This is a genomic window from Mycolicibacterium iranicum, from assembly GCF_014190915.1.
GTDB classification, from domain to species: Bacteria; Actinomycetota; Actinomycetes; order Mycobacteriales; family Mycobacteriaceae; genus Mycobacterium; species Mycobacterium iranicum_B.
On the sequence record NZ_JACHVU010000003.1, the window covers coordinates 506,592 to 564,262 of the forward strand.

Here is a 57,671-nt window from a genome sequence, read left to right on the forward strand (position 1 = left end):
CCGGATGGGTGCGCAGGACACCCGGCTCACGTGGGAGGAACGGCGGATGCGCCGCGAGGTGCGCGCCACGGCGAACCGCCTCGCGAACTTCGACGACGCGAACCTGCGACGGTCGGCCCGCGCCGCGGTCGCCGCGGCCGCCCGGGTGGAACGCGCCCTGGAGATCCTGGGCGACACGGTGCCCGACCACCTCGCCGCCGCGGGCAGTCTGCGCGTGGCCCACCGCCAGGCCTCGCTGGAAGAACTGGGTCGTCTCGCCGACCCTCCGATGACCAAAGATGCTGTCGCAGGACGTATTCGGCGTCTGTTGTCCATGGCCGACCGGAAGGCCAAACAGGACGGCATCCCCGACACCGAGTCGGCGGTCACGCCCGACCTGCTCGAGGACGCGTAGCGAGCAGCGTGTCGAGCGCTGTGCGGTCGAGCACGCGAAACGTGGTCTTCGACGTGCCTGATCACCTGGGCGGACGCGGCCTAGATGACGCGCTGGGCGCTGTCGGCGATCTCGCTGGGCGCGACCAGCCGCAACTCGGTGAGCAACGTGATGGCCCGCGTGATGTCGTCTTCGAGAACGCCGGTGATCCGCACGACCCTGAACATGACCGCCAGCCGGGTCAGCTTGTCGGGGAGGGCGGGGTGCAGGGCTGGTGACCGGGGCGGATTGCCGTCACCGCGCGAACCTGGTCTGCAGATGGCGGTACATGTCCCACAGCAGCAGGCCGGCCTGGATGCCGAGCGCGATGGAGATCATCGAGATCAACGTCACGGCGACCGCCCCCGAACTGTCGTCGCCGATCAGCTCCGTGACCCCGATGAAGCCCAGCGACCCCGGCACCAGCAGCCAGAAGCCCGGGAGCAGCAGCGTCGCCGCCGACGGCGTGCCGGGCCGCCGCGCGACGAACAGTGCACACAGGGTCAGCGCCAGGCCGCCGCCGAAGCCACTCGCATAACTGCCCAACGTCCCGTTCGCCACCACCTGGCCGGTGTAGGAGACGAACAGGATCAGCAGCATCCACCCCATGAACCGGGTCGGCGGGCCGTGGTACAGGAACAGGCCCACCGCGTACACCGCGCACCCGAGCCACGGCGCCCACGGACCGAACCGGTCCACCGCTGCGACACTGAGTTCGTCGGTGGAGAGCCCGACCACCTGGGCGGCGATGAGGATGCCGAATGCCAACTGCGCCAAGCGGATCGCGCCGGCGATCAAACGCGCCGACCCCGCGATCACATCCCTGGTGCTGAGCTCGATGACCGCGAGGGTGATCGCCGTTCCCGGCAGGAACATCACCAGGGCCGGCGCGAGGGCCCGCAGGCTGCCTTCACCGAGATGCAGCCACCGTCCCAGGAGGAACGCGCTCAGGGCCACCAGGAACGCTGCGACCACGGGCAGCAGCTGCATCAGCGGGTCGCTGCGCCGGGCGAACACACCGAGCACGCCGACCCCGAATCCGAACAGGGTGGCCGCCATCAGCGCGACCGGGTTCGGCTGCAGGATCAGGGCGAAGGCCGCGCTCTGCAGCGTGTAACCCAGGACGAACGCCCACGCCGCGAAACGCGGCCGCTGCGCATCGATGCGGTCGAGCTCGGCGAGGCCGTCCTCCGCGGTGACGCGTCCCTGCTCGGCCAGTTCCACCAGGGTGGCGAGCGGGAAGGTCTGGTCGAAGCGCAGGTCGCGCTCGGTGCTCTCGACCCGGATCGTGGTGCCCTCGACGTGGTCGCCGCCTCCGAGCTGAATGTAGTTCGGCAGCACCAGCATCTCGCGGGAGACGCCGTAGCGCCCGGCCGCCGCTGCCAGCGTCCGCCGGACCATGCCGATCGGATAGCCCGCGGCGATCATGGCCGCCCCGAGCCTTGCCAGGAACGCCATCGGTGCGGCGTGAGCCGGCGATGGAGGCGGCGCGGCGTTCGGTACGTCTTCCACGGGCGGCACAGTAAACCTTTACCGTGGCCCCATGAGTGTTTTGCGGATCGGCGTCGCCTACCCGGATCCGCCGTTCAACGCGATGCCGGGTCAGAGTGGGCTCGACATCGAGGTGATGACCGCGCTCGCCGGTGCGGTCGCCGAGAACGTCGACTTCGTGCCCTACGACGGCGCCGACTTCGACGGCATCTTCGACCGCCTCGCCGCCGGCGACTACGACTGCGTGATCGCCGGCATCACCGTCACCCCGGAACGCCGGCACCGCGCGGCGTTCCTTCCGCCGTACGTGATCACCGGGCAGGGCCTCGCCGTCGACACCTCACGGCTGCCGCACGTGCGGTCCGTCGACGATCTCGCCGGTCTGACCATCGGCGTCCAGCGGGGCAACTCCAGCGAACCCGTCGCCGCGCGGCTGGTCGCCGAGGGCAAAGCCGAGCGTGTCCGCGTCTACGACCACGGCGCGATCAGCACCGCGATCGCCGACCTGGTGACCGGCGGCTGCGACGCGGTGATGAAGCTTGCGCCCGCCCTCGCCGAGCTCGTCAAGGCCGTCCCCGGTGTCGAGGTGGTGCAGCGCGCCCTGTCGGTGGAGGACATCGCGATCGCGGTGAACCCGTCCGATCAGCAACTTCTCGCGCGGTTGCAGGTCGCGCAGGCCGAACTCGAACAGGACGGCACGCTGCAGCAGATCCGCCGCCGATGGCTCGGCAACCCGTACGTCGACCAGAGCTCGGGGATGCTCTGACCTCGGTGGGGGCGACCGCACGCTGCTCCTGGCGCTACCACTAGGCTGGTTGCCGAGCATTGCCGACGATTCATGATCGAGCCAGAGGAGACACACGTGACGATCCGGGTAGGCGTGAACGGCTTCGGCCGTATCGGGCGCAACTTCTTCCGCGCACTGGACGCGCAGAAGGCAGAGGGCAAGAACACCGACATCGAGATCATCGCGGTCAACGACCTCACCGACAACGCCACCCTCGCCCACCTGCTGAAGTTCGACTCGATCCTGGGCCGCCTGCCCTACGACGTCAGCCTCGAAGGTGAGGACACCATCGTCGTCGGCGACACCAAGATCAAGGCCCTCGAGGTCAAGGAAGGCCCGTCGGCGCTGCCGTGGGGCGATCTGGGCGTCGACGTCGTCGTCGAGTCGACCGGCATCTTCACCAAGCGTGACAAGGCCCAGGGTCACCTCGACGCCGGCGCCAAGAAGGTCATCATCTCCGCGCCGGCCAGCGACGAGGACATCACCATCGTGCTGGGCGTCAACGACGACAAGTACGACGGCAGCCAGAACATCATCTCCAACGCGTCGTGCACCACGAACTGCCTCGGGCCGCTGGCCAAGGTCCTCAACGACGAGTTCGGCATCGTCAAGGGCCTCATGACGACGATCCACGCCTACACCCAGGACCAGAACCTGCAGGACGGGCCGCACAAGGATCTGCGTCGTGCCCGCGCCGCCGCGATCAACATCGTGCCGACCTCCACGGGCGCGGCCAAGGCCATCGGCCTCGTGCTCCCGGAGCTCAAGGGCAAGCTCGACGGCTATGCGCTGCGGGTGCCGATCCCCACGGGCTCGGTCACCGACCTCACCGCCGAACTGAGCAAGTCCGCGACCGTCGACGAGATCAACGCCGCGATGAAGGCCGCCGCCGACGGTCCGCTGAAGGGCATCCTGAAGTACTACGACGCCCCGATCGTCTCCAGCGACATCGTCACCGATCCGCACAGCTCGCTGTACGACTCGGGCCTGACCAAGGTCATCGACAACCAGGCCAAGGTCGTCTCCTGGTACGACAACGAATGGGGCTACTCGAACCGCCTCGTCGACCTGGTCGGCCTCGTCGGCAAGTCGCTCTAACCGGCGATGGGCATCAAGTCGCTCGACGATCTTCTCGCAGAGGGGGTTTCAGGGCGGGGCGTCCTCGTGCGCTCCGACCTGAACGTCCCCCTCGACGGCGAGAACATCTCGGATCCCGGCCGCATCATCGCGTCGGTGCCGACGCTGAAGGCGTTGAGTGACGCCGGTGCCAAGGTCGTCGTCACCGCGCACCTCGGCAGGCCCAAAGGCGAACCCGACCCGAAGTTCTCGCTCGCCCCCGTCGCCAAGGCGCTGGGGGAGAAGCTCGACCGGCACGTCCAGCTGGCCGGGGACGTGGTGGGCACCGATGCGCTCGCGCGCGCCGAGGGACTCACCGACGGTGACGTGCTGCTGCTGGAGAACATCCGCTTCGATCCCCGCGAGACCAGCAAGGACGGCGCCGAGCGGCTGAAGCTGGCCAAGGCGCTCGTCGAGCTGGTGGGAGAGGACGGCGCGTTCGTCTCCGACGGTTTCGGCGTCGTGCACCGTGAGCAGGCGTCGGTGTACGACGTGGCGACGCTGCTGCCGCACTACGCGGGCGCGCTGGTCGACACCGAGGTCAAGGTGCTCGCGCAGCTGACCGAATCCACCGAGCGTCCGTACGCTGTGGTGCTCGGTGGCTCGAAGGTCTCGGACAAGCTGGCGGTCATCGAGAACCTCGCGACGAAGGCCGACAGCCTGATCATCGGCGGCGGCATGTGCTTCACGTTCCTTGCCGCGCAGGGTCTTTCGGTGGGCAGCTCGCTGCTCGAAGAAAGCATGATCGACACCTGCCGCAAACTCCTGGACGATTACGGTGACGTGCTGCACCTGCCCGTCGACATCGTCGTGACCGAGAAGTTCGCCGCCGATTCCCCGGCCGACACGGTGGCCGCCGACAAGATCCCCGACGACAAGATGGGCCTCGACATCGGCCCGGAGTCGGTGAGGCGCTTCACCGCCCTGCTGTCGAATGCCAAGACCATCTTCTGGAACGGCCCGATGGGCGTGTTCGAGTTCCCGGCGTTCGCCGCGGGCACCAAGGGCGTCGCGGAGGCCATCATCGGTGCCACCGGCCGGGGCGCGTTCAGCGTGGTCGGCGGTGGCGACTCTGCGGCCGCGGTGCGCCAGCTGGGTCTGCCCGAGGACGGTTTCTCGCACATTTCCACCGGTGGCGGCGCCTCGCTGGAATACCTTGAGGGCAAGACGCTGCCCGGCATCGACGTTCTCGGCCGTCCCTGACCTGAGGAGATCCCCGTGTCCCGCAAGCCGCTGATCGCCGGCAACTGGAAGATGAACCTGAACCACTTCGAGGCGATCGCGCTGGTTCAGAAGATCGCATTCTCGTTGCCCGACAAGTACTTCGACAAAGTCGACGTCACGGTGATCCCGCCGTTCACCGACCTGCGCAGTGTGCAGACCCTCGTCGACGGCGACAAGCTCCGGCTCACCTACGGCGCGCAGGACGTGTCCCAGCACGATTCCGGCGCCTACACCGGCGAGGTCAGCGGTGCGTTCCTGGCCAAGCTGGGATGCACGTTCGCGGTCGTCGGCCACTCGGAGCGTCGGACCTACCACGGCGAGACCGACGAACTGGTGGCCGCCAAGGCCGCGGCAGCGCTCAAGCACGGGCTGTCGCCGATCATCTGCATCGGCGAACAGCTCGAGGTGCGCGAGGCCGGCAACCATGTCGAGTTCAACGTGACCTCGCTGCGCGGGTCTCTTGCCGGACTGTCGGCCGAGCAGATCGCCCAATCGGTGATCGCCTACGAGCCGGTGTGGGCGATCGGCACCGGCAGAGTGGCGAGCGCTGCGGACGCGCAGGAAGTCTGCAAGGCGATCCGCGACGAACTGGGCAACCTGGCCTCGCCCGAGGTCGCCGCCGGTGTCCGGGTGCTCTACGGCGGGTCGGTCAACGCCAAGAACGTCGGCGAGATCGTCGGCCAGGGTGACGTCGACGGCGCGCTGGTCGGCGGGGCGTCGCTGGACGCAGAGCAGTTCGCGACGCTGTCGGCGATCGCTGCGGGCGGTCCTCTGCCCTGAGCGCCCTGATAAGGTGGCGCCATGCAATTGGCTCTGCAGATCACCCTGGTCGTGACCAGCGTGCTGGTCGTGCTCCTGGTCCTGCTGCATCGCGCCAAGGGCGGCGGCCTGTCCAGCCTGTTCGGTGGCGGTGTGCAGTCCAGCCTGTCGGGCTCGACGGTCGTGGAGAAGAACCTCGACCGGGTGACGCTGTTCATCACCGGTATCTGGGTCGTCGCCATCATCGGTATGGCGCTGTCCATCAAGTACGGCGTCTGACCCCTCGTCGCGGCCTGACGGCCTCGCTCTGCGGCAGCGTCGGGCAACCCGGATAATCGATCGATGCCTTCCATATCGGACGCACTCGACGCCGCCCTCGAACCGATCGGGGCGGTCCAGCGCACCCAGGTGGGCCGCGAAGCGACCGAGCCGATGCGGGAGGACATCCGGCTGCTCGGTGCGATCCTCGGGGACACCGTCCGCGAACAGAACGGCGACGAGGTGTTCGACCTCGTCGAGCGTGCCCGCGTGGAGGCCTTCCGGGTGCGTCGCTCGGAGATCGACCGCGCCGACATCGCCGAGCTGTTCGACGGCGTCGACGTGCATCTCGCAATCCCCGTCATCCGGGCGTTCACCCACTTCGCGCTGCTGGCCAACGTCGCCGAGGACATCCACCGTGAACGGCGTCGCCGGATCCACGAGGCCGCGGGGGAGCCGCCGCAGGACAGCAGGCTGGCCGCCAGCTATCTGAAGTTCGACGCCGCCGACCTCGACGCGGACACCGTCGCCGATGCGCTCGCCGGGGCGCTCGTCTCACCGGTGATCACGGCGCACCCCACCGAGACGCGCCGGCGTACCGTGTTCGACACCCAGCACCGCATCACCGAGCTGATGCGGCTGCGCCTTCGCGGGCACGACACGACCACCGACGGGCGCGATGTCGAATCCGAGCTTCGCCGCAACATCCTGACCCTGTGGCAGACCGCGCTGATCAGGTTGTCGCGCTTGAAGATCCAGGACGAGATCGAGACCGGGTTGCGGTACTACCGGGCGGCGTTCTTCGAGGTGATCCCGCAGGTGAACGCCGAGGTGCGGGCCGCCCTGCAGCAGCGGTGGCCGGACGCCGGACTTCTGGACGAGCCGATCGTGCGGCCCGGATCGTGGATCGGCGGTGACCGCGACGGCAACCCGAACGTCACCGCCGAAGTGGTCCGGCTGGCCACGGGAAGCGCCTCCTTCACCGCACTGGGCCACTACTTCACCGAGTTGACCGCCTTGGAGCAGGAGCTGTCGATGACGGCGCGGCTGGTGCGCATCACCGACGAGCTGTCCGCCCTCGCCGACGCCTGCCACGAACCGGCGCGCGCCGACGAGCCCTACCGCCGTGCGCTGCGCGTCGCGCACGCCCGGCTGACCGCGACGGCGCAGCAGATCCTGGACCGGCAGCCCGAGCACGAACTCGACCTCGGGATGGAGCCCTACCGCACGCCCGGTGAGCTGCTCGCCGACCTCGACACCATCGACGGGTCGCTGCGGGGCCACGGCAGCGCGGCGCTCGCCGACGACCGGTTGGCGCGCCTCCGAGAAGCTGTGCGCGTCTTCGGTTTTCACCTGTCCGGCCTGGACATGCGGCAGAACTCCGATGTGCACGAGGACGTGGTCGCCGAACTTCTCGCGTGGGCGGGGGTGCACGCCGACTACGCGTCGCTGTCCGAGGACGAACGGGTCGAGATCCTGGCGGCCGAGCTGGGCACCCGCCGGCCGCTGATCGGGGCCGGCGCCGACCTGTCGGAGCTCGCGCGCAAGGAACTCGACATCGTCAAGGCCGCCGCACGGGCGGTGGACGTGTTCGGCCCGCAGGCGGTCCCGAACTACATCATCTCGATGTGCCAGTCCGTCTCGGACATGCTGGAGGCGGCCCTCCTGTTGAAGGAGGCCGGGCTGCTGGACGCCTCGGGAGAGCATGCGTACGCACCTGTCGGGATCGTGCCGCTGTTCGAGACGATCGACGACCTTCAGCACGGCGCGTCGATTCTGGAAGCGGCACTGCAGCTTCCGCTGTACCGGGCGGTCGTCGCCGCACGCGGGGACAGCCAGGAGGTCATGCTCGGCTACTCGGACTCGAACAAGGACGGCGGTTACCTCGCCGCGAACTGGGCGCTGTACCGGGCCGAACTCGACCTCGTCGAATCGGCCCGCAAGACCGGGATCCGGCTGCGGCTGTTCCACGGCCGCGGCGGCACCGTCGGCCGTGGCGGCGGGCCGAGCTACGACGCCATCCTCGCGCAGCCACCCGGAGCGGTGCAGGGGTCGCTGCGCATCACCGAGCAGGGCGAGGTCATCGCCGCGAAGTACGCAGAACCCCGGATCGCGCACCGCAACCTGGAGACATTGGTGGCCGCCACGCTGGAGGCGACGCTGCTCGACGTCGAGGGGCTCGGCGACGACGCGGACTCGGCGTACGAGGTACTCGACGACCTGGCCGCGCGGGCACAGCGCGCCTACGCCGAACTGGTCCACGAGACACCGGGTTTCGTGGACTACTTCAAGGCGTCGACGCCGGTCAGCGAGATCGGGGCGCTCAACATCGGCAGCCGGCCCACCTCGCGCAAGCCGACGACGTCGATCTCGGACCTCCGCGCGATCCCGTGGGTGCTGGCCTGGAGCCAGTCCCGTGTCATGCTGCCCGGCTGGTACGGCACCGGCACGGCGTTCGAAGAGTGGATCGGCGAGCAGGACGGCAGGCTGGAGATCCTGCAGGACCTCTACCGGCGGTGGCCGTTCTTCGCCACCGTGTTGTCCAACATGGCCCAGGTGCTGGCCAAGTCGGATCTTGGCCTGGCGGCCCGCTATTCGGAGCTGGTCGAGGACGAGGACCTGCGACGGAGGGTGTTCGACAAGATCGTCGACGAGCATGCGCGCACGATCCGGATGCACGAGCTCATCACCGGCCAGGACGACCTTCTCGCCGACAACCCGTCGCTGGCCCGGTCGGTGTTCAACCGCTTCCCGTACCTGGAGCCGCTGAACCACCTGCAGGTGGAGCTGTTGCGCCGGTACCGGTCCGGGGACGAGGACGAGCTCGTGCAGCGCGGCATCCTGCTCACGATGAGTGGCCTGGCCACCGCGCTGCGCAACAGCGGCTGATCAGATCCCGGTCGAGCGACGCACCCTGTCCAGGACGCCGCGGATCGCGTGCTCGGTGGCGGCCAGCGGAACGATCACCGACTCACCGAGACCCACGATGCGCTCGACACGCGCCACGATGCCCTCCATCCGATCCACGACGGCGATCAGGCGGGGAGCGAGCTCGTTGATCTGATTGATGGTCCCGTTGAAGCGTTCCAGCGTCGCGTCGAGGTTCTCGGTCGATTTGTTGAGGTCCTCCAGGGTCTCGCTGAGGCCCTCCAGAATGGTGTCGACCTGCTCGACGGTGACATCGGCGTTGAGCGCGGCCTGAGCCAGTTTTCTGATGCGCTCGGGGCCGGTCCGGACAGGCCTGCCACTCTTGTCTGCCATCGGCTCAGTATGACCGAACCGCCGGCGGCGGTGGCCGGGATACGCCACTCGCCGTTGCGGTCGGAACTCAGAGCTTGGACGCAGCGGCTTCGTCGAGGAGCCACACCGTGGCCTCGGTGCCCACGGCGCCGGCCGCCGGGATGTCGATCGGTGCCGCGCCGCCGATCGCGGCGGCCACCGCATCGGCCTTGCCTTCGCCGGAGACCACCAGCCACACTTCGCGCGAACGCTGAATGGCGGGCAGGGTCAGCGTGATTCGGACCGGCGGCGGTTTCGGTGAGTCGGTGACCCCGACGACGTAGCGCAGCGACTCCCGCACGGCGGCCGTGTCGGGGAACAGCGAGTTCACATGCCCCTCAGGACCCATGCCCAACAGGTGCACGTCGAAGCTCGGGGTCGGGTCCGGACCGGCTTCGGCGAGAACCTGCGAGTAGGCCTCCGCCGCGGCGTCGAGCGCATCGCCGAACTCGCCGTCGCTCGGTGCCATCGGGTGCACGTTGGCGTCCGGGATGCCGACGTGGTCGAGCAGCGCCTCCCGGGCCTGCTTCTCGTTGCGCTCGTCGTCGTCGGCGGCGACGAACCGCTCGTCCCCCCAGTAAATGTGCACCTTCGACCAGTCGATCTCGGCACTGCGCTCACCCACGCGCTTGAGCAGCCCGATCCCGGTACCGCCGCCGGTGAGCACGATCGTCGCCTGATCGCGCGCCGAGATGGCGGCGTTGATGGCCTCCACCAGCCGGTCGCCCGTGGCCGCGACCAGGGCTGCTGTATCCGGATAGGTCTGGATCGTCGGCGTCATGTGTACTGCACTTTCTCGATACCTTGAAGCGCCTCGTGGTAGATCTCGTCGGCATCGAGGCGGCGCATGTCCTCGGCCAGGCACTCACGGGTTTCCCTGCGCGCCAACGGGACCAGGGCCTCCGGCCGCGCGGTGCGGGTGATCTTCGCGGTGATCCCCTCCTGGGGCCGGCTCAGCGTGATGGTCTCACTGTCACGCACGAGCTCCACCTTGAGTTCACCGACGGCGCGCCGCACGGGCCCGTCGATCCGGCCGGCCAGCCAGCCCGCCAGCACGTCGAGCGCGGGTTCGGTCTCCAGGCCGGACACCAGTGCCGAGTTGATCGGCTCGTGCGGAGCCTGGTCCACCGCCGCGGCCAGAAGCGCCCGCCAGTAGGTGATCCGGCTCCAGGCCAGATCGGTGTCGCCGGGGGTGTACCCCTCCAGACGGCCCTTGATCGCCCCCAGCGGGTCCGCGGCGTTGGTGGCGTCGGTGATGCGCCGCAGCGCCAGTCGGCCGAGCGGGTCCTCGGCGGGAACGGGCGGCGCGACGTCCGGCCACCACGTCACCACGGGCGTGTCCGGTAGCAGGAACGGCATCACCACGCTGCTGGCGTGATTGGCCAGTGGGCCCGAAAGCCGCAGCACCACAACCTCGTTGGCGCCGGCGTCGCTGCCGACCCGAAGCTGGGCGTCCAGCCTGGCCTTGTCGGCGCGCCGGTCGCCGGGCGCGACGACGATGACACGACACGGATGTTCGCGACTGGCCGCATTGGCCGCGTCGATCGACTCCTCGAGGACGCTCTCGGTGTCCGGCGCGATGACGAGGGTCAGCACGCGCCCGAGCGTGATGGCGCCGCCCTCTTCGCGCAGCGCGACGATCTTCTTGTTGATGGCGCCGGTATCGGTGTCGGGGAGGTCGATGATCATCGGGTTCCTCGGTTCTTCGCGCAAGCGCCGCTCACGGCCGCCTCCATTCGCGGCCGGTCCGCTTCAGCATCTCGAACGCCGAATCGGGCCCCCAGCCGCCGGATTCGTACGGATCGGGGCCGCCCAGACCTTCGGCATCCAGGTGCGCCCAGTGGTCGAGCGCGGGATCCAGTATCTTCCACGCCAATTCGACTTCCTCGTTCACCGGGAACAGTGACGGCACGCCCAGCAGGACGTCGAGGATCAGTCGTTCGTAGGCCTCCGGCGATTCCTCGGCGAACGCCGACCCGTAGGAGAAGTCCATGCTGACGTCGCGGACCTCCATCAGGTTCCCGGGCACCTTCGACCCGAACCGCAGCGTGATCCCTTCGTCGGGCTGAACGCGGATGACTAGTGCGTTCTGGCCCAGCTCCTCGGTCATCGTGGCGTCGAACGGCAGGTGCGGAGCGCGCTTGAAGATCAGCGCGATCTCGGTCACCCTGCGGCCCAGCCGTTTTCCGGTGCGCAGGTAGAACGGGACACCGGCCCAGCGGCGGGTGTCGACGTCGACGGTGATGGCGGCGAACGTCTCGGTGGTCGAGGTCTTCGAGAAGCCCTCCTCCTCGAGCAGTCCGACGACCCGTTCACCGCCCTGCCATCCGGCGGTGTACTGGCCACGCGAGGTGGTCTCGTCGAGCGGCTCGGCGAGCCTGCTGGCTGAGAGCACCTTGATCTTCTCGGCCTGCAGCTCGTCGGGGGAGAAGCTGACGGGCTCCTCCATGGCGGTCAGCGCCAGCAACTGCAGCAGATGGTTCTGGATGACGTCGCGGGCGGCGCCCACCCCGTCGTAGTAGCCGCCGCGGCCGCCGAGCCCGATGTCCTCGGCCATGGTGATCTGCACGCTGTCGACATAGTGCGAGTTCCACACGGGTTCGAACAGCTCGTTGGCGAACCGCAGCGCCAGGATGTTCTGAACGGTCTCCTTGCCCAGGTAGTGGTCGATCCGGAAGACCGACGACTCCGGGAACACGTTGTTGACGATCGCATTGAGATCTTCGGCGCTCTTGAGGTCGTGACCGAACGGTTTCTCGATCACGACCCGGCTCCAGTGGCCGTCGGCCTTCTTGGCCAGCCCCGTCTTCGAGAGCTGTTCGAGCACCTGCGGGAACGCCTTCGGCGGGATCGACAAGTAGAACGCGTGATTGCCGCCGGTGCCGCGTTCGGCATCGAGCTTGTCCAGCGTCTCGGCGAGGCGGGCGAAGCCGTCCTCGTCGTCGAACGTGCCCTGCACGAACCGGAACCCCTCGGCGAGGCGGTCCCACACCTCCTGACGGAACGGGGTGCGGGCGTGCTGTTTGACCGCCTCGTACACCACCTGGCCGAAGTCCTCGTCGGCCCAGTCCCGCCGGGCGAAACCGACCAGTGCGAACGTGGGCGGCAGCAGGCCACGGTTGGCCAGGTCGTAGATGGCCGGCATCAACTTCTTGCGGGCCAGGTCCCCGGTCACCCCGAAGATGACCACACTGCAGGGCCCTGCAATCCGGGGCATGCGCTTGTCACGCTTGTCCCGCAACGGGTTACGCCACGGTTCGGTCATCTCTCTCTTCTGTTCTTCGCGCACGCGCTCATCGCCGCGGGGTCACTTCTTTTCGTCGAGCTGACCCTGGGTGGCTTCGAGAAGCTCATGCCAGGACTTCTCGAACTTCTCGACGCCTTCGTTCTCCAGAACCAGGAAGACGTCGGTGAGGTCGATGCCGATCTCGGAGAGCTTGTCGAAGACCTCCTGGGATTCGGCGGCCCGGCCCGTGACGGTGTCACCGGTGACGACTCCGTGGTCGGCGACCGCGTCCAGGGTCTTCTCCGGCATGGTGTTCACCGTGTTCGGCGCCACGAGCTCGGTCACGTACAGGGTGTCGGAGTAGTCCGGATTCTTCACACCGGTCGACGCCCACAACGGGCGCTGCACCCGGGCCCCGGCCGAACCGAGTGCCGAGAAGCGGTCACCGCCGAGGAAGACCTCCTCGTACGCCGCGTAGGCCAGCCGGGCGTTGGCGACACCGGCCTTGCCGCGCAGCGCGAGCGCGTCGTCACCGCCGATGTCTTCGAGCCGCTTATCGATCTCGGTGTCCACGCGGGAGACGAAGAACGACGCCACCGAGTGGATGCGGGAGATGTCGTGACCGGCTTCCATGGCCTTTTCCAGACCCTGCAGGTAGGCATCCATCACGAGGCGGTAGCGCTCCACCGAGAAGATCAGCGTCACGTTGACAGAGATGCCCTCGGCGAGCACGGAGGCGATGGCGGGCACGCCGGCCTCGGTCGCGGGGATCTTGATCAGCAGGTTGGGTCGGTCGACGATCTTCCAGAGCTCGATCGCCTGCAGGATCGTCTTGTCGGTGTCGTGGGCGAGGCGGGGGTCCACCTCGATGGAGACCCGGCCGTCGACGCCGCCGGACTGCTCGTAGATCTTGGCGAACACGTCGCACGCGTTGCGCACGTCGTCGGTGGTCACTGTGCGGATTGTCGCGTCGACATCAGCACCACGCTCGGCGAGTTCACGGATCTGGTCGTCGTAGGCGTCGCCCTTGGACAGGGCGGCCTGGAAGATGGACGGATTGGTCGTCACGCCGACCACCGACTTGGTGTCGATCAGTTCCTGCAGGTTGCCGGTCTGGAGCCGCTCCCGGGACAGGTCGTCGAGCCAGACCGAGACGCCGGCCTCGGACAGCGCTGCCAGATTCGAGTTCTGGGTCATGTCATTTCCTCAATCTGTCGATAGATCAGTACGCGACGGCCGCGGCGCGGTCAGTTCGCGATGGTTCGCTCAGCGGCGGCCACCACTGCCTCAGGGGTGAAACCGAATTCGCGGAACAACGTCTTGTCGTCGGCGGACTCGCCGTAGTGCTCGATCGAGATGATCTCGCCGGTGTCTCCGACGAGCTTGTACCAGCTCTGCGCCACCGCGGCTTCGACAGCCACCCGCGCCGAGACGTTCGGCGGCAGTACGCGGTCGCGGTACTCCTTCGGCTGGGATTCGAACCACTCGACGCACGGCATCGAGACGACCGCCGCGGTGATGCCCTTGTCCGCGAGTTGCTTCTTGGCCTCGACGGCCAGTTGCAGTTCCGAACCCGTTCCGATCAGGATCACGTCCGCCCCGGTGGCATCTCCGCCGCCGAGCACGTAACCGCCCTTGCTGACACCCTCGGCGTCGGTGCCCTCGAGTACCGGGATGCCCTGGCGGGTCAGGATGAAACCGACCGGCCCGCTTCCGTTGCCCCGCGCGACGATGCTCTTCCACGCGTATGCCGTCTCGTTGGGATCTCCCGGCCGGACGACCGACAGGTTCGGGATCGCCCGCAGCGCCGCGAGGTGTTCGATCGGCTGGTGGGTGGGGCCGTCCTCGCCCAGGCCCACCGAATCATGGGTCCAGATGTAGATGGTGTCGATGTCCATCAGCGAGGCCAGCCGCACCGCGGGCCGCATGTAGTCCGAGAACTGGAGGAAGGTGCCGCCGAACGCGCGGGTCGGACCGTGCAGCACGATGCCCGACAGGATCGACCCCATCGCGTGTTCACGGATGCCGAAATGCAGCACCCGCCCGTACCAGTCGGCCTGGAAGTCGTCGGTGGAGATCGACGGTGGGCCGAACGACTTCACGCCCTTGATGGTCGTGTTGTTGGAGCCTGCGAGATCCGCCGAGCCGCCCCACAGCTCCGGCAGCTTGGGTGCGACGTCGTTGAGCACCTGGCCGAACGCGGCGCGGGTGGCCACGGCCTTGGAACCGGGCTCCCAGTAGGTGATGTCGGAGTCCCAGCCCTCCGGGAGTTCCTGGGCGGTGAGCCGGTCGAGCAGCTTCTTGCGTTCGGGCTCACGCTCGGCCCACGCGTCGAAGTGCTGCTGCCACGCGTCGTGGGCTTCTTTCCCGCGGCCGGTCAGACCGCGGGTGTGGGTGATCACGTCCTCGCTGACCTCGAACGTCTTGTCCGGATCGAACCCGAGGATCTTCTTGGTCGCCGCGACCTCGTCGTCGCCCAGCGCCGAGCCGTGCACGCCACCGGTGTTCATCTTGTTCGGCGCGGGATAGCCGATGATGGTGCGCACGGCGATGAACGACGGTTTGTCGGTCACCTTCTTCGCCTCGGCGATCGCCTGCTCGATGCCGACGACGTTCTCGCCGCCCTCGACCTCCTGAACGTGCCAGCCGTAGGCCCGGTAGCGCGCGGCGACGTCCTCGGACAGTGCGATGTCGGTGTCGTGCTCGATGGAGATGTGGTTCTTGTCGTAGAAGACGATCAGGTTGCCCAGCTGCTGCGTGCCCGCCAGGGACGACGCCTCGCTGGTCACGCCCTCTTCGATGTCTCCGTCGGAGGCGATCACATAGATGAAGTGGTCGAACGGGCTCTCGCCCGGCGCGGCGTCGGGGTCGAACAGGCCGCGCTCGTAGCGTGCGGCCATCGCCATGCCGACCGCCGAGGCCAGGCCCTGGCCCAGGGGCCCCGTGGTGATCTCGACACCCGGGGTGTGGCGGAACTCGGGGTGACCGGGCGTCTTGGACTTGAACGTGCGCAGCGCCTCGATGTCGGAGAGCTCGAGGCCGAACCCGCCGAGGTAGAGCTGGATGTAGAGCGTCAGGCTGGAATGCCCGCACGACAGCACGAACCGGTCGCGACCGAGCCAGTGCACGTCGTTGGGGTCGTGGCGCATCTGTCGCTGGAACAGGGTGTACGCCAGCGGCGCGAGGCTCATCGCGGTGCCGGGGTGGCCGTTGCCGACCTTCTGCACCGCGTCGGCGGCCAGCACCCGAACGGTGTCCACCGCCCGCGAATCCAGCTCCGTCCAGTCGTCCGGATGATTGGGCCGGGTGAGGGAATTGATCTCTTCGATCGTGGTCACGAGGCGCACTCCTTGAATCGGCGGGCGGTATCGATCCGCATTAACCACCCTAGTGTGGAACGTGCCGTCGACGCAGAGGTCATCCCCCCGGTACCTGTGAATCGACCCTGCAATTTCAGGGACCGGACGCGGCGGTCTACCATCCTCTGTAGTAGACGTCCCTCCGGGGCTGGCCGCGCTGTTTTTCGAGGAGTTGGTTGCGTGAGGATTCGCGAAGGCCATCTCGTCGGCGATGTCGCCGAGGGGCCGATCCGATTCCGCGACCGTGTACTCGGCTACATCGGGCTGACCAAGCCGCGGGTGATCGAGCTGCTCCTGGTCACCACCATCCCGGCGATGCTCCTGGCCGACCGCGGCACCGTGGACCCGCTGCTGATCCTGAACACCCTTGTCGGTGGACTGCTGGCCGCAGCGGGCGCGAACACCCTGAACTGCGTCGCCGACGCCGACATCGACAAGAAGATGAAGCGCACCGAGCGCCGCGCACTGGCGCGCGCCACGGTGCCGCGCAGCCACGCGCTGGTCTTCGGGCTGGCGCTGTCGGTCGCCTCGTTCTTCTGGCTCTGGTGGACCACCAACATGCTGTCGGCGCACTTGGCCGGCGCGACGATCGCCTTCTACGTCCTGGTGTACACGTTGCTGCTCAAGCGTCGGACGTCGCAGAACGTGGTGTGGGGCGGGGCTGCCGGCTGTATGCCGGTGATGATCGGCTGGTCGGCGGTGACCGGCACCATCCAGTGGCCGGCCCTGGTGATGTTCCTGATCATCTTCTTCTGGACGCCGCCGCACACCTGGGCGCTGGCCATGCGTTACAAGGAGGACTACGAGGCGGCCGGTGTGCCGATGCTGCCCGTGGTCGCCACCGAGCAGCAGGTCACCAAGCAGATCCTGGCGTACACGTGGCTCACCGTGATCGCGACGCTGGCGCTCGCGCTGGCGACGGGCTGGCTCTATGCAGCCGTCGCGATCGTCGCCGGAACCTGGTTCCTGGCCATGGCCCACCAGCTCTACGCGGGGGTCCGCCGGGGCGAGCCGGTGAAACCGCTGCGCCTGTTCCTGCAGTCGAACAACTACCTGGCCGTCGTTTTCTGCGCGCTGGCCGTGGACTCCGCGCTGTCGCTGCCGACGCTGTTCAGTCTCTGACGACGGTCCGTCCGGCCTAGGGGACCAGCACCACCGATCCGACGGTCTTGCGGCCCTGCAGATCCCGGTGCGCCTGCTCGGCGTCCCGCAGCGAATACCGCTGACTCACCGTGATGGACAGAGTTCCGTCGGCGATCGCGGTGAGCAGTTCGCCCGCGCGCCAAGAGAACTCGTCGGGTGTGCGGGTGTGGTGGGCGAGGTTGGGGCGGGTCAGGAACACCGAACCCGCGGTGTTGAGCCGCTGCGGGTCGACCGGAGGTACGGGACCGCTCGCGGCGCCGAACAGCGCCAGCGTGCCGCGCACCGCGAGGCTGGCGAGGCTGGCCTCGAACGTGGAGGCGCCCACCCCGTCGAACACCGCGGCCACGCCGTCGCCGTCGGTGAGTTCGCGGATCCGCGCGCCGAACGCCTGTGCGTCCTCGGGGTAGTCGAGGACCTCCACGGCGCCGGCCTGCCGCGACAACTCCGCCTTGTCGGGGGTGGACACCGTCGTGATCACCGACGCGGCGAGGCTGGTGGCCCACTGCGTCAGGATCAGCCCGACGCCGCCCGCTCCGGCGTGCACCAGCAGCGCATCGCCCTGCTGCACCGGATAGGTCGATTTGATCAGGTAGTGCGCCGTCATCCCCTTCAGCAGTGATGACGCGGCGACGTCCGGTGCGACGCCGTCGGGGACATAGGCGACGAAATCGGCTGGCGCGACGGTGTATTCGGCGTAGGCGCCGAGGGCCTTGTCGGTGACCACGCGGTCGCCGACGTTGAGGGCCACCACGTCGGCGCCGACGGCCTCGATGATCCCGCACACCTCGGAGCCCGAGATGAACGGTGTCTCGCGCGGATAGAGGCCCGACCGGAAGTACGTGTCGATGAAGTTCACGCCGATCGCCTCGGCCCTGATCAGCACCTGCCCCGGGCCCGGGGTGGGCTGGGGCTTCTCGACGAAGGTCAGGACTTCCGGTCCGCCGGTCTCGGCGACTTCGATCGCGTGCATACGACCATCATGCCCGTCGGTAGTGTTGCCCTGTCATGAAGCTGGCCCGACCTGACGTCTTCCATCCGCGCATCGTGCTCGCCGGATGTCGTGCGCTGCCCGCCGGCGACGGTGACGATGCGGAACTGGTCGACGCGTTGCGCACCCGCGGCCTGCACGCCCGCTGGCTGGCGTGGGACGACCCCGGCACGCTCGAGGCGGATCTGGTGATCCTGCGGGCGGCATGGGATTACACCGACCGTCTCGACGAGTTCCTGGACTGGACCGGGCGGGTGCGGCACCTCGTGAACGTCGCCGAGGTCGTCGCGTGGAACTCCGACAAGCGCTACCTGGCCGATCTGGCCTCCGCCGGGGTGCCGACGGTGCCGAGCGCGTTCTTCGGCCCCGGGGAACAGGTGCGCATTCCCGACGGCGAGGTCGTCGTCAAGCCGTCGGTCGGAGCCGGTTCGGTGGGGGCGAGGCGCTTCTCCGACGCCGGGCCGGCACGCCACCACGCCGAGGCGCTGCAGGCCGCGGGCCGCACCGTGTTGGTGCAGCCCTACGACCGGCGTGTGGGTGCGGGGGAGACGGCCCTGGTGTTCCTCGGAGGTGAGCAATCCCATGCGTTCCGCAAGGGCCCGATGCTGCCCTCGCCGGGGACGGAGCCGGTCTTCGACGCGTCGGGAACCTATGCCGAGGAACACTTGTCGCCTGCCGATCCGGACACCGAACTCTGGGACGTCGGGCACGCGGCGCTCGACGCGGCGGCCCGACGGGTCGGGGTGGCGACAACCGACCTGCTCTACGCCCGCGTCGACCTGATCGGTGGCCGCGACGATCCTCGCCTGCTCGAACTGGAGCTCATCGAGCCCTCATTGGGTTGGCGTCAACTCACCCCCGCTGAGCGCGCCCGCGCGCAGCGCACTCTTGCGCTAGGCGTCGAGGCGGCTCTGGAGCGCTCCGGTCTGGGTCCGTTCGCGCAGCGACGCCCATAGCGCCGCCGTCGCCGCCGTACAGGCCGCGGCGCCGGCCACGTGCAGTGCGACCAACGCCTCCGGCACCCCGAGGAAGAACTGCGTCGCGCCGAGCGCGCCCTGGGCGGCGACCAGCACCACCACGACGACGAGTCGCTGCATCACCTCTTTCGGGGCACGCACCGACAGCAGACCGAAGCCCAAGCCCACTACCAACGCCAGGTAGGCGACCAGCAGCGAGGAGTGCATGTGCACGAGCGTGGTGATCTCGACCTCGAGTCGGGGCACAGGCCGCTCGAGACTCTTGTCGCCGGCGTGCGGGCCGGCGCCGGTGACCATCGTTCCGGTCACCAGAACCGCCGACAGCGCGATGGCCGACAGAACGGTCAACTGGCGCAATGCCTTCGGCGCGCGATTCACCGGCACGCCGCCGTCGGGTTCGCCGATCTTGACGTACAGCAGCACCGCGAGCCACACCATCGCCATCGACACCAGCAGGTGGATCGCGACGGTCCACCACAGCAGCCCCGTGAGCACGGTAATGCCGCCGATCACCGCCTGAGCCACGGTCGATGCGGGCATGAGCCACGCGTAGAGCAGGACTTCGCGGCGGCGGCGCGCGCGGGTGACGGCGAGCACGGCGGCCGCGGCGGTCAGCACCACGAGGAAGGTGAGCAGCCGGTTGCCGAATTCGACGGCCTGATGGATGCCGGGCACCTCGGCGTGCGGGACCGGCGTGAAACTGCCGGGGAAGCACTGCGGCCAGGTCGGACACCCCAGCCCGGACGCGGTGACGCGCACGATCGCTCCGGTGACGGCGATCCCGCCCTGGGTCAGGATCACGGCCGCGGCGACGAGACGCTGCACACGGAGGCTCGGCTCGGGGAGCAGGTCGACGAGCCGCAGGAAGAGTCGTCCGACGGGCACGCTCCGATGGTAGAGGCTCGTTAACTACCGGCCGTAGTAGGGGCGTGTTGCCGGGATCACGATCCCGTCGACGATCTGGGTGACCACCGCGTCGTCGATCGGGTCTCCGCTGATCAACAGCCGGTGCCAGAGCACACTCTGACCGAGCTCGCGGAGAATCTCGACCGGCACATCGTCTCGGACCTCGCCGCGGGTGATCGCGCGCGTGATGATCGCGGTCATCTCGTCCTTGCGCATGCCGAGGACGTCGGTGCGGAAGGTCGCTGCGAGCTCGGGGTCCGTCGCCACCGCCATGACGAGCGACGTCATCAGCGCCGCGGCGTCTCCGGTGAACAGGGCGGCCCAGTCACGCAGCACGGCCAGCATGTCGCCGCGGAACGTCCCCGTGTCCCGGCTCGGGATGGACGCGCTCGCGATGCCCAGCAGGGTGTCGCGCAGCAGGGCGCGCCGGTCCGGCCAGCGGCGGTACAGCACGGGCTTGCTGGTGCCCGCAGCCGCGGCCACGGACTCCATGGTCACCCCTTCCGGCCCGCGCTCGGCCAGCAGTGTCAGCACGGTCGTGCGGATCGCGTCGTCCAGTTCTGCGCCACGTCGTCTGGCCACATCAACCTCCCTCGGCAGGCCACGGAATGCAAGAAACCGGAATGCAAGAAACTCTTGCGTATCTTATACCGCAGGCGTAACGTCAGACCTAAGAAACGCACACGTATCTTAGGAGACTGTCATGGCAACGTATCCGCCATTCCGCACCGTCGACACCGCCAAGGTCCAGCACCTGAGCTGCGGCCGGGGTCGCCGTCGGATCACCATCGACCACCGACCGCTTGCCGGGGTGACGCCGGCGATGCTGCTCGACTGGTTCACGCATCTGGGCGCCACCATGCACTACGGCGGCAAGGTGGTCGATCGCTACCACGCCTGGCATCCCGTCGATCACATCCTGTGGGAGCTGGCGCGCCCCGCGCCCGGCGGCGGCGCCGCCGAAGGTGCTCGCTTCCACATGGTCGAGGCGTTCGGGGCGCGCCCGGAGTTCACGGTCGACGAGGTGGCCCGCGTGGAGAAGCTCGACGAGACCGGCATCCGCCTCGTGCTGCGCGTCGCAGGCATCCCGGTGTTCCAGCTGGAGCACACCTGGTCGGCCGGTGCCGACGGCGCGCATTACGTGACGGTGATGGACCTCGGCGTGCGTTCGCGTCTGCTGTCGCCGATCAACGGGCTGCTGCACCGGCGCTTTCCGGACGCGAAAGCCCACGCCTGGGTCAGGCACAACATCGAGGAGGTCGGGCAGCTGGAGCACCTGCTGCCGGCGCTCGCGGCGTCAGGTGAAGCGGAACCAGCGCAGTGCGCAGAGCGCCGCGACGGCGCCCCAGGCCGCCAGCACCGCGAGGCCGAACCAGTCCACCGATAGCGTCATCGCCTGCGTCAGTGCCTCGGTCAGCGCGCCGGACGGCGTCAGGCGGGCCACCCACTGCACGGCCGTCGGCACCATCCCGCCTTCGAGGGTCAGTGCGCCTAGGCCGGCGAAGACGAACCACAGCAGGTTCGCGACGGCCAGCACGATCTCGGCCCTCAGCGTGCCGCCCAGCAACAGGCCCAAGGCGGCGAACACGGCGGTGCCCAGCGCGATGATCAGCGCGCCGAGGGCCAGGCCCGCGAGGGGCGGGCGCCACCCGAGCGCGAACCCGATCGCGCCGAACAGGATCGACTGCAGGAACACGACCGCGACGACCGCCAGCGATTTGCCGGCGATGATTCCCCACACCGGCAGCGCGGTCGCGCCGAGCCGCTTGAGTGCGCCGTAGCGACGGTCGAACGCGACGGCGATCGCCTGGCCCGTGAAGGCGGTCGAGATGACGGCCAGCGCCATGATCGCGGGGACGAACGTCGCCGCGCGGTTGGGCCCGAACGATCCGAGGGGCAGCAGGGTCAGCCCCACCAGAAGCGTGATCGGGATGAACATGGTCAGCAGCAGCTGCTCGCCATTGCGCAGCAGCAGACGCAACTCCAGCCCGAACTGCGCCTTGAGCATCTTCGACACCGCGGCCGGGCGCGGGTCGGGGGTGAATGTTCCGGGGGCGAACCGGTTGGCCACCGCTCGTGGATCCTGTGCGGTCATCGGCGTAGGTCCCGTCCCGTCAGGTCGAGGAAGACGTCCTCGAGGCTGCGTTGCTCGACGCGCATGTCGGTGGCCAGCACGTCGAGGCGCGCACACCATGCGGTGACGGTGGCCAGCACCTGTGGATCTATGTGCCCCTCGACCAGGTATTCGCCCGGGGCGGTCTCGACCGCGCTGTAGGCCTCGGGCAGAGCGGAAATCAGCAGCGACAGATCCAGCATGCGCGGTGCGCGGAAGCGCAGCTGGTTCTCCGCGCCGCTGCGCATCAATTCGGCGGGGGAGCCGGTGGCGACCGCGGCGCCGTTGTCGATGATCAGGATGCGGTCGGCGAGTTCCTCGGCCTCGGTGAGCTGATGGGTCGTCAGAACCACCGTCACACCGTCGCGGCGCAGCGCGTCGATCAGTTCCCACACCACGATCCGCGCGTGGGCGTCCATGCCGGCGGTGGGTTCGTCGAGGAACACCAGCTCGGGCCGCCCGACGACCGCACAGGCCAGCGCCAGACGCTGCTGCTGGCCGCCCGAGAGCCGCCGGTAGGTCGTGCGCGCCGAATCGGTCAACCCCAGGGTGTCCAGCAGCCACTGCGGGTCCAGCGGGTCGGCCGCGTAGGAGGCCACCAGGTCGAGCATCTCGCCCGCGCGGGCGGCCGGATACGCGCCGCCGCCCTGCAGCATGACGCCGGTGCGGGCGCGGACCTCGGCGTTGTCAGCAACGGGGTCGATGCCGAGGATGCGGATCGAGCCGGCGTCGGGCCTGGTGAAGCCCTCGCACATCTCGACGGTCGTCGTCTTGCCGGCCCCGTTGGGGCCCAGCAGTGCGAACACCTCGGCAGCCTGCACGTCGAGGTCGAGATCGTTCACCGCCGTCGTCGACCCGAACCGCTTGCTCACACCACGCAGCTGGACGGGGACGGAACCGGCGCTCACGGAGACTCAGCGTAGGCGTCGGGCTTGGCGCCCGATGGTGCCGGTGGTGTCGCGGCATCGGTCGGTGGGTCTGTCGACGTGTCCTGCGGCGGGCGTGCGGCGCTGTCTCCGGGCTGTTCCTCGGCAGCGTCACCGGCGGTGTCCTCGGGCAGTGGGCGCCAGGGCAGCCAGCGATAGGTCAGGCCGGCGAGCATCAGCAGGATGAGGAAACTCGCGACGGTGGCCATGGCGATCTGGAACAGCGCGAACCGGTCGCCGTTGGCGGTCGGGCCGAAGATGCCGACCACGAGCGTGACGACGATCGCGGCCGCCCGGAATCGTGGTCTGGTGGCCCACGCCGCGAGCGGGATGATCGCCCACAGCACGTACCACGGCTGGACGACCGGGAACAGGAGCAGGGTGACGCCGAGTGCCACGCCGAGGCCACCCACCGGGTGCAGCCGGCCTCGGAACACGGCCAGCAGCAGCCACAGCACGATCACCGCGATCGCCGTGACGCCGATGGCGCGGGTCAGCGCCAGAACCGCGGTCGTGTGGTCGCCGAGGCCGAGCAGGATGCCGACCTGACCGGTGCCCAGAGCCAGCAGGGTCGGCGGCGACATCCAGCTGCGGACGACGTTCGCGGTGCCGAGCGTGAACAGCCAGCCGAAACCCAGTCCGCTCGCCCAGCCGATCAGGGCCATCACCACCAGGGCCACGGCCCCGAGGGAGGTGCTGGCGAGAAGGAACGCCTTGATGGTGCCGCCCAGCCGGTACGCCAACGCCATCGCGACGAAGCCCAGCGCCAGCAGGGACGGCAACTTCACCTGGGAGGACAGGGTGATCAGGACCGTGCCCGCCAGCAGCATCGCCATCGGGTACCAGCCCAGCCACTGCTGTCGTCCCCGCGGCCACGTCAGCGGCCGGGGTACCAGCGGCGCGACGGCGTCGATCCCGCGCAGCGCGAACTCGGTGCCGGCGAGCATCATGCCCAGCATCAGCGCCTCGTTGTGGATCCCCGCCACCAGGTGCATGAACAGCAGCGGGTTGGCCGCGCCCAGCCACAGCGCGCTGACTTCGGCCACCCCGCACCGCCGGGCCAGCCGCGGCGTCGCCCACACGATCATCCCGACGCCGAGCAGCACCACCAGGCGGTGGAACAGCACTGCTTCGACGATGTTCTCACCGGTCAGCTGCGAGATGCCGCGGCCGATCCACAGGAACAGCGGGCCGTAGGGCGCCGGCGTCTCGCGCCACATGCTCGGTACCGACAGCGTGAAGACGTGGTCCAGCCCGAGCCCGGGTGCGGGGCCGACCTTGTACGGGTCGTTGCCCTGCAGCGAGATCTCACTCTGCGCCAGGTAGGAGTAGACGTCCTTGCTGTACATCGGCGGCGCGATCAGCAGCGGCACCACCCACAGCATCAGGGTGCGGTCGAGCTGGCTGCGGGTCATCTTCCGCTTGCCCAGCGTCAGCCGGCCCAGCATCAGCCAGGCCAGGGCCATCATCACCGCGCCGGTCGTGGTCATCGTCAGCGACACGGTCTGGATACGCGACGGCAGGTTGAGCAGCCGCACGCCGAACGTCGGGTCCTGCACCACGGGCCGCGCGCCGGCGCCCAGGGCGCCGATGGCCATGAGCACCGTGCCGGTGGCCCCGAAGAGGCGGGTCCGGCGCATCGCGACCAGTTCGGCGTCGTTCAGCGGGCTGCCCACGGTGCGCTCGTCGCCGTGCCAGCCGGCGATCGAACGGCTGAGGGAGAGCTGCCGGGCGGCCACGAAGGCAGCGTAGCGTTCGGTTATTCCTGGAATCCGGCGACGATCGGTGTGACTATTCCGACGTCACGCTAAGGGTCCCCTTGCTAGACCCGGTTGTGGAATTGCGTCACACTGGTGTTGTGAAAATCCGTTCACAGGCTTCCGACGCGTCGCTACCGGCGCCGACGCCTGCTGTCGACGGTGACACCCAGGGCCACACCCGTCGCGCCATCGTCCGGTTGCTCCTGGAATCCGGCCCCACCACTGCCAGTCACATCGGCGAGCGCCTCGGGCTGTCCGCCGCCGGTGTCCGCAGGCACCTCGATGCGCTCATCGAGACCGGCGAGGCGCAGGCGAACGCGGCCGCGGCGTGGCAGCAGGAAGGCCGCGGCAGGCCGGCCAAGCGTTATCAGCTCACCGCCGCGGGCCGGGCCAAGCTGGAACACTCCTATGACGACCTGGCCTCGGCGGCGATGCGCCACCTGCGCGAGATCGGCGGCGACGAGGCCATCCGCACCTTCGCGCGTAAGCGCATCGACGCGATCCTCGCCGGTGTCGAACCCGTCGACGGGGACCCGTCGGGTGAGGACGTCGAGGCCGCCGCAGACCGGATCGCCGACGCATTGAGCGGCGCCGGTTATGCGACCACCACGACCCGCGTGGGAGGGCCGCTTCGCGGCGTACAGATCTGTCAGCATCACTGCCCGGTGTCGCACGTCGCCGAGCAGTTCCCCGAACTCTGCGAGGCCGAACAGCAGGCGATGTCGGAAGTGCTGGGTACCCACGTGCAACGGCTGGCCACGATCGTCAACGGGGACTGTGCCTGCACCACGCACGTCCCCCTCGTGCCGGTTGAACGATAGCGACGGATAGCGCGAACACTTCGGCTCACAGCCCGCGCCGAAGCCACCACAAGAGCAAAAGGAGTGTGTCGCAATGACACTCACACCGGAGGTCAAGCCGGAGGCACTGACCCAGGAAGAGACCATCGCGTCCCTGGGCAAGTACGGCTATGGCTGGGCCGACTCCGACGTCGCCGGGGCCAGCGCACAGCGCGGGTTGTCCGAAGCTGTGGTCCGCGACATCTCCGCGAAGAAGAGCGAGCCGGAGTGGATGCTCGACATCCGCCTCAAGGCGCTGCGCACCTTCGACAAGAAGCCGATGCCGAACTGGGGTTCCGACCTCGACGGTATCGATTTCGACAACATCAAGTACTTCGTGCGCTCCAGCGAGAAGCAGGCTGCCACCTGGGATGACCTGCCCGCCGACATCAAGAACACCTACGACAAGCTCGGCATCCCCGAGGCCGAGAAGCAGCGTCTGGTCTCCGGTGTCGCCGCGCAGTACGAGTCCGAGGTCGTCTACCACTCGATCCGCGAGGACCTGGAGGCCCAGGGCGTCGTCTTCCTCGACACCGACACCGCCCTCAAGGAGCACCCGGAGCTGTTCAAGCAGTACTTCGGCACCGTGATCCCGGCCGGTGACAACAAGTTCTCGGCGCTGAACACCGCGGTGTGGTCGGGCGGATCGTTCATCTACGTCCCCAAGGGTGTGCACGTCGACATCCCGCTGCAGGCGTACTTCCGGATCAACACCGAGAACATGGGCCAGTTCGAGCGGACGCTGATCATCGTCGACGAGGACGCCTATGTGCACTACGTCGAGGGCTGCACGGCCCCGATCTACAAGAGCGACTCGCTGCACAGCGCGGTCGTGGAGATCATCGTCAAGCCGGGCGGGCGCTGCCGCTACACGACCATCCAGAACTGGTCGAACAACGTCTTCAACCTGGTCACCAAGCGTGCCCGCGCCGAGGCCGGCGCCACGATGGAATGGGTTGACGGCAACATCGGCTCCAAGGTGACCATGAAATACCCGGCCGTGTGGATGACCGGTGAGCACGCCAAGGGCGAGGTGCTCTCGGTGGCGTTCGCCGGTGAGGGCCAGCACCAGGACACCGGCGCCAAGATGCTGCACCTGGCACCGAACACGTCGAGCAACATCGTCTCGAAGTCCGTCGCCCGCGGCGGTGGGCGTGCGTCCTACCGCGGTCTGGTGCAGGTCAACAAGGGCGCGCACGGGTCGAAGTCGAGCGTGAAATGCGATGCGCTGCTGGTGGACACGATCAGCCGGTCCGACACCTATCCCTACGTCGACATCCGTGAGGACGACGTGACGATGGGCCACGAGGCCACGGTGTCGAAGGTCAGCGAGGATCAGATGTTCTATCTGATGAGCCGCGGCCTGACCGAGGACGAGGCGATGGCCATGGTCGTGCGCGGCTTCGTGGAGCCGATCGCCAAAGAACTCCCGATGGAGTACGCGCTGGAGCTCAACCGGCTGATCGAGCTGCAGATGGAAGGGGCCGTGGGTTAGTGGATCTCACTTCTGCGGTCGAAGGCACTGCGAAGTCCGGCTCGATCCTCAACGCCACCAAGGGCGAACTGTTCTCGTCGTTCGACGTGAACGCGTTCGAGGTGCCGGGCGGACGTGACGAGATCTGGCGCTTCACCCCGCTCAAGCGGCTGCGCGGCCTGCACGACGGATCGGCACCGGCGACGGGCACCGCGACGATCGACGTCTCGACGCCCGACGACGTCTGGGTCGACCGGACCGGCCGCGACGACTCCCGTCTCGGGCAGGCCGGCGTCCCGACGGACCGTGTTGCGGCCCAGGCGTTCTCGTCGTTCGAGACCGCGACGCTGATCGAGGTGCCGAAAGACACCGTGATCCGCGAGCCGATCGAGGTCACCGTCACCGGTCCCGGTGAGGGTCAGACCGCCTACGGCCACCTGCAGATCCGCATCGGGGAGCTGTCACGCGCGATCGTCGTGGTCGACCTTCGCGGCAGCGGAACCTACGCCGACAACGTCGAGATCATCGTCGGCGACTCCGCCGGTGTCGGCGTCATCTGGATCGCCGACTGGGCCGACGACGCCGTGCACGTGAGTTCGCACCACGTGCGGCTGGGCAAGGACGCGGTGGTCGGGCATGTCAACGTCACCCTCGGCGGCGACGTGGTCCGGACGACGGCCACCGTGCGTTACGACGCCCCGGGCGGCGAGGCGCAGATGCTCGGCACCTACTTCGCCGACGACGGACAGCATTTCGAGTCGCGTCTGCTCGTCGACCACTCACAGCCCAACTGCAAGTCCGACGTCCTGTACAAGGGCGCCCTGCAGGGGGATCCCGAGTCCAGGAAGCCAGACGCGCACACCGTCTGGGTGGGCGACGTGCTCATCCGGGCGGAGGCCACCGGGACCGACACCTTCGAGGTGAACCGGAACCTGGTGCTCACCGACGGCGCGCGCGCCGATTCGGTGCCCAACCTGGAGATCGAGACGGGCGAGATCGTCGGCGCCGGGCATGCCAGTGCGACCGGACGTTTCGACGACGAGCAACTGTTCTACCTGCGGGCACGCGGCATTCCAGAGGCCCAGGCCCGCCGCCTGGTGGTGCGCGGCTTCTTCAACGAGATCATCGCGAAGATCGCCGTCCCCGCCGTGCGCGAGCGCCTGACCGAAGCCATCGAACGAGAACTAGCGATCACCGAAGCGAGAAGTGACTGACATGACCAATCTGGAGATCAAGGACCTGCACGCATCGGTCTTCACCCCCGAAGGGGACGAAGTACCGATCTTGAAGGGCGTGAACCTGACCGTGAGGTCGGGGGAGACCCATGCGGTGATGGGCCCCAACGGTTCCGGCAAGTCGACGCTGTCCTACGCCATCGCCGGGCATCCCAAGTACACCGTGACGTCAGGGTCGATCACCCTTGACGGCGAGGACGTCCTGGAGATGAGCATCGACGAACGTGCGCGTGCCGGCCTGTTCCTGGCGATGCAGTACCCCGTCGAGGTGCCCGGCGTCTCGATGTCGAACTTCCTGCGGACGGCGGCCACCGCGGTCCGCGGCGAGGCACCGAAGCTGCGCCACTGGGTCAAAGAGGTCAAGGGCGCGATGAGCGACCTCGACATCGACCCGTCGTTCGGCGAACGCAGTGTCAACGAAGGTTTCTCCGGTGGCGAGAAGAAGCGTCACGAGATTCTGCAGCTCGGCCTGCTCAAGCCCAAGATCGCCATCCTCGACGAGACCGACTCCGGCCTCGACGTCGACGCCCTGCGCGTCGTCAGCGAGGGCGTGAACCGCTACAAGGACGCAGTGGACGGCGGTGTTCTGCTCATCACGCACTACACCCGGATCCTGCGCTACATCCAGCCGCAGTTCGTGCACGTCTTCGTCGGCGGCCGGATCATCGAGTCCGGCGGGCCCGAGCTGGCCGACGAGCTCGAAGAGAACGGCTACGAGCGCTTCACCCAGGCTGCAGCCGCAGGAGCCTGACATGACGGCCGCGCGGGTGCTGGATCCGGCCGAGCTGGCGCGGGTCAGGGCGGATTTCCCGATCCTGAGCCGGGTCATGCGCGGCGGTAACCGACTGGCGTATCTGGATTCCGGAGCGACATCGCAGAAGCCGCTCGCGGTGCTCGATGCCGAGCGTGAGTTCCTGATGACCTCCAACGGTGCCGTCCACCGCGGCGCGCACCAGCTGATGGAGGAATCGACCGATGCCTACGAGCAGGGTCGGGAGGACATCGCGGCCTTCGTCGGCGCGGAGACCGACGAGCTCGTCTTCACCAAGAACGCCACCGAAGCGCTGAATCTGGTCGCCTATGCCTTGGGGGACAAGCGGTTCGAGAACGCAGTCGGTCCGGGTGACGTCATCGTCACCACCGAACTGGAACACCACGCCAACCTCGTTCCGTGGCAGGAGTTGGCGTTGCGGACCGGCGCGACCCTGAAGTGGTACGGAATCTCCACCGAGGGGGATCAAGCGGGGCGAATCGATCTCGATTCGCTCGAGCTCGACGAGCGCGTCAAAGTTGTTGCCTTCAGCCATCACTCGAACGTCACCGGGGCCGTGGCGCCGGTGGCCGAACTGGTGGCACGCGCCAAGGCGGTCGGTGCGCTCGTGGTTCTCGACGCATGCCAGTCGGTACCGCATCAACCCGTGGACTTCCACGCGCTCGACGTCGACTTCGCGGCGTTCTCCGGACACAAGATGCTCGGCCCGACGGGTATCGGCGTGCTCTACGGCCGGCGCGATCTGCTCAACGCCCTGCCGCCGTTCCTGACCGGCGGTTCGATGATCGAGACCGTCACGATGGAGGCCACCACCTTCGCGCCCGCCCCGCAACGATTCGAGGCGGGCACCCCGATGACGTCGCAGGTGGTCGGATTGGGTGCGGCGGCGCGGTACCTGGATGCGCTCGGGATGCCTGCGGTGGCGCAGCACGAGCGGGACCTGGTGGCTGCCGCGCTGGCCGGCCTCTCGGAGATTCCCGAGGTGCGGATCATCGGGCCGATGTCGATGGAAGACCGTGGCTCGCCGGTGTCCTTCGTGGTCGACGGTGTGCACGCCCACGACGTCGGGCAGGTGCTCGACGACGACGGCGTGGCCGTTCGGGTGGGTCACCACTGCGCATGGCCGTTACATCGGCGGTTCGGCATCGCCGCGACCGCGAGGGCGTCGTTCGCGGTGTACAACACCGCCGAGGAAGTCGACCGCCTGGTGGCCGGGGTGCGGCGCGCCGTCGAGTTCTTCGGCAGGGCGTGAGCGATGCGGCTCGAGCAGATCTACCAGGAAGTGATCCTGGACCACTACAAGCACCCGCACCACCGCGGCCTGCGCGAACCCTTCGCCGCCGAGGTGCATCACGTCAATCCGACCTGCGGCGACGAGGTGACGCTGCGGGTGGCGCTGTCCCCGGACGGTGAGACGGTCACGGACATCTCCTACGACGGGCAGGGTTGTTCGATTAGCCAGGCGTCGACGTCGGTGCTGACCGATCAGGTGATCGGCCGGACAGTCGGGGACGCGCTCAAGACGGTGGCGGCGTTCTCGGAGATGGTGTCCTCACGCGGCAAGATCGACGGTGACGAGGACGTGCTCGGCGACGGGACCGCCTTCGCCGGGGTGTCGAAATATCCCGCGCGGGTGAAGTGCGCGTTGTTGGGATGGACGGCTTTCAAGGCCGCGCTGGCGGAGGCCCACGGGCCCGAGAATTCGGAGGAGAACCGATGAGTGACACTGCAACCGAACCCAACGACGAACTGCTCGCCGACGTCGAAGAGGCCATGCGCGACGTCGTCGACCCTGAGCTGGGGATCAACGTCGTCGACCTGGGGCTTGTCTACGGGATCAACCTGGAGAAGAGCGACGCGGGCCCCGTCGCATTGATCGACATGACGCTGACGTCTGCGGCATGTCCCCTGACCGACGTCATCGAGGACCAGTCGCGGACGGCCCTGGTGGGCGCCGGGCTGGTGAACGAGATCAAAATCAACTGGGTCTGGAATCCGCCGTGGGGCCCCGACAAGATCACCGACGACGGGCGCGAACAGCTGAGGGCACTCGGCTTCACCGTCTAGCCTCCTCCGGCGGCTCTGCTGGCCACAATCGTGAGGTGGTCACGCTTCCAGCCCCTGCCTGGCGCGGCGGTGGCGCGCGCCGCGCGTTGACCGTCGGCGTACCGGTCGGGTTGTCCCTCGGGCTGCTTGCCGCGCTGGATTCCGGGGCCCCCCTCGTCGGCGTCGTCGTCGCCGTGGTGACCGGCGGTTCGTACGGGGTCTGGATGTCCCGCCGGATGGTGGCGTACTGGCCGGACGCGCTGTCTCTGCCCGATGGCACGCGGGTGTCCGTCGTGTCGGCGGCGCGGCGAGGCATGCCCCCGGACGACGCCTCGCTGGGCCCGTACGTCGCCTCGTACGCTGACGGACTGCGCGCCGCGGCGGCCGACGCCCGCATGCTGCGGTGGGTGATCGTCGTCGTCCTCATCGTCGCCGTCGGGGCCGCGGTGTGGGATGCGATCCACGGGACGTGGGGTAACGCGGTGGTGTCCGCCGTCTACCTCGCCGCGCTTCTCGTCGAGATCCTCTGGTGGCCGAAGCGCCGTCGCCGGCTTCTCGCGAATGCCGATTTCGCTGCTGGAATTGCCGGGTGACGAGTCGGGCGAGCGTGCTGCGGTACCGCCGCAGCTTTTGCTCTGACGTGTCCGGCAATTTTCTGCCCCGCGATCCGGACGGGCGATTACCGTCGAGAATGGCTGTGCGGCAAGGGGTCCGCGATCCGCAACCGCCGCGACGATGACGCATGGCAAAGTCAACAGCCTGCGCTGTACACGCATTATTGCGTAATTCCTATTCATCAGTTAACGCCATTCTGGAATGGCAACAAATTCGCTGTAAGGCTGTTTATGAGAAATCCTGCGCGCCCGTTACGGCTTCGCTAACGTTTGCTGCGCACACCGGGTTGGCCGAGAGGGGAGTCGGTAGAGGACGTGTCTTACTAGCTTTTCGCTGCTGAAGTGGCGGTGCTCAGCCGTACGCCGCTAACTGATTGCATTCGCTCGTCGGTGAGCGATCGATCGGTGGCACTTTCTGTTTGATTTCTTTCTCGACCCTTGTAAAAGAAATGGATCCCGCTATGCAGAACGGTCGGCGCACAAGAAAGCACAGGCGAAGCGGCAAACACTGGTTGGCCGGAGGGGTGATGGCGGCAGGGCTCGGCGCCGCGGTGATGACCGGGGCGGCGACAGCGTCGGCGAGTACCGACGATGCCGGGGGGAGCTCGACATCGGCCAGTAGCGACAGTGCGGCATCGGAGTCGACGTCGCCCCGCGACGAGACCGCGTCACCGACGGGCGGTGCCGAAGTCGGCGGCGAGGACGCGACCGACGAGGACACGACCGGCGAGGGCACGGACGAGGAGGACACCGGCGACCCGGCCGATGAGAACTCCACCGGCGAGGACACCGCCGACGACGAGACGGAGGTCGTTGATGTCGGGGGCTCGACTGACGACGCCACCGACGACTCCTCCGATGACGCCACTGGCGACGCCACCGACGAGGACGCCGGCGGCGAGGATCCGGTCGACGAAGGGACCGACGACGAGGGTGTCGCCACACCTGCGCCCGTGGCTGCGGTCAAGGATCCTGACGACGACACGTCGACGAAGGTGGACCGGCGGTCGAACGCCACCCGGTCGGCCTCGCTGAGTACCGACCAGGAGCCGGTCGACAAGACCACCACCGTCACGACGGCTCTCCAGACGACAGCGGCCACCGTGCCGACCGACCCTGTGCTGATCGCGGCGGCGACCAGCACGAAGGTGACGGTCGGCTCGATGATCGTCGACATGCTGTATTCGTGGGGTATCCGGAGCAGCAAGATGGGCACCGACTGGCTCAACATCGCCGTCTCGCAGCGCACTGCGACCCGCTGGCTGGCGCGGCGTGCCCAGATCTACCGTGGCGTGGTGATCCCACAGCCTGGGAATCCCACCGATCCGGGCACCCCAACCACTCCGAAGTTGTTGTGGGAGACCAACTTCAGCAGCATCGACGAGGCGATGAAGTACTGGGGATTCCAGACCGGGCGATGGGGACAATCCGCCGGCGAGAACCAGTACTACACCGACGGGGACAACGTCTACATCGACGCCGCGGGCAATCTCGTCATCGACGCTCGTCGCGAAGCTGCACCCGACGGCATGGGCGCCCCGTACAACTACACCTCGGCGCGGGTGGTGACCATGGGCAAGCAGTCCTTCGGCGTCGGGCAGCGGGTCGTGGCGCGCATCCAGATGCCCGTGACCAAGGGGGTGCTGCCGGCGTTCTGGTCGGTGGGACTGGAACCGGGTCACGAATACGACTGGCCTCGTCAGGGTGAGATCGACATCGTCGAGATTCCGACGCTGGGAACCCCGACGTCGGCGAGCACGTGGACCGGGAACATCCACGGCCCGGCGGCGGCCAACAACACCGTCGACGTGAAGCTGCACAACATCAACGCCGATCTCGGCGTGGACTTGTCGCAGGGTTTCCACGACTACGGCATCGACTGGCACGCCGACCGCATCGTCTGGCACGTCGACGGCGTCGCGGTCGGGCAGATCACCAAGGCGCAGTACGAAGCGCTCGGGGGCAACTGGACCCCGTTCTCCGGCGCGTGGGAGCACTACCTGATCCTCAACGTGGCCGTCGGCAACCCGTGGAACGGCGACCCCGATCCGACCAAGCCGTTCCACGCGCAGATGAAGGTGGACTGGGTAAAGGCCTACGCTCTGTAGGGGACAGGAACAGACCGGCCTGAAGAAACGTTGAGGATCACGTGGCTACCCGAGACATCACCGCACAAGAGTTCAACGACACCATCAACGACAACGACATCGTCCTGGTGGATTTCTGGGCGTCGTGGTGCGGGCCGTGTCGGGCGTTCGCGCCGACGTTCGCCGCGTCGTCGGAGAAGCATCCCGACGTGGTCTACGCGAAGGTCGACACGGAGGCCGAGCAGCAGCTCGCCGCAGCCGCCGACATCCGGTCGATCCCGACGCTGATGGCGTTCAAGAAGGGCAAGCTGGTGTTCAATCAGGCGGGCGCCCTGCCGGCACCCGCGCTGGAGGACCTCATCCAGCAGGTCAAGGACTTCGACGTCGACGCCGCAATCGCTGCGCAGGAGGACCCCCAGAGCTGATCGGCCCTGGGCGCGACGCGCTAACGTGCAACGCGTGACCGACGCCAACGGCTTCGTCCTCGTCGACCGACCCCGGCCTCACGTCGCGCTGGTGACGCTGAACAGGCCCGAGCGGATGAACTCGATGGCCTTCGACGTCATGGTGCCCTTGAAGGCAGCCCTGGACGAGCTGACCTACGACAATGACGTCCGCGCCGTGGTTCTCACCGGCGCGGGCGCCGGCTTCTCCTCGGGCGCCGACCACAAGTCGGCGGGTTCGGTCCCGCACGTCGCAGGTCTGACCCGACCCGGTTTCGGCCTGCGGTCGATGGAGGTCCTGGACGACGTCATCCTCGCGCTGCGCAAACTGCACCAGCCCGTCATCGCCGCAGTGAACGGGGCCGCGATCGGCGGTGGACTGTGCTTGGCGCTGGCCGCCGACATCCGGGTCGCCTCGACGCAGGCGTACTTCCGCGCGGCGGGGATCAACAACGGGCTGACAGCCAGCGAACTCGGTCTGAGCTATCTGTTGCCGCGCGCCATCGGTTCGTCGCGGGCGTTCGAGATCATGCTCACCGGCCGTGACGTCGACGCCGAGGAAGCCGAACGCATCGGTCTGGTGTCACGCTGCGTACCGGGCGACGCGCTGCTGGACACCTGCTACGACATCGCCGAACGCATCGCCGCGTTCTCGCGGCCCGGCACGGAGTTGACGAAACGGACCCTCTGGAGCGGGCTGGACGCCGGGTCGCTGGAGGCGCACATGCAGGCCGAAGGTCTCGGTCAGCTCTACATCCGGCTGCTCACACACAATTTCGAAGAGGCCGTGGCCGCACGGAAGGAGCGGCGCGCCCCCGTCTTCACCGACGACAAACGCGACACTCCATGATGTGGTCCACCACCGTTCGGACGTCGAACAGAAGCTGAGGACCTCGCTGAGACCGTGCAGCCGGGTAATCGGTTGGCGTCGGGTGGGGGAGTCCAACTAGCCTTGTAGGCCGACACGGGCCACAATGGGCCCCACCACCGGCATGGACAGCGACTCAGGTCTGCCATGCCTCGTTTTCCAGGAGCGTCAGCGTGATCACCGCAACGGACCTCGAGGTCCGCGCTGGAGCACGCACGCTGCTCTCCATCGAAGGCTCGGCCCTGCGCGTGCAACCCGGCGACCGCATCGGTCTGGTCGGACGCAACGGCGCGGGTAAGACGACCACCATGCGCATCCTGGCCGGCGAAGGCGAGCCCTACGCCGGAACCGTCACCCGCACCGGCGAGATCGGTTACCTGCCACAGGATCCCAAAGAGGGCGATCTCGACATGCTCGCCCGCGACCGCGTGCTGTCGGCGCGCGGACTCGACACCTTGCTCTCCGATCTGGAGAAGCAGCAGGTCCTGATGGCCGAGGTCGCCGACGACGCGGCCCGGGACAAGGCTGTGCGCCGCTACGGTCAGTTGGAGGAGCGGTTCGCGGCCCTGGGCGGCTACGCCGCCGAGAGCGACGCCGGGCGCATCTGTGCCAGCCTGGGCCTGCCCGACCGCGTCCTGACCCAACCGCTGCGCACCCTCTCGGGCGGTCAGCGCCGCCGGGTGGAGCTCGCGCGCATCCTGTTCGCGGCCAGCGAAGGTGGGTCCGGGGCCTCCAGTTCGGGGACGACACTGCTGCTCGACGAGCCCACCAACCACCTCGACGCCGACTCGATCGGCTGGCTGCGCACGTTCCTGCAGAATCACAGCGGCGGGCTGGTGGTCATCAGCCACGACGTCGATCTGCTCTCCGACGTCGTCAACCGGGTCTGGTTCCTCGACGCGGTCCGCGGAGAGGCCGACGTCTACAACATGGGCTGGCAGAAGTATCTCGACGCCCGGGCGACCGACGAGCAGCGGCGGCGCCGTGAGCGTGCGAACGCCGAGAAGAAGGCGAGTGCGTTGCGTGCACAGGCCGCCAAGATGGGGGCCAAGGCCACCAAAGCCGTTGCCGCACAGAACATGCTGAAGCGGGCCGACCGGATGATGGCGGCCCTGGACGACGAGCGGGTGGCCGACAAGGTCGCCAGGATCAAGTTCCCGACGCCGGCGCCCTGCGGCAAGACCCCGTTGATCGCCAAGGGGCTGACCAAGACCTACGGCTCCCTGGAGATCTTCACCGGGCTGGACCTGGCCATCGACCGCGGTTCGCGTGTGGTCGTCCTGGGCCTCAACGGCGCGGGCAAGACGACGCTGCTGCGTCTGCTGGCCGGCGTGGAGAAAGCCGACGCCGGTGGGCTCGAGCCGGGCTACGGGCTCAAGATCGGCTACTTCGCGCAGGAGCACGACACCCTCGACAACCTGTCGTCGGTGTGGGAGAACATCCGCCACGCCGCCCCCGACACGGGGGAGCAGGACCTGCGCGGGCTCCTCGGTGCGTTCATGTTCACCGGCCCGCAGCTCGAGCAGCCCGCAGGGACCCTGTCCGGCGGCGAGAAGACCCGGCTGGCACTCGCCGGGCTCGTCGCGTCGACGGCCAATGTGCTGCTGCTCGACGAGCCGACGAACAACCTCGACCCCGCCTCGCGGGAGCAGGTGCTCGATGCACTGCGCAGCTACGAGGGATCGGTGGTACTGGTGACCCACGACCCCGGTGCCGCCGAGGCACTCGACCCGCAGCGGGTCCTGCTGCTGCCCGACGGCACCGAGGACTTCTGGTCAGACGAGTACCGGGACCTGATCGAACTGGCTTAGGAATTCACATCTCCACTGTGTTAACGGCTGAGCACCGGGGTATGCGGACGAAACATCCGAGCCCAGTAGCGGAGGCGCCGACACATGAAGAACGATACGAAGTCCCGAGACCAGTTGATGACCGAACTGCGTAGCGCCTACGAGCGTGGCGCCAGCATCCGGTCGCTGGTGGCCACGACCGGGCACTCCTACGGCTCGATTCACACCATGCTGCGTGAATCGGGAGCCACGATGCGCAGCCGCGGTGGGCCGAACCACCGCGGCCGCAAAGCCAGCTGACCTACTGCTGGCGTACCGAGGCCTCGACGAGATCCAGCACCGCGCCCAGTCTTTCGGGGTCGTCGCCGGACGCCAGCCGCGCCACCAGACCGTCGAGCACCAGCTCCAGATACGTCCGCAGCACGTCGCCGTCGACGTCGTCACGCAGCCGCCCCGCCTGCTTCTGGCGACGTAACCGTTCCCGGGTGGCCGTCGACAACTCCGCCGACCGCTCCGCCCAGCCCCGGCTGAACGCCGGGTCGTTGCGCAACTTCCTGGCGATCTCCAAACGCGTGGCGAGCCAGTCGAATTGCTCCGGCGCAGCCAACATGTCCCGCATCACCTGGATGAGGCCCTCGCGGGCCGCGACATCGGCCATCCGTTCGGCGTCCTCGCGCGCGAGTTCGAAGAACAGGGTGTCCTTGTCGCGGAAATGATGGAAGATCGCGCCGCGCGACAGCCCGATGGTCTGTTCGAGCCGTCGCACGGTCGCGCTCTCATACCCGTACTGAGCGAAACACCGACGTGCGCCGTCGAGGATCTGGCGACGGCGCGCCGCGAGATGATCGTCGGTCACCCGGGGCATATGCCGAGTCCTGTGCCGATCATCAGGACTTCAGCATGTTCCGCAGCACGTACTGCAGGATGCCTCCGTTGCGGTAGTAGTCCGCCTCACCGGGGGTGTCGATGCGGACGACCGCGTCGAACTCGACCTTCGAGCCGTCCTCCTTGGTGGCCGTCACGTGGACGGTCTTCGGAGTCTTGCCGTTGTTCAGTTCCTCGATGCCGGTGATGTCGTAGGTCTCGGTGCCGTCGAGTTTGAGCGACGCCGCGGACTCACCCTGGGGGAACTGCAGCGGGATGACCCCCATGCCGATCAGGTTGGACCGGTGGATGCGCTCGAAGGACTCGGTGATCACCGCACGCACCCCCAGCAGCGTGGTGCCCTTGGCAGCCCAGTCGCGGGAGGACCCGGAGCCGTACTCCTTGCCGCCCAGCACGACGAGCGGGATGCCTTCCTTCTGATAATTCTGCGAGGCGTCGTAGATGAAGGCCTGCGGGCCACCATCCTGGGTGAAATCGCGGGTGTAACCGCCCGACACGTCGTCGAGGAGTTGGTTCTTCAGCCGGATGTTGGCGAAGGTGCCGCGGATCATCACCTCGTGGTTGCCACGCCGCGACCCCAGCGAGTTGAAGTCCTTGGGCTCCACCCCGTGCTCTTCGAGGTACTGCGCCGCCGGCGTGCCCTTCTTGATGCTGCCGGCTGGCGAGATGTGGTCGGTGGTCACCGAATCGCCGAGCAGCGCAAGAACTCTCGCACCCTTGATGTCGCTGACGGGCTCCGGCTCGGCGGGCATGCCGTCGAAGTACGGCGCCTTGCGCACGTAGGTGGAGTCCTCGGCCCACTCGAAGGTGTTGCCCTCGGGCGTGGGCAGCGAGCGCCAGCGGTCATCACCCTTGAACACGTCGGCGTAGGAGTCCGTGAACATCTCACGGTTGATCGACGACGCGATCGTCTCCTGGATCTCCTGGGCCGTCGGCCAGATGTCTTTCAGGAACACGTCGTTGCCGTCGGTGTCCTGACCCAGCGGATCGGACTCGAAGTCGAAGTCCATCGTGCCGGCCAGCCCGTAGGCGATCACCAGCGGCGGGGACGCGAGGTAGTTCATCTTCACGTCGGGGGAGATACGGCCCTCGAAGTTGCGGTTCCCCGACAGCACGGCCGTCACCGACAGATCGTTGTCGTTGATCGCCGCCGAGATCTCCTCGGGCAGCGGACCGGTGTTGCCGATACAGGTGGTGCACCCGTAGCCGCCCAGGTAGTACCCGAGCTTCTCCAGGTACGGCCACAGGCCGGCCTTGTTGTAGTAGTCGGTGACGACCTGGCTGCCCGGGGCCATGTTGGTCTTGACCCACGGCTTGGTGGTCAGCCCCTTCTCGACGGCCTTCTTGGCGAGCAGTGCCGCGCCGAGCATCACCGACGGGTTGGACGTGTTGGTGCACGAGGTGATGCCCGCGACGACCACCGCGCCGTGGTCGAGGACGAACTCACCGCGTTCCTCGGAGCGCACCGTGACCGGGTTGGTGGGCCGGCCCTCGGCGCCGTTGGCCGCCGACGGGCGGGCATCGGTGGCGCCGTCGTCGGCGAAGGACAGCGACACCGAGTCGCTGGCGGGGAAGGACTCGTCGACGGCCTCGTCGAGCTTGGTCTCCGGGGCCGGGTGGTTGTTCTCGACGTAGTTGTGGATGTCCTTGCGGAACGCGTTCTTGGCGTCCGACAGCTCGATGCGGTCCTGCGGCCGCTTCGGACCCGAGATCGACGGGACGACCGTCGACAGGTCCAATTCGAGGTATTCGGAGAACACCGGCTCTTTCTCGGGGTCGTGCCACATGCCCTGTTCCTTGGCATACGCCTCGACCAGAGCCAGCTGCTCGTCCGTGCGACCGGTCAGACGCAGGTAGTTGACGGTCTCTTCGTCGATCGGGAACATCGCGGCGGTGGAACCGAATTCGGGGCTCATGTTGCCCAGCGTCGCGCGGTTGGCCAGCGGCACCTCGGCCACACCGTTGCCGTAGAACTCGACGAACTTCCCGACCACACCGTGCTTGCGCAGCATGTCGGTGACGGTGAGCACGACATCGGTGGCCGTCACGCCGGGCTTGATCTCGCCGGTGAGCTTGAAGCCGACGACACGGGGGATGAGCATCGAGACGGGCTGGCCGAGCATGGCGGCCTCGGCCTCGATACCGCCGACGCCCCAGCCCAGCACGCCCAGGCCGTTCTCCATCGTGGTGTGCGAGTCGGTGCCCACGCAGGTGTCCGGGTAGGCGACCCCATCGCGGGTCATCACGACGCGTGCGAGGTATTCGATGTTCACCTGGTGCACGATGCCGGTGCCCGGCGGGACGACCTTGAAGTCGTCGAAGGCGCCCTGGCCCCAGCGCAGGAACTGGTACCGCTCGCCGTTGCGCTCGTACTCGAGCTCGACGTTGCGCTCGAAGGCGTCGGCCCGGCCGAACACGTCCAGGATCACCGAGTGGTCGATGACCATCTCGGCGGGCGAGAGTGGGTTGACTTTGTCCGGGTCGCCGCCCAGAGAGGCGACAGCCTCGCGCATGGTGGCCAGGTCGACGATGCATGGCACGCCGGTGAAGTCCTGCATCAGCACGCGGGCGGGGGTGAACTGAATCTCGATGCTCGGCTCGGCCTCGGGATCCCAGTTCGCGATCGCCTCGATGTGCTCCTTGGTGATGTTCGCGCCGTCCTCGGTGCGCAGCAGATTCTCGGCGAGCACCTTGAGGCTGTAGGGAAGCTTCTCCATACCGGGGACCGCATCGAGGCGGTAGATCTCGTAGCTGTTGTCCCCGACCTTGAGCGTGTCGTGCGCTCCAAACGAATTCTTGCTGCTCACATCAACTCCCGGCTTCAGATCATCGCCGCGACGGGCTGTGTCGGCGGCGTTCCTCACTTTAACAGTACGCTTGTCCTGTAAGAAAACCCAGGGTGGTTTTCAGTCTTGTCTCGAGGTGGGCGTGCTGCCACCGCAGACGGATACCCGTCCGATACGGTGCTGATGTGTCTGGACTGCAGTTCGTCCCGTTCGTGCCCACCTACATCCCGCCGGAGCTGTGCCAGTCCGTCGGTGTCGCCGTCGAACCGGGGCGGCCGACCCCTGATGCCTGCATGGAGATCGTCAACCGCAATGTGGGCCAGGACGGTGTCAGCGTGCCCGAGGGCACCAACCCAAAGGTCGAGGAGCAGCTCGTCGACGTGGTCAAGGATGCCGAGAGCCGGGGCATCGATCTCAAGATCGTGGTCATCGGCGCCAACCCGCCGATCGACACGCCGCTGCGCGACATCGCCACCGAGGTCGGCGAGGCGCACCCGGGCGCGACGGTGCTGGCGCTGAGTCCGTCGTTCGCCGGCACGTACAGCGCGGACTACGACAGGTCCACCCTCGAGGCCGGCGAGGACCTGGCGCGAACGGCCGATCCGGTGCAGTCCTCGAAGAATTTCGTGTCCGAGTTGACGACCTCACACTTTCCCTGGACGCCATTCACGATTGTGCTGGTTTTAATGGTCGCTCTGGCCGTGGTCGCCACCCGCGTACTGCAGAAACGCGGCAAACGCACTGCCGATGTGAAGGCAGCATCCACCAGCAGCGATTGAGGGATACCCCTTTACTGCGCAAATTCAAACATCACCATTTGATAACGCAGATTGCAATTACATTGTTGTAATTTGTGACTAAAGTTTCTTTAGCGTCAGATGTGACGTACGGTGCAATCGGTGCCTGATGTTGCGGCTGTGCTCAATGTGACTTCTCTGGTCAGGCGCCGGATTCTGTGCCGACACGTCCGCGTGGAGCCTGAGGAGACTTGAGTCGAATGAGACGCACCCCTGGCGGCGCCTCCGCATCGCGGCTGTGCGCCGCGTCCCTGGCCTTCGGCATGGTGCTGACGGTGCCCAATTTGGCACCGCATGTGGCACTGGCGCAGCCCGCGGAGGGGATCGCCGAGCTGGTGACCGACGTCGCCAACGTGAACCAGCAGCTACAGGACCTCGGCGCCCAGATCCAGATCCAGCAGGAGAGCGTCAACAAGGCGATCCTCGGCGTGCAGACGGCTCGCGACGACGCCGCCGAGGCGCAGGTCGAGGTCGACGCGAGCGCCGCCCGCGTCACCGAAGCGAACGCCGCCATCTCGGCCGCCCAGGACCGGTTCGACGAGTTCGCCGCGGCCATGTACGTCCGAGGCCCGTCGAGCTCCTATCTGACCGCGACCGACCCGTCGGACATCCTGAACACCGCCGCCGCCGGCCAGACCCTGTCGATCAGCTCGCAGAAGGTGATGGCCGACCTGCAGCGGGCCCGCACCGAGCAGGTCAACAAAGAGTCGGCGGCCCGGCTGGCCAAGCAGAAGGCCGACGAGGCCGTCAAGGCAGCCGAAACGAGCCAGCAGGATGCGGTCGCCGCGCTGACCAACGCCCAGGCGACCTTCAGGTCGCAGCAGGCCGAGCTCGACCGCCTCACCGCACAGCGGGCGGAGGCGCAGGCCCGGCTGGAGGAAGCCAGGACGCTGGCCGCACCGTCGAGCACCGCGCCGGCCGCGGCCCCGTCGGGAACAGCGGCCCCGTCGGGCGCCAAGCCCGCTCCGGGCGGTGGTAACGGGACCTGGGACGTCGACCCCGCCACCGGCAACCGCGAGACGGCCTGGGACATGACGCTGCCGCAGATCCCGAGCGCCTTCGTCAGCGGCGACCCGATCCAGATCATCAACGCGGTGCTCAAGATCATCACGACGTCGCTGAAGGTGACGCAGGATCTCGGCCGCAAGTTCCTGCAGAGCATCGGTCTGCTGCCCACCCCGACGGGCATCACCAACGGGGCGATCCCGACCCTGTACGGCAGGCAGGCCACCGAGTACGTCATCAAGCGCGGCATGTCACAGATGGGTGTGCCGTACTCGTGGGGTGGCGGCAACGCCTCGGGTCCCAGCCGCGGAATCGATTCCGGCGCAGGCACCGTCGGCTTCGACTGCTCGGGCCTGATGCTCTACATGTTCGCCGGTGTCGGTGTGAAGCTCGACCACTACTCGGGCTCGCAGTACAACGCCGGCCGCAAGGTGCCCTCGTCGCAGATGCGCCGTGGCGACATGATCTTCTACGGCCCCAATGCCAGTCAGCACGTCGCCATGTACCTCGGCGACGGGCAGATGCTGGAGGCCCCGTACACGGGGTCGGTGGTCAAGATCTCGCCGGTGCGTACCAGCGGCATGACCCCGTTCGTCACCCGAATGATCGAGTGGTGATCGTCCTGCGCCGCTTCATCTTCTCGTGCCTGACCGTCGCTGCGCTGCTCGCCGGGACGGTGGCACCGGCCACCGCCCAGCCTGCGAGCGGCCAGTGGGATCCGACGCTGCCGAAACTGATCAGCGCGGGCGCCCCCGGCGATCCGCTGGCCATCGCCAACGCCTCCCTGGCCGCCACCGCTCAGGCCACCCAGGTCACCATGGACCTGGGCCGCAAGTTCCTGCAGACGATCGGTCTGGCGCCCGCCGACGCGCCGGCCAGCGTCGCACCCGGGATCGTGCGCGGACCCGCGGCCATCGAGTACGTGATCCGCCGCGGCGGCTCCCAGATCGGGACGCCGTACTCCTGGGGCGGCGGCAAGCCGACCGGCCCCAGCACCGGCGTCGACTCCGGGGCCAACATCGTCGGCTATGACTGCTCCGGGTTCACCCAGTTCTCCTACGCCGGTGTCGGCGTGCTGATCCCGAAGTACTCCGGCGACCAGTACAACACCGGGCGCCGGGTCCCCGTGCAGCAGGCCAAGCGCGGCGATCTGCTCTTCTGGGGCCCCGGGGGCAGCCAGCACGTCGCGATCTACCTCGGCGGCGGCAAGATGCTTGAGTCCTCCGGCAGTGCCGACAAGGTGACCATCAGCCCGGTGCGGATGTCAGGGCTCCAGCCCTATGTGTCCCGCATCATCGAATCCTGAGTGTGGCCTGAGTTAAAGCTGAGCAGGCCGGGCGACGTCGACGGATTCTCAACCGCCTGGAATAGTTGACGGCGGGTGCGCGGTCGAGACCGGCCCGCACGCCGATGGACCAGCATGTTCGGCGCCTGTGGAAGGAATTGTTGATGACCTCACCGAGTGGACCGCCGCAGGGCGCTGGAGGATATCCCGGACAGGCCCCCACCCAGGGCTACTCCGCGGGTGCACATGCCGCCCCGAACCCGGCACAGTCGGGTTCCGCGCAGTCCAACGGTGGTCTGCAGAACGAGGTGCACACCCTCGAGCGGGCGATTTTCGAAGTCAAGCGCATCATCGTCGGCCAGGACCAGCTCGTCGAGCGCATGCTCGTCGGCCTCCTCGCCAAGGGGCACGTGCTTCTCGAAGGCGTGCCGGGGGTGGCCAAGACGCTGGCGGTGGAGACCTTCGCCAAGGTCGTCGGCGGCACGTTCGCCCGCATCCAGTTCACCCCCGACCTGGTGCCCACCGACATCGTCGGCACGCGCATCTACCGCCAGGGCAAGGAGGAGTTCGACATCGAACTCGGACCGGTCGTGGTCAACTTCCTGCTCGCCGACGAGATCAACCGCGCGCCCGCCAAGGTGCAGTCGGCGCTGCTGGAGGTCATGGCCGAGCGCAAGATCAGCATCGGTGGCAAGACCTTCCCGCTGCCCAGCCCCTTCCTGGTCATGGCGACGCAGAACCCGATCGAGCAGGAGGGCGTCTACCAGCTGCCCGAAGCCCAGCGCGACCGCTTCCTGTTCAAGCTCAACGTCGACTACCCGTCGCCGGAGGAAGAGCGCGAGATCATCTACCGGATGGGCGTGAAGCCGCCTGAGCCGAAGGGGATCCTCAACACCGGCGACCTGCTGCGTCTGCAGGAGGTCGCGGCCAACAACTTCGTCCACCACGCGCTCGTCGACTATGTCGTGCGGATCGTGACGGCCACCCGCGAGCCGGAGAAGTTCGGCATGCCCGACGCCAAGGCGTGGATCGCCTACGGCGCCTCGCCGCGCGCATCGCTGGGCATCATCGCCGCGTCGCGTGCACTGGCGCTGGTGCGCGGCCGCGACTACGTGATCCCGCAGGACGTCGTCGAGATCATCCCCGACGTGCTGCGCCACCGCCTGGTGCTCACCTACGACGCGCTGGCCGACGAGATCTCCGCGGAGACGGTGGTCAACCGCATCCTGCAGACCGTCGCCCTGCCGCAGGTGAACGCCATTCCGCAGCAAGGACATTCGGTGCCGCCGGTGGTTCCGGCCGCCGCCGGCGCGGCAAGCGGTCGCTGACACTTGACCTCGTCAACTCCGGCCGGCCGCAAAGTGGATCTCCCGTCGATGCAGCGCGGGGAGATCCGTGATCCCGCGCTGACCGCGGCGCTGCGCAAACTCGAGCTGACCGTGCGCCGCAAGCTCGACGGCGTCCTGCACGGCGATCACCTCGGGCTGCTCCCGGGCCCGGGCTCCGAGCCGGGGGAGTCGCGTGCCTATCAGCCCGGCGACGATGTGCGCCGGATGGACTGGTCCGTCACGGCCCGCACGACCCACCCCCACGTGCGTCAGATGATCGCCGACCGCGAATTGGAGACGTGGCTGGTCGTCGACGTGTCGGCCAGCCTCGACTTCGGCACCGCCGGGTGCGAGAAGCGCGACCTCGCGGTGGCCGCCGCCGCGTCGATCGCGTTCCTCAACAGCGGCGGCGGCAACCGCATCGGCGCGGTGATCTCCAACGGTGACACCGTGCGGCGCGTGCCGGCGCTGTCGGGCCGGATGCACGAGCAGGAACTGCTGCGGGCCATCGCCACCACGCCGCGGGCGCCGGTCGGGGTCCGCGGGGATCTCGCTGCGGCCATCGACTCGCTGCGCCGACCGGAGCGCCGGCGCGGGATGGCCGTGATCATCAGCGACTTCCTGGGGCCGATCAACTGGATGCGCCCTCTGCGTGCCATCGCCGGGCGGCACGAGGTGCTGGGTATCGAGATCATCGACCCCCGCGATATCGAGCTGCCCGCAGTCGGCGACGTCGTCCTGCAGGACACCGAGACCGGGCGTACCCGCGAATTCACCATCGACGAGCGTCTGCGTGCCGACTTCGAGAAGGCTGCGGCCGCCCATCGGGACGAGGTGGCGCGCACACTGCGCCGCTGTGATGCGCCCCTGCTGACCCTGCGCACCGACCGCGACTGGATCGCCGACGTGGTCCGGTTCGTCGCGACCAGACGCCGGGGCGCCCTGGCCAGCCGGTAGCGGTTGCGCTCACAGCAGACAGACCAGAAGGCACTAACGACGAAATGACAAGTAACGCATGACATTACCGTTGCTCGGACCCATGTCGCTCTCGGGATTCGAACACCCGTGGTTCTTCCTGTTCTTCTTTGTCGTCCTGGGGCTGATCGCGCTCTACGTCATCGTGCAGCTCTCGCGGCAGAAGCGGATGCTGCGCTTCGCCAACATGGAGCTGCTGGAGAGCGTCGCCCCCCAGCGGCCCAGCCGGCTGCGTCACCTTCCCGCGGTGCTGCTGATCCTGTCGCTGGTGTCGTTCACGGTCGCCATGGCGGGCCCCACCCACGATGTGCGCATCCCCCGGAACCGTGCCGTGGTGATGCTCGTCGTCGACGTCTCGCAGTCGATGCGCGCGACCGACGTCGCCCCCAACCGGCTGGTCGCGGCGCAGGAAGCCGCCAAGCAGTTCGCCGATCAGCTCACCCCGGGCATCAACCTGGGTCTGATCGCCTATGCGGGCACGGCGACCGTGCTGGTGTCTCCGACCACCAACCGCGAGTCGACCAAGACCGCGATCGACAAGCTGCAGCTGGCCGACCGCACCGCGACCGGTGAGGGCATCTTCACCGCCCTGCAGGCCGTCGCCACGGTCGGTGCGGTGATCGGCGGCGGCGACGAGCCCCCGCCCGCCCGCATCGTGCTGATGTCCGACGGCAAGGAGACCGTGCCGTCGAACCCGGACAACCCCAAGGGCGCCTACACGGCCGCGCGGACCGCCAAGGACCAGGGTGTGCCGATCTCGACGGTGTCGTTCGGCACGCCCTACGGCTACGTCGAGATCAACGACCAGCGTCAGCCCGTCCCCGTCGACGACGAGATGCTCAAGAGGATCGCCGACCTCTCCGGGGGTGAGGCGTTCACCGCGTCCAGCCTTGAGCAGCTCAAAGAGGTGTTCACCAACCTGCAGGAGCAGATCGGCTACGAGACGATCAAGGGCGATGCCAGCGTCGGCTGGCTGCGGCTCGGCGCGGTCATCCTGGCCGCCGCGGCGCTGGGCGCCCTGCTCATCAATCGCCGGCTGCCGAACTAGAGTTAAGGCGATTTCTTAAGAATGCCGCTCACCGACTAAGTTGACGGGCATGACTTCTCCCGCTTTCGTCTCCCGTTCGGTGCTCGTCACCGGCGGCAACCGGGGCATCGGTCTGGCCATCGCGCAGCGTCTGGCGGCCGACGGCCACAAGGTGGCCGTCACCCACCGCGGATCCGGTGCGCCCGAGGGACTGTTCGGCGTCGTCTGCGACGTCACCGACAGCGAGGCCGTGGACCGGGCCTTCAAGGAGGTCGAGGAGCATCAGGGCCCCGTCGAGGTGCTGGTGTCGAACGCGGGCATCTCCAAGGACGCATTCCTGATGCGGATGACCGAGGAGAGGTTCGAAGAGGTCATCAACGCCAACCTCACCGGGGCGTTCCGGGTGGCCCAGCGTGCCTCGCGCAGCATGCAGCGCAAGCGCTTCGGGCGGATCATCTTCATCGGTTCGGTCTCGGGCATGTGGGGCATCGGCAATCAGGCGAACTACGCCGCCGCCAAGGCCGGCCTGATCGGCATGGCCCGCTCGATCTCGCGCGAGCTGTCCAAAGCCGGTGTGACCGCGAATGTGGTCGCGCCGGGATACATCGACACCGAGATGACGCGCTCGCTCGACGAGCGCATCCAGGAAGGTGCCCTGGAGTTCATCCCCGCCAAACGGGTCGGCACGGCCGAGGAGGTCGCCGGCGCGGTCAGCTTCCTCGCCTCCGAGGACGCCGGCTATATCGCCGGTGCGGTCATCCCGGTCGACGGCGGCATGGGTATGGGCCACTAGGTCACGGCGTCACAGGCCACCACGACAGACAAGGACTCACATGACAGGCATTCTCGAAGGCAAACGGATCCTCGTCACGGGGATCATCACCGACTCGTCGATCGCCTTCCACATCGCGAAGGTCGCCCAGGAGGCCGGCGCCGAGGTCATCTGCACCGGGTTCAACCGCATGCGGCTCATCGAGCGCATCCTCGAACGGCTGCCGTCCAAACCGCCTCTTCTGGAACTCGACGTCCAGGACGAGAGCCACCTGAACTCGCTGGCCGAGCGGGTGGGCGAGGTGATCGGCGCGGGCAACAAGCTCGACGGCGTCGTGCACTCCATCGGCTTCATGCCTCAGACCGGCATGGGGATCAATCCGTTCTTCGACGCCCCCTACGAGGACGTCGCCAAAGGCATTCACATCTCGGCCTATTCGTACGCCTCCCTGGCCAAAGCGGTGCTGCCGATCATGAACCCGGGCGGCGGCATCGTCGGGATGGACTTCGACCCCACGCGCGCCATGCCGGCCTACAACTGGATGACCGTGGCCAAGAGCGCGCTCGAATCGGTGAACCGGTTCGTCGCCCGCGAAGCCGGCAAGGTCGGCGTGCGTTCCAATCTGGTTGCCGCAGGCCCGATCCGCACCCTGGCGATGAGTGCCATCGTCGGTGGCGCGCTCGGTGACGAGGCCGGCGCGCAGATGCAGCTCCTCGAAGAGGGCTGGGACCAGCGTGCCCCGCTGGGCTGGAACATGAAGGATCCGACGCCGGTGGCAAAGACCGTGTGCGCGTTGCTCTCCGATTGGCTTCCCGCCACCACGGGCACGATCGTCTTCGCCGACGGTGGAGCGAGCACCCAGCTTCTGTGACCGGTTTCGACGCTCTTCTGCTCCTGTCGTTCGGTGGCCCCGAGGGGCCCGAGCAGGTCATGCCGTTCCTGGAGAACGTGACCCGCGGGCGGGGGATCCCCAGGGAACGCCTCGAATCCGTGGCCGAGCACTACCTGCACTTCGGTGGCGTGTCGCCGATCAACGGCATCAACCGCGACCTGATCGCCGCGATCGAGGCCGAATTGGCGCACCGCGGAACCGAACTGCCGGTGTACTTCGGCAACCGCAACTGGGAGCCCTATATCGAGGACACCGTCGCGGCCATGCGGGACAACGGTATTCGCCGTGCAGCGGTGTTCTCGACGTCGGCCTGGGGCGGGTATTCCGGGTGCACGCAATACCAGGAGGACATCGCCCGCGGCCGCGCCGCCGCCGGGCCCGACGCACCCGAACTGGTCAAGCTCCGCCAGTACTTCGACCATCCGCTGCTCGTCGAGATGTTCGCCGACGCCATCCGGGAGGCGGCGGCCACGCTGCCCGAAGAGCTGCGCGACCACGCGCGATTGGTCTTCACGGCGCACTCGATCCCGTTACGGGCCGCGTCCCGTTGCGGGCCAGACCTTTACGAACGCCAGGTCGGGTACACCGCCGGGCTCGTGGCCGCCGCCGCTGGCTACCGTGAGTACGACCAGGTGTGGCAGTCCCGGTCGGGCCCGCCCCAGGTCCCGTGGCTGGAGCCCGACGTCGGTGACCACCTCGACGTGCTGGCCGGCAACGGCACTCGCGCGGTCATCGTGTGTCCGGTGGGCTTCGTGGCCGACCACATCGAGGTGGTCTGGGATCTCGACAGCGAACTCGCCGAGCAGGCCGCCGAGGCCGGCATCGCGTTCGCCCGTGCGACGACACCGAACGCACAGCCGCGCTTCGCGCAGCTCGCCGTCGATCTGCTCGACGAAGTGCGGCACGGCCGTGCGCCCCTGCGCGTCAGCGGATCCGAGCCGGTGCCCGGCTACGGCAGCAGCGTCAACGGCGCGCTGTGCACCCCGTCCTGTGGCGTCTGATGCTCCTCGCGCGAGCGCTCGTCGTCTGATGCTCCTCGCGCGAGCGCTCGTCGTCTGATGCTCCTCGCGCAAGCGCTCGTCGTCTCGTGCTCCTCGCGCAAGCGCTCGTCGTCTGATGCTCCTCGCGCAAGCGCTCGTCGTCGGCGCCTAGTTCTTCCAGGCGGAGTGCAGGATCGCGTCCACCGCGGCCAGGCGCGCCGACCGCACGACGGAGCTGAGCGGGCGCAGCGCGTCGCTGGCCAGCTGGAACTCCGAGGAACTCTGCAGGCCGATCGGGATCAGCCCCGAACTGACGGTGATGATGGCGTCGACGTGTGCGGCGTTCTCCAGTACCCGGATCGCGCGGGTCGGTGCGTGGTCGGGGATGCGGTGGGCCCGCGTCGAGTCGAGGACCTGCTCCACGAGCCTGCGGGGATCGGTGATGTCGCCGGCCGGGGCGCCGGCGCGCAGGGCGCCCAGGGCATCTGCTGCCGAACGCACCGCGTCGCGCAACTCGTACTCGGCTTCCCCGAGGTCGAAGTGGCCGGCCGGGGGTGCGGAGGAGAACGAATAGACCGTCCAGGACAGCCCGCTCAGTTCGGCCTCGTACTCGAATTCGTCGTCGGGATCGGGCGTGTCGGAGAAGCTGTCCTCGTATTCGAAGTCGGGCACCAGGCCGATGGCCCCGTGCAGACCGTTGACGACCACGGCCTCGCCCGCGGCGATGGCGTCACGGCCGAACTGGGTGCCCGGCGGGAGGCCCCGCACGTCACCGGGCACAGGCAGCGCAAGGGAGATGGACGGCTGATGGGTGCCCCGCGCGGACGCGGTGCGCATCGTCTGCAGGAGCGAGACCGAGGCGGCGTCCTCGAGGTCGGGCCACGACAGCCCGGTGCGCTCGGCGGCGGCGGAATCGTAAGCCGTCACCGAATGCCTTGTCGTCCATTGGGATAACGCGTCCAGGACGTCGTCAGGCGCGGCCGCGCCTGCCAGCCAGGCGTTGGCCCACACCGTCAGCGAAACACTCGGGCACCACATGATGGCTGCAGTGTAGTTGTTAGCCACTCATCCGGTCTGCTGCGCGATAGGGTGGCGGCATGCCCGTCTCGTTGATCTGGCTGATCGCAGCATTGGCGCTCGCCGGCGCGGAGGCACTGACCGGCGATCTCTTTCTGCTCATGCTCAGCGGCGGGGCGCTGGCCGCGGCGGGGTCGAGCTTCCTGTTCGACTGGCCGATCTGGGCTGACGGCATCGTCTTCCTGCTGGTCTCCGTCCTGCTGCTGGTCGGGGTGCGCCCGGCGCTGCGCCGGCGGATGCAGTCCGGCAAAGGTCTTCCGGAACCCGTCAGAGCGCTGGAGGGCAAGAGCGCGCTTGTCCTCGACCGGGTCGCCCGCCACGAGGGTCAGGTGAAACTCGACGGCGAGGTGTGGACGGCAAGGCCCTACAACGAGAACGACGTGTTCGAGCCCGGCGACCAGGTGACCGTCGTACACATCGACGGAGCCACCGCGGTCGTCGGCAAGATCGCCTGAGAAGGAGGCTGTTGTGGACGGTGCTGTCGCAGGACTGATCCTGCTCGCCGTGTTGGTGGTGTTCGCCGCGATCATCGTCGCGAAGTCGGTGGCGTTGATCCCGCAGGCCGAGGCCGCGGTCATCGAGCGCCTCGGCCGCTACAGCAAGACGGTGTCGGGCCAGCTCACCCTGCTGCTGCCTTTCGTCGACAAGATCCGTGCACGCGTCGACCTGCGCGAGCGCGTCGTGTCGTTCCCGCCGCAGCCGGTGATCACCGAGGACAACCTGACGGTCAACATCGACACCGTCGTGTACTTCCAGGTCACCAATCCCCAGGCGGCCGTCTACCAGATCAGCAACTACATCGTGGGCGTCGAACAGCTGACCACCACGACGCTGCGCAATGTCGTCGGCGGCATGACGCTCGAACAGACGCTCACCTCGCGCGACTCCATCAACGGCCAGCTGCGCGGGGTGCTCGACGAGGCGACCGGCCGCTGGGGGTTGCGCGTGGCCCGCGTCGAACTCCGCAGCATCGACCCGCCGCCGTCGATCCAGGACTCGATGGAAAAGCAGATGCGCGCGGACCGGGAGAAGCGCGCGATGATCCTCACGGCCGAGGGCAACCGCGAAGCCTCGATCAAGCAGGCGGAGGGTCAGAAGCAGGCACAGATCCTGGCCGCCGAGGGCGCCAAGCAGGCCGCGATCCTGGCTGCGGAAGCCGACCGGCAGTCGCGCATGCTGCGCGCTCAGGGCGAACGGGCTGCGGCCTACCTGCAGGCGCAGGGCCAGGCGAAGGCCATCGAGAAGACCTTCGCCGCGATCAAGGCGGGCCGCCCGACCCCGGAGATGCTGGCCTACCAGTACCTTCAGACCCTGCCGCAGATGGCCAAGGGCGAGGCGAACAAGGTGTGGCTGGTGCCGAGCGATTTCGGTTCGGCACTGCAGGGTTTCACCAAGATGCTGGGCGCGCCGGGGGAGGACGGGGTGTTCCGCTACACCCCGTCGCCGATCGAGGAGAGTCTGGCCCGGCCGGAGGACGACTCCGAGGAGGTCGCCGACTGGTTCTCCACCGAGACCGACCCGGCCATCGCCGAAGCGGTCGCCAAGGCCGAGGCGGAGGCTCGCATCCCGGTCCCGGGCTCCCTCGACGGGCCCCGGCAGTACCCGCCCCTCTCGCAGCAGGCGCAGCCGCCGGCGACGGACTACGCCCAGCCTCCGACGGGCCGGCACGGATCGCCTGAGCAGTGAGCGCGCTGACGTCGGGGCGCGCCTACGCAGTGTTGGCGGCTTTTCAGGCCGCCGACGCGGCCGCCTGCGTCGGCCCGATCGGACCGATCAAAAAAGCGTTCGACGACGTCGGCGTCCCGGAGGAGCTGCGGAGGGGGATCCCGATCGTGAAGGCGGCCAGCGCCGTCGGGCTGCTCTCGGTCTTCCGGTTCCCCGCGCTGGCACGGCTCACCACCTTCATGCTGACGATCTATTTCGTGCTGGCGGTGGGCTCGCACCTGCGCGTCAAGGACTGGAGTCCCAACCTTGCCGCGGCGTCGACGTTCCTGCTGCTGTTCGCCACGATGACGGCGAAGGGGCCCGAGGTCAGGGGGCGCTGACCGGTTCGTGTGCGCGGCGGTGTCTGCGGATCTCGTAGGCCAGGCCCGCCATCCCGATGCCGGCGGTACACGCCGACACCAGCACCAGCAGCGGGCTGACCCGCCCGGTCAGTGCGTCACCGAGAATGACGATGGCCGCCGTCCCGGGCAGCACGCCGAAGAACGTGGCCAGGGTGTAGGGGATCACCCGCACCGCGGACGCGCCCGCGGCGTAGTTGAGTACCGAGAAGGGGACCGCAGGGATCATCCTGGTGGCCAGCACGACGGGCCAGCCGCGGGCGCGCAGCCGCCGGTCGATGGCCTCGACGCGGGGATGGGAGACCCACCGGCTGACCTGCCAGCCGGCCGAGCGGACCAGCAGCAGCGCGATCACCGCGCTGATTGTGCTGGCGGCGACGGCGATCGGGATGCCCAGCACCGGCCCGAACAGCAGCCCGGCGGCGAGCGTGAAAGCCGTGCGGGGGAACGGGAATACCGTCATCACCACGTGCGCGGCGAAGAAGGCCAGGGGAAACCACGCCCCGACCGACGTGGCCCAGTCCCGCAGCTGCACCGCGGTGGGCAACGGCACCAGCAGCGCAACTGCGACGAGAATCACAATCGCGGCCACCAGTGCCACGAGGCGCCTGCGCGGGACCGTCCGCAGCGTGACCACGACCGCCGACGACACGGTACGCAGCGTGCTGACTACGGATTTCACGGTTTCCCAGCCTACGGGGCCGAAGCAAACTCACTCCTCGACCGGGATGTGGACTCTGCACACCGGCGTACGCTGATGTGATCGCCATCATTTAGCCTGATGGCTGTGCAGAAACCCAGCGCCGGCTCTGCCGGAGTAGTCGACTCCGATCTGGACCGATGGCGCTCCGCCGTGGCGGGCGTTCTTGCGAAGTCCACCAAGAAGGATCCTGCCGAGCTGGGCGCCGAGCCCGAGCGTCTGCTCGATTCCGACACGTACGACGGCTTCCCCATCCGCCCCCTGTACACCCGTCGCGATGAGATCGCCGAGCCCGCGCTCCCCGGCCGCTGGCCGTTCGTGCGTGGCGGCGACGCACTGCGCGACGTCAAGGCGGGCTGGAAGGTCGCCGACGTCTACCCCGCAGACGGAGCACCGGCAGCCGAGGCCAACGGCGCGATCCTGCTCGGACTCACCGAGGGAATCAGCGCGCTGATCCTGCGCATCGGCGACGGGGCCGTGGCGCCCGCCGAGCTGAACCAGCTGCTGGAGGGGGTCTACCTGGACCTCGTGCCGATCGTGGTCGAGACGACGGGCGACGGTTCGACGTTCGCCGCGACCGTGGACGCGCTGACCAATCTGCTCAGCGGTCTCGACGACGAGCAGCGCGCCCGCCTGTCGCTCGACCTCGGGGCCGACCCGCTCACCGCCCCGCTGGCCGGTCGGTCCGCGCCGCCGCTCGACGCCGTCGTCGCGGCCGCGCAGCAGGTCGCCGGCTATGACGGACACATCCGCACTGTCACCGTCGACGGGCCCACGTTCCACAACAGCGGAGCGAACGCTTCCTGGGAGCTCGGCGCGGCCGTCGCCGCGGGCGTGTCCTATCTGCGCCACCTCGTCGACGCCGGCCTGCCGACGGCCGCCGCGCTCGGCCAGATCAGCTTCCGGTTCGCCGCCGACGACGACCAGTTCCAGTCCATCGCCAAACTCCGTGCCGCCCGCCGGCTCTGGGCGCGGGTGGCCGAGGTGGTCGGAGAGCCCGACGCCGGGGCCGCCACGATCATCGCGACGACGTCACTGCCGATGATGTCGCAGCGCGATCCCTGGGTGAACATGCTGCGCACCACCGTCGCGGCCTTCGCGGCGGGCGTGGGTGGCGCCGACATCGTTGCGGTGCATCCGTTCGACGTCGCCATCGACGGTGGATTCCCCGGAACCGCACGCAGTTTCGCGCGCCGCATCGCTCGCAACACCCAGCTGCTACTGCTCGAGGAGTCCCACATCGGACGCGTCCTCGATCCGGCCGGCGGCTCGTGGTTCGTCGAGGACCTGACCCGAGAACTCGCCGAGCAGGCCTGGGCGCACTTCCAGCAGATCGAGGCCGAGGGCGGTTTCGAGGCGGCCCGCGAGCACATCGCGGCGCAGATCGGCGAGGTGGCCCGTCGCCGCGCTGTCGACATCGCGCACCGCCGGACCTCGCTCACCGGTGTCAATGAATTCCCGAACCTCGGCGAAGTGCCGCTGCCGCAAGGTGATCCGCTGCCGGCCGTGCAGCGCTACGCCGCCGGGTTCGAGGCGCTGCGCAACCGTAGCGATGCGTATCTGGAGAAGCACGGCGCACGGCCGAAGGCGCTGCTGCTGCCCCTGGGGCCGCTGGCCGAGCACAACATCCGGACGACGTTCACGTCCAACCTCCTCGCCTCCGGAGGAGTCGAAGCGGTGAACCCCGGTCCGTTGGACGCCTCCGGTGTCCAGGCCGCGGTCACCGACGCGGGTGCGTCGGACGTGGCGGTGATCTGCGGCACCGACGCCCGGTACGCCGACGAGGTCGAAGCCGTGGTCGAGGCGGCCCGGGCCGCAGGCCTCACCCACGTTCTGCTGGCCGGTCCCGAAAAGGCCGTCGCCGCGGCACAATCCAAGCCCGACGGCTATCTGACCGCGAAGATCGATGCCGTCGAAGCGCTGTCGGACCTGCTCACCCGATTGGGGGCATGACATGACCGTCACCGAACCGAAGAAGACGATCGACAGCTTCGCCGAGGTGCCTCTCGTCGGCGACGACGCCGCGACCGCGTCGTCGCCGTCCGAGGTGGGGGAGCAGGTCGCGGCCGCTGCTGCCGCACACGGCTACAGTCCCGACCAGCTCGACTGGGCGACCCCGGAGGGCATCGACGTCAAACCGGTCTACATCGCCGCCGACCGCGACGCCGTCGTCGAGGCGGGCTACCCGCTCGACAGCCTGCCCGGCGAGCCGCCGTTCGTCCGTGGGCCGTACCCGACGATGTATGTGAACCAGCCGTGGACCATCCGGCAGTACGCGGGCTTCTCGACCGCCGCAGAATCGAACGCGTTCTACCGTCGTAACCTCGCGGCCGGCCAGAAGGGCCTCTCGGTCGCGTTCGACCTGGCCACCCACCGCGGCTACGACTCCGATCACCCGCGGGTGGCCGGTGACGTCGGCATGGCCGGCGTGGCCATCGACTCCATCCTCGACATGCGCCAGCTGTTCGACGGCATCGACCTGTCCACGGTGTCGGTGTCGATGACGATGAACGGTGCGGTCCTGCCGATTCTCGCGCTCTACGTGGTGGCCGCCGAGGAGCAGGGTGTGCCGCCGGAGAAGCTGGCCGGGACCATCCAGAACGACATCCTCAAAGAGTTCATGGTCCGCAACACCTACATCTATCCGCCGAAGCCGTCGATGCGCATCATCTCCGACATCTTCGGCTACACCAGCGCCAAGATGCCGAAGTTCAACAGCATCTCGATCTCGGGCTATCACATCCAGGAGGCCGGTGCGACAGCCGATCTGGAGCTGGGCTACACCCTGGCCGACGGTGTCGAGTACATCAAAGCGGGCCTGGACGCCGGCCTGGACATCGACAAGTTCGCGCCCCGGCTGTCCTTCTTCTGGGGCATCGGCATGAACTTCTTCATGGAGGTCGCCAAGCTGCGTGCGGGGCGGCTGCTGTGGAGTGAGCTGGTCGCGCAGTTCGAGCCGAAGAGCTCGAAATCGCTGTCCCTGCGCACGCATTCGCAGACCTCCGGATGGTCGCTGACGGCCCAGGACGCGTTCAACAACGTCGCCCGCACGTGTATCGAGGCGATGGCCGCGACGCAGGGCCACACCCAGTCGCTGCACACCAACGCCCTCGACGAGGCGCTGGCGCTGCCCACCGATTTCTCCGCCCGCATCGCGCGCAACACCCAGCTGCTCCTGCAGCAGGAGTCGGGCACCACCCGGCCGATCGACCCGTGGGGCGGCTCGTATTACGTCGAGTGGCTGACCTATCAGCTGGCCGAGAAGGCCCGCGCCCACATCCGCGAGATCGCCGAGCACGGCGGCATGGCCCAGGCCATCAACGAGGGCATCCCGAAGCTGCGCATCGAGGAGGCCGCCGCCCGCACGCAGGCCCGCATCGACTCCGGCGCGCAGACCGTCATCGGGGTGAACAAGTACCAGGTCGACGAGGACCACGAGATCGAGGTTCTCAAGGTCGAGAACAGCCGGGTCCGCGCCGAACAGATCGCCAAGCTGGAGAAGCTGCGCAGCGAGCGCGACGACGCCGCCACCCGGGCCGCCCTGGCCGAATTGGCGCGTGCCGCAGCGGCTTCGGGCCAGGCGGGGGAGGACGGCCTGGGCAACAACCTGCTCGCCCTGGCCATCGACGCGGCCCGCGCCAAGGCCACCGTGGGTGAGATCTCCGACGCGCTGGAGAAGGTCTACGGCAGGCATCAGGCCGAGATCCGCACCATCGCCGGGGTGTATCGAGATGAGGTGGGCATGGCCAGCAACGTGAGTGGGGCGACCGAGCTGGTGGAGAAGTTCGCCGAGGCGGACGGGCGCCGACCGCGCATCCTGGTCGCCAAGATGGGCCAGGACGGCCACGACCGAGGTCAGAAGGTCATCGCCACCGCGTTCGCCGACATCGGTTTCGATGTCGACGTCGGCTCGCTGTTCTCCACCCCCGAGGAGGTCGCGCGCCAGGCCGCCGACAACGACGTGCACGTCGTCGGGGTGTCCTCGTTGGCGGCCGGCCACCTCACGCTGGTGCCCGCCCTGCGTGACGCACTCGCCGAGGTGGGCCGCCCCGACATCATGATCGTGGTCGGCGGCGTCATCCCGCCCGGCGATTTCGACGAGCTGTACCAGGCCGGGGCCACCGCGATCTTCCCGCCCGGCACCGTGATCGCCGACGCCGCCATCGGACTGCTGAACAAGCTCGCCGAACGACTCGGGTACACGCTG

General features: G+C 68.1%; 55 protein-coding genes (2 of these 55 cut by a window edge). 37 read left to right on the forward strand and 18 right to left on the reverse strand.

Going from position 1 to position 57,671, the window contains the following annotated elements:
• A protein-coding gene (gene whiA, locus FHR72_RS09710) for a DNA-binding protein WhiA (RefSeq protein WP_183467879.1) crosses the window boundary here: on the forward strand, positions 1–394 show its end. The gene continues 584 nt to the left of window position 1, outside the view; the window shows 394 of its 978 coding nt (coding positions 585–978); its start codon lies off the left edge, out of view; the stop codon is at positions 392–394.
• A gap of 80 nt (positions 395–474) precedes the next feature.
• On the opposite strand, the gene FHR72_RS26520 is transcribed toward whiA, so the two are convergent.
• Together FHR72_RS26520 and FHR72_RS09715 are read right to left on the reverse strand one after the other, a co-directional pair.
• On the reverse strand, positions 475–600 hold the full coding sequence (locus FHR72_RS26520) for a hypothetical protein (protein WP_260155939.1): 126 nt from the start codon (positions 598–600) through the stop codon (positions 475–477).
• A 67-nt stretch (positions 601–667) separates the two neighbouring features.
• Entirely contained in the window at positions 668–1,924 is a 1,257-nt protein-coding gene (locus FHR72_RS09715) for a threonine/serine exporter family protein (protein WP_311736107.1), read from the reverse strand.
• A 31-nt stretch (positions 1,925–1,955) separates the two neighbouring features.
• Between FHR72_RS09715 and FHR72_RS09720 the strand changes: the two genes are divergently transcribed.
• From FHR72_RS09720 to ppc, 6 genes are all read left to right on the forward strand, one after another.
• The gene (locus tag FHR72_RS09720; protein WP_183467709.1) at positions 1,956–2,669 is read left to right on the forward strand and encodes an ABC transporter substrate-binding protein; all 714 of its coding nucleotides are present in this window, start codon (positions 1,956–1,958) and stop codon (positions 2,667–2,669) included.
• Positions 2,670–2,765: 96 nt separating this feature from the next.
• Positions 2,766–3,788 (forward strand): type I glyceraldehyde-3-phosphate dehydrogenase, encoded by a 1,023-nt coding sequence (gene gap, locus FHR72_RS09725; protein WP_183467710.1) that lies wholly within the window; start codon positions 2,766–2,768, stop codon positions 3,786–3,788.
• 6 nt (positions 3,789–3,794) lie between these two features.
• On the forward strand, positions 3,795–5,009 hold the full coding sequence (locus FHR72_RS09730; RefSeq protein ID WP_183467711.1) for a phosphoglycerate kinase: 1,215 nt from the start codon (positions 3,795–3,797) through the stop codon (positions 5,007–5,009).
• A gap of 15 nt (positions 5,010–5,024) precedes the next feature.
• Entirely contained in the window at positions 5,025–5,810 is a 786-nt protein-coding gene (gene tpiA, locus FHR72_RS09735; protein WP_183467712.1) for a triose-phosphate isomerase, read from the forward strand.
• A 21-nt stretch (positions 5,811–5,831) separates the two neighbouring features.
• A complete protein-coding gene (secG, locus tag FHR72_RS09740; RefSeq protein ID WP_183467713.1) occupies positions 5,832–6,068 on the forward strand; it encodes a preprotein translocase subunit SecG in 237 nt (78 codons plus the stop codon).
• Positions 6,069–6,131: 63 nt separating this feature from the next.
• Positions 6,132–8,936 carry a phosphoenolpyruvate carboxylase gene (gene ppc / locus FHR72_RS09745; protein WP_221193238.1) on the forward strand — a complete coding sequence of 935 codons (2,805 nt, stop codon included), beginning with the start codon at positions 6,132–6,134 and terminating at the stop codon, positions 8,934–8,936.
• Here ppc and FHR72_RS09750 read toward each other — a convergent pair whose 3' ends face one another.
• The 6 genes from FHR72_RS09750 to tkt all read right to left on the reverse strand — a co-directional run bounded on the left by FHR72_RS09750 (position 8,937) and on the right by tkt (position 15,890).
• Positions 8,937–9,308, reverse strand: a complete 372-nt coding sequence (locus FHR72_RS09750) for an ATPase (protein WP_183467714.1) — start codon at positions 9,306–9,308, stop codon at positions 8,937–8,939.
• Positions 9,309–9,375: 67 nt separating this feature from the next.
• On the reverse strand, positions 9,376–10,107 hold the full coding sequence (gene pgl / locus FHR72_RS09755; protein ID WP_183467715.1) for a 6-phosphogluconolactonase: 732 nt from the start codon (positions 10,105–10,107) through the stop codon (positions 9,376–9,378).
• The gene (gene opcA, locus FHR72_RS09760) at positions 10,104–11,015 is read right to left on the reverse strand and encodes a glucose-6-phosphate dehydrogenase assembly protein OpcA (RefSeq protein ID WP_183467716.1); all 912 of its coding nucleotides are present in this window, start codon (positions 11,013–11,015) and stop codon (positions 10,104–10,106) included. Before opcA ends, pgl begins: the two co-directional genes overlap by 4 nt.
• A 31-nt stretch (positions 11,016–11,046) precedes the next feature.
• On the reverse strand, positions 11,047–12,591 hold the full coding sequence (zwf, locus tag FHR72_RS09765) for a glucose-6-phosphate dehydrogenase (protein ID WP_183467717.1): 1,545 nt from the start codon (positions 12,589–12,591) through the stop codon (positions 11,047–11,049).
• Between the two features lie 42 nt (positions 12,592–12,633).
• The gene (tal, locus tag FHR72_RS09770; protein ID WP_183467718.1) at positions 12,634–13,749 is read right to left on the reverse strand and encodes a transaldolase; all 1,116 of its coding nucleotides are present in this window, start codon (positions 13,747–13,749) and stop codon (positions 12,634–12,636) included.
• 50 nt (positions 13,750–13,799) lie between these two features.
• A complete protein-coding gene (gene tkt, locus FHR72_RS09775; protein ID WP_183467719.1) occupies positions 13,800–15,890 on the reverse strand; it encodes a transketolase in 2,091 nt (696 codons plus the stop codon).
• Between the two features lie 201 nt (positions 15,891–16,091).
• Between tkt and FHR72_RS09780 the strand changes: the two genes are divergently transcribed.
• A complete protein-coding gene (locus tag FHR72_RS09780) occupies positions 16,092–17,033 on the forward strand; it encodes a heme o synthase (protein WP_183467720.1) in 942 nt (313 codons plus the stop codon).
• 16 nt (positions 17,034–17,049) lie between these two features.
• On the opposite strand, the gene FHR72_RS09785 is transcribed toward FHR72_RS09780, so the two are convergent.
• Positions 17,050–18,024, reverse strand: coding sequence for a quinone oxidoreductase family protein (locus tag FHR72_RS09785; protein ID WP_183467721.1), 975 nt, complete (start codon positions 18,022–18,024; stop codon positions 17,050–17,052).
• Positions 18,025–18,059: 35 nt separating this feature from the next.
• Here FHR72_RS09785 and FHR72_RS09790 point away from each other — a divergent pair, with 35 nt between their 5' ends.
• The gene (locus FHR72_RS09790; RefSeq protein ID WP_183467722.1) at positions 18,060–18,998 is read left to right on the forward strand and encodes an ATP-grasp domain-containing protein; all 939 of its coding nucleotides are present in this window, start codon (positions 18,060–18,062) and stop codon (positions 18,996–18,998) included.
• Here the strand turns inward: FHR72_RS09790 and FHR72_RS09795 are convergent.
• On the reverse strand, positions 18,936–19,904 hold the full coding sequence (locus tag FHR72_RS09795; RefSeq protein WP_183467723.1) for a COX15/CtaA family protein: 969 nt from the start codon (positions 19,902–19,904) through the stop codon (positions 18,936–18,938). The two genes, FHR72_RS09790 and FHR72_RS09795, sit on opposite strands and share 63 nt — an antisense overlap.
• A 24-nt stretch (positions 19,905–19,928) precedes the next feature.
• A complete protein-coding gene (locus FHR72_RS09800; RefSeq protein WP_183467724.1) occupies positions 19,929–20,507 on the reverse strand; it encodes a TetR/AcrR family transcriptional regulator in 579 nt (192 codons plus the stop codon).
• 121 nt (positions 20,508–20,628) lie between these two features.
• Between FHR72_RS09800 and FHR72_RS09805 the strand changes: the two genes are divergently transcribed.
• A complete protein-coding gene (locus tag FHR72_RS09805) occupies positions 20,629–21,312 on the forward strand; it encodes a hypothetical protein (RefSeq protein ID WP_183467725.1) in 684 nt (227 codons plus the stop codon).
• Here FHR72_RS09805 and FHR72_RS09810 read toward each other — a convergent pair.
• The 3 genes from FHR72_RS09810 to mptB are packed head-to-tail and all read right to left on the reverse strand — an operon-like array spanning position 21,223 to position 24,703.
• Positions 21,223–22,020, reverse strand: a complete 798-nt coding sequence (locus FHR72_RS09810) for an ABC transporter permease (protein ID WP_183467726.1) — start codon at positions 22,018–22,020, stop codon at positions 21,223–21,225. The two genes, FHR72_RS09805 and FHR72_RS09810, sit on opposite strands and share 90 nt — an antisense overlap.
• Positions 22,017–22,946, reverse strand: coding sequence for an ABC transporter ATP-binding protein (locus FHR72_RS09815; protein ID WP_183467727.1), 930 nt, complete (start codon positions 22,944–22,946; stop codon positions 22,017–22,019). Before FHR72_RS09815 ends, FHR72_RS09810 begins: the two co-directional genes overlap by 4 nt.
• On the reverse strand, positions 22,943–24,703 hold the full coding sequence (gene mptB, locus FHR72_RS09820; RefSeq protein WP_183467728.1) for a polyprenol phosphomannose-dependent alpha 1,6 mannosyltransferase MptB: 1,761 nt from the start codon (positions 24,701–24,703) through the stop codon (positions 22,943–22,945). Before mptB ends, FHR72_RS09815 begins: the two co-directional genes overlap by 4 nt.
• Positions 24,704–24,729: 26 nt before the next feature.
• Between mptB and FHR72_RS09825 the strand changes: the two genes are divergently transcribed.
• From FHR72_RS09825 to FHR72_RS09885, 13 genes are all read left to right on the forward strand, one after another.
• Positions 24,730–25,545: a helix-turn-helix transcriptional regulator gene (locus FHR72_RS09825; RefSeq protein ID WP_396888424.1), complete on the forward strand. Its 816-nt coding sequence runs from the start codon at positions 24,730–24,732 to the stop codon at positions 25,543–25,545.
• A gap of 73 nt (positions 25,546–25,618) precedes the next feature.
• A complete protein-coding gene (gene sufB, locus FHR72_RS09830; RefSeq protein WP_183467730.1) occupies positions 25,619–27,058 on the forward strand; it encodes a Fe-S cluster assembly protein SufB in 1,440 nt (479 codons plus the stop codon).
• Positions 27,058–28,251 (forward strand): Fe-S cluster assembly protein SufD, encoded by a 1,194-nt coding sequence (sufD, locus tag FHR72_RS09835; RefSeq protein ID WP_183467731.1) that lies wholly within the window; start codon positions 27,058–27,060, stop codon positions 28,249–28,251. The genes sufB and sufD overlap by 1 nt, the downstream gene beginning before the upstream one ends.
• Before the next feature lies 1 nt (position 28,252).
• Positions 28,253–29,023 (forward strand): Fe-S cluster assembly ATPase SufC, encoded by a 771-nt coding sequence (sufC, locus tag FHR72_RS09840; protein ID WP_183467732.1) that lies wholly within the window; start codon positions 28,253–28,255, stop codon positions 29,021–29,023.
• A 1-nt stretch (position 29,024) separates the two neighbouring features.
• Positions 29,025–30,296: a cysteine desulfurase gene (locus FHR72_RS09845; protein WP_183467733.1), complete on the forward strand. Its 1,272-nt coding sequence runs from the start codon at positions 29,025–29,027 to the stop codon at positions 30,294–30,296.
• 3 nt (positions 30,297–30,299) lie between these two features.
• On the forward strand, positions 30,300–30,764 hold the full coding sequence (sufU, locus tag FHR72_RS09850; RefSeq protein WP_183467734.1) for a Fe-S cluster assembly sulfur transfer protein SufU: 465 nt from the start codon (positions 30,300–30,302) through the stop codon (positions 30,762–30,764).
• Positions 30,761–31,111: a metal-sulfur cluster assembly factor gene (locus FHR72_RS09855; RefSeq protein WP_183467735.1), complete on the forward strand. Its 351-nt coding sequence runs from the start codon at positions 30,761–30,763 to the stop codon at positions 31,109–31,111. Before sufU ends, FHR72_RS09855 begins: the two co-directional genes overlap by 4 nt.
• Positions 31,112–31,146: 35 nt before the next feature.
• Positions 31,147–31,683, forward strand: a complete 537-nt coding sequence (locus tag FHR72_RS09860) for a hypothetical protein (RefSeq protein WP_183467736.1) — start codon at positions 31,147–31,149, stop codon at positions 31,681–31,683.
• 548 nt (positions 31,684–32,231) lie between these two features.
• Positions 32,232–33,812, forward strand: coding sequence for a family 16 glycosylhydrolase (locus FHR72_RS26745; RefSeq protein WP_311736108.1), 1,581 nt, complete (start codon positions 32,232–32,234; stop codon positions 33,810–33,812).
• 41 nt (positions 33,813–33,853) lie between these two features.
• Positions 33,854–34,216 carry a thioredoxin gene (trxA, locus tag FHR72_RS09870; RefSeq protein ID WP_183467737.1) on the forward strand — a complete coding sequence of 121 codons (363 nt, stop codon included), beginning with the start codon at positions 33,854–33,856 and terminating at the stop codon, positions 34,214–34,216.
• A 34-nt stretch (positions 34,217–34,250) separates the two neighbouring features.
• Positions 34,251–35,084, forward strand: coding sequence for an enoyl-CoA hydratase (locus FHR72_RS09875; protein WP_396888419.1), 834 nt, complete (start codon positions 34,251–34,253; stop codon positions 35,082–35,084).
• Between the two features lie 191 nt (positions 35,085–35,275).
• Positions 35,276–36,913 (forward strand): ABC-F family ATP-binding cassette domain-containing protein, encoded by a 1,638-nt coding sequence (locus FHR72_RS09880; protein ID WP_183467739.1) that lies wholly within the window; start codon positions 35,276–35,278, stop codon positions 36,911–36,913.
• An 84-nt stretch (positions 36,914–36,997) separates the two neighbouring features.
• Complete coding sequence (locus FHR72_RS09885) at positions 36,998–37,192, forward strand: helix-turn-helix domain-containing protein (protein ID WP_183467740.1); 195 nt, start codon at positions 36,998–37,000, stop codon at positions 37,190–37,192.
• Between the two features lies 1 nt (position 37,193).
• Here the strand turns inward: FHR72_RS09885 and FHR72_RS09890 are convergent, their stop codons facing one another.
• Positions 37,194–37,757, reverse strand: coding sequence for a TetR/AcrR family transcriptional regulator (locus FHR72_RS09890; protein ID WP_183467741.1), 564 nt, complete (start codon positions 37,755–37,757; stop codon positions 37,194–37,196).
• 22 nt (positions 37,758–37,779) lie between these two features.
• Complete coding sequence (locus FHR72_RS09895) at positions 37,780–40,584, reverse strand: aconitate hydratase (RefSeq protein ID WP_183467742.1); 2,805 nt, start codon at positions 40,582–40,584, stop codon at positions 37,780–37,782.
• A 164-nt stretch (positions 40,585–40,748) separates the two neighbouring features.
• Between FHR72_RS09895 and FHR72_RS09900 the strand changes: the two genes are divergently transcribed.
• The 9 genes from FHR72_RS09900 to FHR72_RS09940 all read left to right on the forward strand — a co-directional run bounded on the left by FHR72_RS09900 (position 40,749) and on the right by FHR72_RS09940 (position 49,645).
• A complete protein-coding gene (locus tag FHR72_RS09900) occupies positions 40,749–41,342 on the forward strand; it encodes an Rv1476 family membrane protein (protein WP_183467743.1) in 594 nt (197 codons plus the stop codon).
• Positions 41,343–41,560: 218 nt separating this feature from the next.
• Positions 41,561–42,982: an NlpC/P60 family peptidoglycan endopeptidase RipA gene (gene ripA, locus FHR72_RS09905; protein WP_183467744.1), complete on the forward strand. Its 1,422-nt coding sequence runs from the start codon at positions 41,561–41,563 to the stop codon at positions 42,980–42,982.
• Positions 42,982–43,671, forward strand: a complete 690-nt coding sequence (ripB, locus tag FHR72_RS09910) for an NlpC/P60 family peptidoglycan endopeptidase RipB (protein ID WP_183467883.1) — start codon at positions 42,982–42,984, stop codon at positions 43,669–43,671. Before ripA ends, ripB begins: the two co-directional genes overlap by 1 nt.
• A gap of 143 nt (positions 43,672–43,814) precedes the next feature.
• A complete protein-coding gene (gene moxR1 / locus FHR72_RS09915) occupies positions 43,815–44,978 on the forward strand; it encodes a chaperone MoxR1 (RefSeq protein WP_183467745.1) in 1,164 nt (387 codons plus the stop codon).
• A 48-nt stretch (positions 44,979–45,026) separates the two neighbouring features.
• Positions 45,027–45,935 (forward strand): DUF58 domain-containing protein, encoded by a 909-nt coding sequence (locus tag FHR72_RS09920; protein ID WP_183467884.1) that lies wholly within the window; start codon positions 45,027–45,029, stop codon positions 45,933–45,935.
• A 58-nt stretch (positions 45,936–45,993) separates the two neighbouring features.
• Positions 45,994–47,001, forward strand: a complete 1,008-nt coding sequence (locus tag FHR72_RS09925; RefSeq protein ID WP_183467746.1) for a VWA domain-containing protein — start codon at positions 45,994–45,996, stop codon at positions 46,999–47,001.
• A 49-nt stretch (positions 47,002–47,050) separates the two neighbouring features.
• Positions 47,051–47,773 carry a 3-oxoacyl-ACP reductase FabG1 gene (fabG1, locus tag FHR72_RS09930; protein ID WP_183467747.1) on the forward strand — a complete coding sequence of 241 codons (723 nt, stop codon included), beginning with the start codon at positions 47,051–47,053 and terminating at the stop codon, positions 47,771–47,773.
• Between the two features lie 40 nt (positions 47,774–47,813).
• Complete coding sequence (gene inhA / locus FHR72_RS09935; RefSeq protein ID WP_183467748.1) at positions 47,814–48,623, forward strand: NADH-dependent enoyl-ACP reductase InhA; 810 nt, start codon at positions 47,814–47,816, stop codon at positions 48,621–48,623.
• Complete coding sequence (locus FHR72_RS09940) at positions 48,620–49,645, forward strand: ferrochelatase (protein WP_183467749.1); 1,026 nt, start codon at positions 48,620–48,622, stop codon at positions 49,643–49,645. Before inhA ends, FHR72_RS09940 begins: the two co-directional genes overlap by 4 nt.
• 147 nt (positions 49,646–49,792) lie before the next feature.
• On the opposite strand, the gene FHR72_RS09945 is transcribed toward FHR72_RS09940, so the two are convergent.
• Positions 49,793–50,662 (reverse strand): Rv1486c family protein, encoded by an 870-nt coding sequence (locus tag FHR72_RS09945; protein WP_183467885.1) that lies wholly within the window; start codon positions 50,660–50,662, stop codon positions 49,793–49,795.
• 59 nt (positions 50,663–50,721) lie between these two features.
• Between FHR72_RS09945 and FHR72_RS09950 the strand changes: the two genes are divergently transcribed.
• The 3 genes from FHR72_RS09950 to FHR72_RS09960 are packed head-to-tail and all read left to right on the forward strand — an operon-like array spanning position 50,722 to position 52,746.
• The gene (locus FHR72_RS09950) at positions 50,722–51,156 is read left to right on the forward strand and encodes an NfeD family protein (RefSeq protein ID WP_183467750.1); all 435 of its coding nucleotides are present in this window, start codon (positions 50,722–50,724) and stop codon (positions 51,154–51,156) included.
• A gap of 13 nt (positions 51,157–51,169) precedes the next feature.
• Positions 51,170–52,387 carry an SPFH domain-containing protein gene (locus FHR72_RS09955; protein ID WP_183467751.1) on the forward strand — a complete coding sequence of 406 codons (1,218 nt, stop codon included), beginning with the start codon at positions 51,170–51,172 and terminating at the stop codon, positions 52,385–52,387.
• Positions 52,384–52,746 carry a DoxX family protein gene (locus tag FHR72_RS09960; protein WP_183467752.1) on the forward strand — a complete coding sequence of 121 codons (363 nt, stop codon included), beginning with the start codon at positions 52,384–52,386 and terminating at the stop codon, positions 52,744–52,746. The genes FHR72_RS09955 and FHR72_RS09960 overlap by 4 nt, the downstream gene beginning before the upstream one ends.
• Here FHR72_RS09960 and FHR72_RS09965 read toward each other — a convergent pair.
• Positions 52,733–53,446 carry a TVP38/TMEM64 family protein gene (locus FHR72_RS09965; RefSeq protein ID WP_183467753.1) on the reverse strand — a complete coding sequence of 238 codons (714 nt, stop codon included), beginning with the start codon at positions 53,444–53,446 and terminating at the stop codon, positions 52,733–52,735. The two genes, FHR72_RS09960 and FHR72_RS09965, sit on opposite strands and share 14 nt — an antisense overlap.
• A gap of 99 nt (positions 53,447–53,545) precedes the next feature.
• On the opposite strand from FHR72_RS09965, the gene mutA reads away from it, so the two are divergent.
• Complete coding sequence (gene mutA, locus FHR72_RS09970) at positions 53,546–55,417, forward strand: methylmalonyl-CoA mutase small subunit (protein ID WP_183467754.1); 1,872 nt, start codon at positions 53,546–53,548, stop codon at positions 55,415–55,417.
• 1 nt (position 55,418) lies between these two features.
• On the forward strand, positions 55,419–57,671 hold the 5' portion of the coding sequence (scpA, locus tag FHR72_RS09975) for a methylmalonyl-CoA mutase (RefSeq protein WP_183467755.1). The gene runs 6 nt beyond the window's last position; only the first 2,253 of its 2,259 coding nucleotides appear in the window; its start codon is at positions 55,419–55,421; the stop codon falls past the right edge of the window.

Bases quoted from the DNA above. Each gene is read 5' to 3' on its own strand.
- FHR72_RS09855 (WP_183467735.1), top strand. From the start codon at position 30,761: ATGAGTGACACTGCAACCGAACCCAACGACGAACTGCTCGCCGACGTC.
- sufU (WP_183467734.1), top strand. From the start codon at position 30,300: ATGCGGCTCGAGCAGATCTACCAGGAAGTGATCCTGGACCACTACAAG.
- FHR72_RS09720 (WP_183467709.1), top strand. From the start codon at position 1,956: ATGAGTGTTTTGCGGATCGGCGTCGCCTACCCGGATCCGCCGTTCAAC.
- FHR72_RS09925 (WP_183467746.1), top strand. From the start codon at position 45,994: ATGACATTACCGTTGCTCGGACCCATGTCGCTCTCGGGATTCGAACAC.
- FHR72_RS09885 (WP_183467740.1), top strand. From the start codon at position 36,998: ATGAAGAACGATACGAAGTCCCGAGACCAGTTGATGACCGAACTGCGT.
- mutA (WP_183467754.1), top strand. From the start codon at position 53,546: ATGGCTGTGCAGAAACCCAGCGCCGGCTCTGCCGGAGTAGTCGACTCC.
- moxR1 (WP_183467745.1), top strand. From the start codon at position 43,815: ATGACCTCACCGAGTGGACCGCCGCAGGGCGCTGGAGGATATCCCGGA.
- FHR72_RS26745 (WP_311736108.1), top strand. From the start codon at position 32,232: ATGGCGGCAGGGCTCGGCGCCGCGGTGATGACCGGGGCGGCGACAGCG.
- inhA (WP_183467748.1), top strand. From the start codon at position 47,814: ATGACAGGCATTCTCGAAGGCAAACGGATCCTCGTCACGGGGATCATC.
- FHR72_RS09810 (WP_183467726.1), bottom strand. From the start codon at position 22,020: ATGACCGCACAGGATCCACGAGCGGTGGCCAACCGGTTCGCCCCCGGA.
- ppc (WP_221193238.1), top strand. From the start codon at position 6,132: ATGCCTTCCATATCGGACGCACTCGACGCCGCCCTCGAACCGATCGGG.
- FHR72_RS09950 (WP_183467750.1), top strand. From the start codon at position 50,722: ATGCCCGTCTCGTTGATCTGGCTGATCGCAGCATTGGCGCTCGCCGGC.
- FHR72_RS09750 (WP_183467714.1), bottom strand. From the start codon at position 9,308: ATGGCAGACAAGAGTGGCAGGCCTGTCCGGACCGGCCCCGAGCGCATC.
- tal (WP_183467718.1), bottom strand. From the start codon at position 13,749: ATGACCCAGAACTCGAATCTGGCAGCGCTGTCCGAGGCCGGCGTCTCG.
- sufC (WP_183467732.1), top strand. From the start codon at position 28,253: ATGACCAATCTGGAGATCAAGGACCTGCACGCATCGGTCTTCACCCCC.
- secG (WP_183467713.1), top strand. From the start codon at position 5,832: ATGCAATTGGCTCTGCAGATCACCCTGGTCGTGACCAGCGTGCTGGTC.
- fabG1 (WP_183467747.1), top strand. From the start codon at position 47,051: ATGACTTCTCCCGCTTTCGTCTCCCGTTCGGTGCTCGTCACCGGCGGC.
- FHR72_RS09845 (WP_183467733.1), top strand. From the start codon at position 29,025: ATGACGGCCGCGCGGGTGCTGGATCCGGCCGAGCTGGCGCGGGTCAGG.
- FHR72_RS09945 (WP_183467885.1), bottom strand. From the start codon at position 50,662: ATGTGGTGCCCGAGTGTTTCGCTGACGGTGTGGGCCAACGCCTGGCTG.
- opcA (WP_183467716.1), bottom strand. From the start codon at position 11,015: ATGATCATCGACCTCCCCGACACCGATACCGGCGCCATCAACAAGAAG.
- zwf (WP_183467717.1), bottom strand. From the start codon at position 12,591: ATGACCGAACCGTGGCGTAACCCGTTGCGGGACAAGCGTGACAAGCGC.
- FHR72_RS26520 (WP_260155939.1), bottom strand. From the start codon at position 600: ATGTTCAGGGTCGTGCGGATCACCGGCGTTCTCGAAGACGACATCACG.
- pgl (WP_183467715.1), bottom strand. From the start codon at position 10,107: ATGACGCCGACGATCCAGACCTATCCGGATACAGCAGCCCTGGTCGCG.
- ripA (WP_183467744.1), top strand. From the start codon at position 41,561: ATGAGACGCACCCCTGGCGGCGCCTCCGCATCGCGGCTGTGCGCCGCG.
- FHR72_RS09890 (WP_183467741.1), bottom strand. From the start codon at position 37,757: ATGCCCCGGGTGACCGACGATCATCTCGCGGCGCGCCGTCGCCAGATC.
- FHR72_RS09805 (WP_183467725.1), top strand. From the start codon at position 20,629: ATGGCAACGTATCCGCCATTCCGCACCGTCGACACCGCCAAGGTCCAG.
- FHR72_RS09920 (WP_183467884.1), top strand. From the start codon at position 45,027: ATGCAGCGCGGGGAGATCCGTGATCCCGCGCTGACCGCGGCGCTGCGC.
- FHR72_RS09790 (WP_183467722.1), top strand. From the start codon at position 18,060: ATGAAGCTGGCCCGACCTGACGTCTTCCATCCGCGCATCGTGCTCGCC.
- FHR72_RS09730 (WP_183467711.1), top strand. From the start codon at position 3,795: ATGGGCATCAAGTCGCTCGACGATCTTCTCGCAGAGGGGGTTTCAGGG.
- sufB (WP_183467730.1), top strand. From the start codon at position 25,619: ATGACACTCACACCGGAGGTCAAGCCGGAGGCACTGACCCAGGAAGAG.
- FHR72_RS09785 (WP_183467721.1), bottom strand. From the start codon at position 18,024: ATGCACGCGATCGAAGTCGCCGAGACCGGCGGACCGGAAGTCCTGACC.